At 63.7% G+C, this 54,970-nt stretch carries 61 protein-coding genes (1 of these 61 running past the window's edge); 22 read left to right on the top strand and 39 right to left on the bottom strand.

What is annotated here, in order from left to right:
* Both aglF and AB7C87_RS09845 read right to left on the bottom strand, forming a co-directional pair.
* On the bottom strand, nt 1-274 hold the 5' portion of the coding sequence (gene aglF / locus AB7C87_RS09840; RefSeq protein WP_369729261.1) for a UTP--glucose-1-phosphate uridylyltransferase AglF. The gene continues 506 nt to the left of window position 1, outside the view; the window shows 274 of its 780 coding nt (coding positions 1-274); the start codon lies at nt 272-274; its stop codon lies beyond the left edge, outside the window.
* Nucleotides 275-756: 482 nt separating this feature from the next.
* Entirely contained in the window at nt 757-2,070 is a 1,314-nt protein-coding gene (locus AB7C87_RS09845; protein WP_369729262.1) for a winged helix-turn-helix transcriptional regulator, read from the bottom strand.
* A 384-nt stretch (nt 2,071-2,454) separates the two neighbouring features.
* On the opposite strand from AB7C87_RS09845, the gene AB7C87_RS09850 reads away from it, so the two are divergent.
* Nucleotides 2,455-3,156 carry a phosphatase PAP2 family protein gene (locus AB7C87_RS09850; RefSeq protein ID WP_369729263.1) on the top strand — a complete coding sequence of 234 codons (702 nt, stop codon included), beginning with the start codon at nt 2,455-2,457 and terminating at the stop codon, nt 3,154-3,156.
* A 77-nt stretch (nt 3,157-3,233) separates the two neighbouring features.
* Here the strand turns inward: AB7C87_RS09850 and AB7C87_RS09855 are convergent, their stop codons facing one another.
* Nucleotides 3,234-3,968 carry a hypothetical protein gene (locus tag AB7C87_RS09855; protein ID WP_369729264.1) on the bottom strand — a complete coding sequence of 245 codons (735 nt, stop codon included), beginning with the start codon at nt 3,966-3,968 and terminating at the stop codon, nt 3,234-3,236.
* Nucleotides 3,969-4,129: 161 nt separating this feature from the next.
* On the opposite strand from AB7C87_RS09855, the gene AB7C87_RS09860 reads away from it, so the two are divergent.
* Entirely contained in the window at nt 4,130-4,903 is a 774-nt protein-coding gene (locus AB7C87_RS09860) for an AAA family ATPase (RefSeq protein ID WP_369729265.1), read from the top strand.
* A 116-nt stretch (nt 4,904-5,019) separates the two neighbouring features.
* Here AB7C87_RS09860 and AB7C87_RS09865 read toward each other — a convergent pair whose 3' ends face one another.
* Complete coding sequence (locus tag AB7C87_RS09865) at nt 5,020-5,364, bottom strand: avidin-fold protein (protein WP_369729266.1); 345 nt, start codon at nt 5,362-5,364, stop codon at nt 5,020-5,022.
* Between the two features lie 218 nt (nt 5,365-5,582).
* On the opposite strand from AB7C87_RS09865, the gene AB7C87_RS09870 reads away from it, so the two are divergent.
* From AB7C87_RS09870 to AB7C87_RS09880, 3 genes are all read left to right on the top strand, one after another.
* Nucleotides 5,583-6,221, top strand: coding sequence for a ribonuclease H family protein (locus AB7C87_RS09870; protein ID WP_369729331.1), 639 nt, complete (start codon nt 5,583-5,585; stop codon nt 6,219-6,221).
* A gap of 118 nt (nt 6,222-6,339) precedes the next feature.
* On the top strand, nt 6,340-6,798 hold the full coding sequence (locus AB7C87_RS09875; RefSeq protein ID WP_369729267.1) for a DUF2240 family protein: 459 nt from the start codon (nt 6,340-6,342) through the stop codon (nt 6,796-6,798).
* 23 nt (nt 6,799-6,821) lie between these two features.
* Complete coding sequence (locus AB7C87_RS09880; protein ID WP_369729268.1) at nt 6,822-7,283, top strand: DUF7993 family protein; 462 nt, start codon at nt 6,822-6,824, stop codon at nt 7,281-7,283.
* A 31-nt stretch (nt 7,284-7,314) separates the two neighbouring features.
* Here the strand turns inward: AB7C87_RS09880 and AB7C87_RS09885 are convergent, their stop codons facing one another.
* Nucleotides 7,315-7,974 (bottom strand): HAD family hydrolase, encoded by a 660-nt coding sequence (locus AB7C87_RS09885; RefSeq protein WP_369729269.1) that lies wholly within the window; start codon nt 7,972-7,974, stop codon nt 7,315-7,317.
* A 216-nt stretch (nt 7,975-8,190) separates the two neighbouring features.
* On the opposite strand from AB7C87_RS09885, the gene AB7C87_RS09890 reads away from it, so the two are divergent.
* The 3 genes from AB7C87_RS09890 to AB7C87_RS09900 all read left to right on the top strand — a co-directional run bounded on the left by AB7C87_RS09890 (nt 8,191) and on the right by AB7C87_RS09900 (nt 11,991).
* Nucleotides 8,191-9,960, top strand: coding sequence for a cation:proton antiporter domain-containing protein (locus tag AB7C87_RS09890; protein ID WP_369729270.1), 1,770 nt, complete (start codon nt 8,191-8,193; stop codon nt 9,958-9,960).
* The gene (locus AB7C87_RS09895) at nt 9,953-11,647 is read left to right on the top strand and encodes a cation:proton antiporter domain-containing protein (RefSeq protein WP_369729271.1); all 1,695 of its coding nucleotides are present in this window, start codon (nt 9,953-9,955) and stop codon (nt 11,645-11,647) included. The genes AB7C87_RS09890 and AB7C87_RS09895 overlap by 8 nt, the downstream gene beginning before the upstream one ends.
* Nucleotides 11,648-11,796: 149 nt before the next feature.
* Nucleotides 11,797-11,991: a hypothetical protein gene (locus tag AB7C87_RS09900; RefSeq protein ID WP_369729272.1), complete on the top strand. Its 195-nt coding sequence runs from the start codon at nt 11,797-11,799 to the stop codon at nt 11,989-11,991.
* Nucleotides 11,992-12,087: 96 nt separating this feature from the next.
* On the opposite strand, the gene AB7C87_RS09905 is transcribed toward AB7C87_RS09900, so the two are convergent.
* From AB7C87_RS09905 to AB7C87_RS09915, 3 genes are all read right to left on the bottom strand, one after another.
* The gene (locus AB7C87_RS09905) at nt 12,088-13,788 is read right to left on the bottom strand and encodes a cation:proton antiporter domain-containing protein (RefSeq protein ID WP_369729273.1); all 1,701 of its coding nucleotides are present in this window, start codon (nt 13,786-13,788) and stop codon (nt 12,088-12,090) included.
* Nucleotides 13,781-15,580, bottom strand: coding sequence for a cation:proton antiporter (locus AB7C87_RS09910; protein ID WP_369729274.1), 1,800 nt, complete (start codon nt 15,578-15,580; stop codon nt 13,781-13,783). The genes AB7C87_RS09905 and AB7C87_RS09910 overlap by 8 nt, the downstream gene beginning before the upstream one ends.
* A gap of 306 nt (nt 15,581-15,886) precedes the next feature.
* Nucleotides 15,887-16,255, bottom strand: coding sequence for a methylglyoxal synthase (locus tag AB7C87_RS09915; RefSeq protein WP_369729275.1), 369 nt, complete (start codon nt 16,253-16,255; stop codon nt 15,887-15,889).
* Nucleotides 16,256-16,380: 125 nt separating this feature from the next.
* On the opposite strand from AB7C87_RS09915, the gene AB7C87_RS09920 reads away from it, so the two are divergent.
* Both AB7C87_RS09920 and pyrF read left to right on the top strand, forming a co-directional pair.
* The gene (locus tag AB7C87_RS09920) at nt 16,381-16,806 is read left to right on the top strand and encodes a VOC family protein (protein WP_369729276.1); all 426 of its coding nucleotides are present in this window, start codon (nt 16,381-16,383) and stop codon (nt 16,804-16,806) included.
* A gap of 199 nt (nt 16,807-17,005) precedes the next feature.
* Complete coding sequence (gene pyrF, locus AB7C87_RS09925; protein WP_369729277.1) at nt 17,006-17,806, top strand: orotidine-5'-phosphate decarboxylase; 801 nt, start codon at nt 17,006-17,008, stop codon at nt 17,804-17,806.
* A 103-nt stretch (nt 17,807-17,909) separates the two neighbouring features.
* Here the strand turns inward: pyrF and AB7C87_RS09930 are convergent, their stop codons facing one another.
* Together AB7C87_RS09930 and AB7C87_RS09935 are read right to left on the bottom strand one after the other, a co-directional pair.
* Nucleotides 17,910-18,536: an OsmC family protein gene (locus tag AB7C87_RS09930; protein ID WP_369729278.1), complete on the bottom strand. Its 627-nt coding sequence runs from the start codon at nt 18,534-18,536 to the stop codon at nt 17,910-17,912.
* A 214-nt stretch (nt 18,537-18,750) separates the two neighbouring features.
* The gene (locus AB7C87_RS09935; protein ID WP_369729279.1) at nt 18,751-18,927 is read right to left on the bottom strand and encodes a hypothetical protein; all 177 of its coding nucleotides are present in this window, start codon (nt 18,925-18,927) and stop codon (nt 18,751-18,753) included.
* 209 nt (nt 18,928-19,136) lie between these two features.
* Between AB7C87_RS09935 and AB7C87_RS09940 the strand changes: the two genes are divergently transcribed.
* The 3 genes from AB7C87_RS09940 (at nt 19,137) to AB7C87_RS09950 (ending at nt 21,463) form a co-directional block, all read left to right on the top strand.
* Nucleotides 19,137-20,750: a GTPBP1 family GTP-binding protein gene (locus AB7C87_RS09940; protein ID WP_369729280.1), complete on the top strand. Its 1,614-nt coding sequence runs from the start codon at nt 19,137-19,139 to the stop codon at nt 20,748-20,750.
* A 168-nt stretch (nt 20,751-20,918) separates the two neighbouring features.
* Nucleotides 20,919-21,077, top strand: a complete 159-nt coding sequence (locus AB7C87_RS09945) for a hypothetical protein (RefSeq protein WP_369729281.1) — start codon at nt 20,919-20,921, stop codon at nt 21,075-21,077.
* On the top strand, nt 21,074-21,463 hold the full coding sequence (locus tag AB7C87_RS09950) for a type II toxin-antitoxin system VapC family toxin (protein ID WP_369729282.1): 390 nt from the start codon (nt 21,074-21,076) through the stop codon (nt 21,461-21,463). Before AB7C87_RS09945 ends, AB7C87_RS09950 begins: the two co-directional genes overlap by 4 nt.
* Before the next feature lie 20 nt (nt 21,464-21,483).
* On the opposite strand, the gene AB7C87_RS09955 is transcribed toward AB7C87_RS09950, so the two are convergent.
* Nucleotides 21,484-22,740, bottom strand: coding sequence for an RNA-guided endonuclease InsQ/TnpB family protein (locus AB7C87_RS09955; protein ID WP_369729283.1), 1,257 nt, complete (start codon nt 22,738-22,740; stop codon nt 21,484-21,486).
* Between the two features lie 313 nt (nt 22,741-23,053).
* On the opposite strand from AB7C87_RS09955, the gene AB7C87_RS09960 reads away from it, so the two are divergent.
* Nucleotides 23,054-23,347, top strand: coding sequence for a hypothetical protein (locus AB7C87_RS09960; protein ID WP_369729284.1), 294 nt, complete (start codon nt 23,054-23,056; stop codon nt 23,345-23,347).
* Nucleotides 23,348-23,968: 621 nt separating this feature from the next.
* Here AB7C87_RS09960 and AB7C87_RS09965 read toward each other — a convergent pair.
* Nucleotides 23,969-24,655 (bottom strand): helix-turn-helix domain-containing protein, encoded by a 687-nt coding sequence (locus tag AB7C87_RS09965; protein ID WP_369729285.1) that lies wholly within the window; start codon nt 24,653-24,655, stop codon nt 23,969-23,971.
* Between the two features lie 223 nt (nt 24,656-24,878).
* Between AB7C87_RS09965 and AB7C87_RS09970 the strand changes: the two genes are divergently transcribed.
* Nucleotides 24,879-25,082 (top strand): hypothetical protein, encoded by a 204-nt coding sequence (locus AB7C87_RS09970; RefSeq protein ID WP_369729286.1) that lies wholly within the window; start codon nt 24,879-24,881, stop codon nt 25,080-25,082.
* 255 nt (nt 25,083-25,337) lie between these two features.
* Here the strand turns inward: AB7C87_RS09970 and AB7C87_RS09975 are convergent, their stop codons facing one another.
* From AB7C87_RS09975 to AB7C87_RS10045, 15 genes are all read right to left on the bottom strand, one after another.
* Nucleotides 25,338-25,532 (bottom strand): hypothetical protein, encoded by a 195-nt coding sequence (locus AB7C87_RS09975; RefSeq protein ID WP_369729287.1) that lies wholly within the window; start codon nt 25,530-25,532, stop codon nt 25,338-25,340.
* A 293-nt stretch (nt 25,533-25,825) separates the two neighbouring features.
* A complete protein-coding gene (locus AB7C87_RS09980) occupies nt 25,826-26,017 on the bottom strand; it encodes a hypothetical protein (protein WP_369729288.1) in 192 nt (63 codons plus the stop codon).
* A gap of 59 nt (nt 26,018-26,076) precedes the next feature.
* Nucleotides 26,077-26,340 carry a hypothetical protein gene (locus tag AB7C87_RS09985; RefSeq protein WP_369729289.1) on the bottom strand — a complete coding sequence of 88 codons (264 nt, stop codon included), beginning with the start codon at nt 26,338-26,340 and terminating at the stop codon, nt 26,077-26,079.
* 83 nt (nt 26,341-26,423) lie between these two features.
* Nucleotides 26,424-26,972, bottom strand: a complete 549-nt coding sequence (locus AB7C87_RS09990; RefSeq protein WP_369729290.1) for a double winged helix-containing putative transcriptional regulator — start codon at nt 26,970-26,972, stop codon at nt 26,424-26,426.
* A gap of 2 nt (nt 26,973-26,974) precedes the next feature.
* Nucleotides 26,975-27,907, bottom strand: coding sequence for a methenyltetrahydromethanopterin cyclohydrolase (gene mch, locus AB7C87_RS09995; protein ID WP_369729291.1), 933 nt, complete (start codon nt 27,905-27,907; stop codon nt 26,975-26,977).
* 98 nt (nt 27,908-28,005) lie between these two features.
* Nucleotides 28,006-28,209, bottom strand: a complete 204-nt coding sequence (locus tag AB7C87_RS10000) for a heavy-metal-associated domain-containing protein (protein WP_369729292.1) — start codon at nt 28,207-28,209, stop codon at nt 28,006-28,008.
* Between the two features lie 173 nt (nt 28,210-28,382).
* The gene (locus tag AB7C87_RS10005; protein WP_369729293.1) at nt 28,383-28,697 is read right to left on the bottom strand and encodes an MTH1187 family thiamine-binding protein; all 315 of its coding nucleotides are present in this window, start codon (nt 28,695-28,697) and stop codon (nt 28,383-28,385) included.
* Between the two features lie 66 nt (nt 28,698-28,763).
* On the bottom strand, nt 28,764-29,117 hold the full coding sequence (locus tag AB7C87_RS10010) for a HalOD1 output domain-containing protein (protein WP_369729294.1): 354 nt from the start codon (nt 29,115-29,117) through the stop codon (nt 28,764-28,766).
* Between the two features lie 213 nt (nt 29,118-29,330).
* Nucleotides 29,331-29,513 carry a hypothetical protein gene (locus AB7C87_RS10015; protein ID WP_369729295.1) on the bottom strand — a complete coding sequence of 61 codons (183 nt, stop codon included), beginning with the start codon at nt 29,511-29,513 and terminating at the stop codon, nt 29,331-29,333.
* A 90-nt stretch (nt 29,514-29,603) separates the two neighbouring features.
* Nucleotides 29,604-30,302, bottom strand: coding sequence for a helix-turn-helix domain-containing protein (locus tag AB7C87_RS10020; protein ID WP_369729296.1), 699 nt, complete (start codon nt 30,300-30,302; stop codon nt 29,604-29,606).
* A 339-nt stretch (nt 30,303-30,641) separates the two neighbouring features.
* Entirely contained in the window at nt 30,642-33,791 is a 3,150-nt protein-coding gene (locus tag AB7C87_RS10025; protein WP_369729297.1) for a bacterio-opsin activator domain-containing protein, read from the bottom strand.
* Between the two features lie 222 nt (nt 33,792-34,013).
* The gene (locus AB7C87_RS10030; RefSeq protein ID WP_369729298.1) at nt 34,014-34,436 is read right to left on the bottom strand and encodes a universal stress protein; all 423 of its coding nucleotides are present in this window, start codon (nt 34,434-34,436) and stop codon (nt 34,014-34,016) included.
* Nucleotides 34,437-34,830: 394 nt separating this feature from the next.
* The gene (locus AB7C87_RS10035) at nt 34,831-35,511 is read right to left on the bottom strand and encodes a cytochrome c biogenesis CcdA family protein (RefSeq protein ID WP_369729299.1); all 681 of its coding nucleotides are present in this window, start codon (nt 35,509-35,511) and stop codon (nt 34,831-34,833) included.
* Complete coding sequence (locus AB7C87_RS10040) at nt 35,508-36,068, bottom strand: TlpA family protein disulfide reductase (protein WP_369729300.1); 561 nt, start codon at nt 36,066-36,068, stop codon at nt 35,508-35,510. Before AB7C87_RS10040 ends, AB7C87_RS10035 begins: the two co-directional genes overlap by 4 nt.
* A gap of 2 nt (nt 36,069-36,070) precedes the next feature.
* Nucleotides 36,071-36,802, bottom strand: coding sequence for an SCO family protein (locus AB7C87_RS10045; protein ID WP_369729301.1), 732 nt, complete (start codon nt 36,800-36,802; stop codon nt 36,071-36,073).
* Nucleotides 36,803-37,088: 286 nt separating this feature from the next.
* Between AB7C87_RS10045 and AB7C87_RS10050 the strand changes: the two genes are divergently transcribed.
* From AB7C87_RS10050 to AB7C87_RS10065, 4 genes are all read left to right on the top strand, one after another.
* A complete protein-coding gene (locus AB7C87_RS10050) occupies nt 37,089-37,265 on the top strand; it encodes a hypothetical protein (protein ID WP_369729334.1) in 177 nt (58 codons plus the stop codon).
* Nucleotides 37,266-37,457: 192 nt separating this feature from the next.
* Nucleotides 37,458-39,083 carry an alpha,alpha-trehalose-phosphate synthase (UDP-forming) gene (locus AB7C87_RS10055; RefSeq protein WP_369729302.1) on the top strand — a complete coding sequence of 542 codons (1,626 nt, stop codon included), beginning with the start codon at nt 37,458-37,460 and terminating at the stop codon, nt 39,081-39,083.
* A 3-nt stretch (nt 39,084-39,086) separates the two neighbouring features.
* Nucleotides 39,087-39,980 (top strand): trehalose-phosphatase, encoded by an 894-nt coding sequence (gene otsB, locus AB7C87_RS10060; RefSeq protein ID WP_369729303.1) that lies wholly within the window; start codon nt 39,087-39,089, stop codon nt 39,978-39,980.
* A gap of 110 nt (nt 39,981-40,090) precedes the next feature.
* Entirely contained in the window at nt 40,091-40,450 is a 360-nt protein-coding gene (locus AB7C87_RS10065; protein WP_369729304.1) for a winged helix-turn-helix domain-containing protein, read from the top strand.
* A 141-nt stretch (nt 40,451-40,591) separates the two neighbouring features.
* Here AB7C87_RS10065 and AB7C87_RS10070 read toward each other — a convergent pair whose 3' ends face one another.
* On the bottom strand, nt 40,592-41,380 hold the full coding sequence (locus AB7C87_RS10070; RefSeq protein ID WP_369729305.1) for a peptidase M10A and M12B matrixin and adamalysin: 789 nt from the start codon (nt 41,378-41,380) through the stop codon (nt 40,592-40,594).
* 70 nt (nt 41,381-41,450) lie between these two features.
* Complete coding sequence (locus tag AB7C87_RS10075; RefSeq protein WP_369729306.1) at nt 41,451-41,738, bottom strand: hypothetical protein; 288 nt, start codon at nt 41,736-41,738, stop codon at nt 41,451-41,453.
* Between the two features lie 360 nt (nt 41,739-42,098).
* Here AB7C87_RS10075 and AB7C87_RS10080 point away from each other — a divergent pair, with 360 nt between their 5' ends.
* Nucleotides 42,099-43,772 (top strand): HAL/PAL/TAL family ammonia-lyase, encoded by a 1,674-nt coding sequence (locus AB7C87_RS10080; RefSeq protein ID WP_369729307.1) that lies wholly within the window; start codon nt 42,099-42,101, stop codon nt 43,770-43,772.
* Nucleotides 43,773-43,831: 59 nt separating this feature from the next.
* Here AB7C87_RS10080 and AB7C87_RS10085 read toward each other — a convergent pair whose 3' ends face one another.
* Nucleotides 43,832-45,805, bottom strand: coding sequence for a bacterio-opsin activator domain-containing protein (locus AB7C87_RS10085; RefSeq protein WP_369729308.1), 1,974 nt, complete (start codon nt 45,803-45,805; stop codon nt 43,832-43,834).
* 285 nt (nt 45,806-46,090) lie between these two features.
* Nucleotides 46,091-46,342, bottom strand: coding sequence for an MTH865 family protein (locus AB7C87_RS10090; RefSeq protein WP_369729309.1), 252 nt, complete (start codon nt 46,340-46,342; stop codon nt 46,091-46,093).
* A 146-nt stretch (nt 46,343-46,488) separates the two neighbouring features.
* On the opposite strand from AB7C87_RS10090, the gene AB7C87_RS10095 reads away from it, so the two are divergent.
* Complete coding sequence (locus AB7C87_RS10095; protein WP_369729310.1) at nt 46,489-46,878, top strand: CopG family transcriptional regulator; 390 nt, start codon at nt 46,489-46,491, stop codon at nt 46,876-46,878.
* Nucleotides 46,879-46,890: 12 nt separating this feature from the next.
* Here the strand turns inward: AB7C87_RS10095 and AB7C87_RS10100 are convergent, their stop codons facing one another.
* The 5 genes from AB7C87_RS10100 to AB7C87_RS10120 all read right to left on the bottom strand — a co-directional run bounded on the left by AB7C87_RS10100 (nt 46,891) and on the right by AB7C87_RS10120 (nt 52,379).
* Nucleotides 46,891-48,618 (bottom strand): cobyric acid synthase, encoded by a 1,728-nt coding sequence (locus tag AB7C87_RS10100; protein WP_369729311.1) that lies wholly within the window; start codon nt 48,616-48,618, stop codon nt 46,891-46,893.
* A 99-nt stretch (nt 48,619-48,717) separates the two neighbouring features.
* Nucleotides 48,718-48,930 (bottom strand): hypothetical protein, encoded by a 213-nt coding sequence (locus tag AB7C87_RS10105; RefSeq protein ID WP_369729312.1) that lies wholly within the window; start codon nt 48,928-48,930, stop codon nt 48,718-48,720.
* A gap of 196 nt (nt 48,931-49,126) precedes the next feature.
* On the bottom strand, nt 49,127-50,653 hold the full coding sequence (locus AB7C87_RS10110; protein WP_369729313.1) for a hypothetical protein: 1,527 nt from the start codon (nt 50,651-50,653) through the stop codon (nt 49,127-49,129).
* Nucleotides 50,650-51,405, bottom strand: coding sequence for an ABC transporter ATP-binding protein (locus AB7C87_RS10115; RefSeq protein ID WP_369729314.1), 756 nt, complete (start codon nt 51,403-51,405; stop codon nt 50,650-50,652). Before AB7C87_RS10115 ends, AB7C87_RS10110 begins: the two co-directional genes overlap by 4 nt.
* A gap of 284 nt (nt 51,406-51,689) precedes the next feature.
* Nucleotides 51,690-52,379: a cob(I)yrinic acid a,c-diamide adenosyltransferase gene (locus tag AB7C87_RS10120; protein ID WP_369729332.1), complete on the bottom strand. Its 690-nt coding sequence runs from the start codon at nt 52,377-52,379 to the stop codon at nt 51,690-51,692.
* 130 nt (nt 52,380-52,509) lie between these two features.
* Between AB7C87_RS10120 and AB7C87_RS10125 the strand changes: the two genes are divergently transcribed.
* The gene (locus AB7C87_RS10125) at nt 52,510-52,869 is read left to right on the top strand and encodes a helix-turn-helix domain-containing protein (protein ID WP_369729315.1); all 360 of its coding nucleotides are present in this window, start codon (nt 52,510-52,512) and stop codon (nt 52,867-52,869) included.
* Between the two features lie 27 nt (nt 52,870-52,896).
* On the opposite strand, the gene AB7C87_RS10130 is transcribed toward AB7C87_RS10125, so the two are convergent.
* From AB7C87_RS10130 to AB7C87_RS10140, 3 genes are all read right to left on the bottom strand, one after another.
* On the bottom strand, nt 52,897-53,322 hold the full coding sequence (locus AB7C87_RS10130) for a CBS domain-containing protein (RefSeq protein ID WP_369729316.1): 426 nt from the start codon (nt 53,320-53,322) through the stop codon (nt 52,897-52,899).
* Nucleotides 53,323-53,466: 144 nt separating this feature from the next.
* On the bottom strand, nt 53,467-54,000 hold the full coding sequence (msrA, locus tag AB7C87_RS10135) for a peptide-methionine (S)-S-oxide reductase MsrA (protein ID WP_369729317.1): 534 nt from the start codon (nt 53,998-54,000) through the stop codon (nt 53,467-53,469).
* 62 nt (nt 54,001-54,062) lie between these two features.
* Nucleotides 54,063-54,725, bottom strand: coding sequence for a 2,5-diamino-6-(ribosylamino)-4(3H)-pyrimidinone 5'-phosphate reductase (locus AB7C87_RS10140; protein ID WP_369729318.1), 663 nt, complete (start codon nt 54,723-54,725; stop codon nt 54,063-54,065).
* Nucleotides 54,726-54,970: the final 245 nt, after the last annotated feature.

Raw genomic sequence — 54,970 nt, forward strand, 5'->3', positions numbered from 1 at the left:
CGACCTGTCGGATCGCGTGGGCCAACCCGAGCTGTTCGCGCTGGTGAGCGTACGTGATCGGGACGCCCTCGTAAGCGTCTCCGTATCGGTCGATGATCTGTTCTTTGAGGTGGCCGACGACGACGATCAGCTCGGAGACGCCGATCTCGAGCAAGTTGTCGAAGACGTCTTCGACGATCGGTCGCCCGTCGACTTCGACGAGCGCTTTCGGTTTATCTTCCGTCAACGGGCGAAGGCGCGTGCCTTTCCCCGCTGCGAGGACGACAGCTTGCATATCCTCCGTCGAGTCGAAACGGCGGTAAATAGCTAATTCGCGTAACTACTGGTTTCCGGACTGTTTCGAATCGTACGGGGACATTTTCGACTGCGACGGGGCGATGGTATCGCCGGATTGACTCCACCGTTTCGGCTCTCGAGTGTCTATCTCGCGTATCGGTTCGGTTCCTGAACTGCACTAGTAGCGGCGTCGATACGCACTAGTAGCGGTTCCCAGGTTGTGGCGTGGAGTAGTCACTGGTGACGTCCCAACCTGAACTGGTTGGTGAAATCATCTGCTGGGTGTCGATTTCACTCGGTAGGCGACGCTTGGGAGGTACTAGTACTAGTCCGGAGAACCGGTCGCCGAGACCGAGGCCGACAATCTTCTCGATGACTCCCGAAAACTTCAGCAAGCGACCGTACGACGCGGAGAAGTACGGGTCCTGCGTGAGACGGGCGAGCGATAGGGTGGTCGAGGAGACGACCACCCGTCTCGAGTCACGTCGGTTCGGAGCCGCCACCGACCACTGCCTTCAGGATCCGCAACTCCTCCGCTTCGGTGACGTGGTCGTCTCTGAGGCAGGCGTACAGGACCTTGTGGAGGAGTTCGGGATCGGACGGGAGCTTGGGGTGAGTGCCCGCACGCTTTTCGGGCGGGAGTCTCCCCTCGAGCGCGCCGATGCGATGTGTGAGGTGTGCCACCTCTTCTGTAAGTTCCTCGACGGAGTCGGCGACCGCTCGCTCGAGGTCGTCGCCGTTCGACTGTGCCTCGTCTTTGGACAGGGTCTGTCCGCTCGCCGACCGGTCGGATTGCAACCGATTCGGTTCCTCGGTCGAATCACCGGTCTCGAGCGATATGGGATCGGAGTCGTCGGACGCGTCGTCTCCGTGCTCTTTGCGTTGCTCGCCCTCGCCGCTCGAGTGATGGGGCGAGCCGTCGGTCAGTGTGGGGTTTCGGTCGTCGTTCGCCGAATCGTTCCTCGATGCCCCATCCACGCCGTCGGGGTGGGTTCCGCGTTCGAATACGTCGGTCACGAACTCGCGGCGGTCCGACCAGTCGAAGCCGTCGATGCCGTTGACGCGCTGGCTGATCGTCGCACTGCTGACGCCGAGGTTGTCGGCGAGTTCAGCCTGCGTGGCTTCGGGATAGCGGCGGATCTCCTCGAGCGTTTCCAGCTGTTTTTCGGTCACGTCCGACGGCTCGAGCGACGGTTCGACTTGCGTAGGGGTTCGGCGATTCTGATCGTTCATCGGTGATCGATCCGTCGTCGAATTTGGTTCGTCCACGGTTTCGATGGGGTCCTCACGGTCGGCTCCGTTGGTGTCTCCGCCGTTGCGGTCGGCTTCGGTGGCCGAACGAGGGTCGATTTCGGTAGCCGATCGATCGTTGGGGTCGGTTTCGGTGGGATTTCCGTCATCGGCTTCAATCTCGGTCGGTTCCCCTTCCCTGCCGGTCGGCGTGGTGGGTTCGTTGCCGTTGACGCCGGCTTCCTCGGATCCGTCTTCGGCCGTACTCTCACCGACGTTACTGTCACCAGTGGCTTCGCCCGCTTCGGCGTTGGTGTGACCCTCGTTAGCGTTTTCGTCGGTGTCACTGTCACCTTCGTCACCGGGTTCGGCCGGATCGCCGTACTCCTCGAGGACCTTTTCGACGATCGACGTCGTCACACCGCTTACGTCGTCGGCGATCTCCTCCATCGACGCGTCGGGTCGGGATTCGGCAGTATCGAGGATCTTTTTGTGGACGAGGGCTCGCGGGACGTTCGATTCGCGACCACCGCGTTGGCGGGAGGACGTCGTCGAGTTGCTCATAGTCCCTTCAATAAGACCCCTTTCACCCCTGAACACCTCGCCTCGTGTGTTATATCTTTTTCACAGCCTGAAAAATAACGTCGCTCCGTAACAGTCGTCCGTTCCGGTAATACACGATCGTCGACTCCGATACGCGAAGCGACGAGCACCATCCGATCGTATATGGGAACGCCTTCCGAGACCCAACGCGATGTCCATCCAGATCGGGATTGCGAACACGTCACGTGAAAGAGTTAACTGTCGGCTCGGAATAGCAAGGGTCGGCACATCTCTCGAGCGGGATCTTGCTCCCCTCGAGAAACACCGTGGCCCCTCGAGTGGGACACCCTCGTTCCGATCGACGGACACCTCGTCCTCTCGGACGAACGACTCGGCGCCCCCGCCATGAACCGTAGTCTCGGCGTTACGGAACTGATTCGACGCCTCATTCCGGAGTGGACCGTCCCGCTTTTCGAACTCACAGCAGTGCTCGGTGACGAACTGCTCGTCGTCGGCGTCTTGCTCGGTATCGGTATCGTGAACGTCGGTCGGTCGATCCGGAACGACGACGATCGGTTACTCTCGGCGGACGCCGCGACCCTGCTCGCGATCGTCCTCGGTGGTCTGGCGCTTACGCTGGCGCTGAAGGCCGCACTCGACTTCTCGAGGCCGCCGGCAACGATGCAGGCGATCACCCGTGACGGGGCAGGATTTCCAAGCGGACACACGATGGCCGCGACGATCCTCTGGGGTGCACTCGCCGCGTGGATCGATCGCGGAACGCCTCGAGTCCGGATGCTTCTCGCGTCGGCCATCGTCCTCCTCGTCGGGGTGTCCCGACTCGCAGTCGGCGTCCACTACCTCGTCGACGTGCTCGCGTCGGTCGGCCTCGGCGTCGGCTACCTGCTCGTCGCGACGCGAGTCGTCGACGGTGAGCCGGCGCGGGCGTTCGCCGGTGCCGCGTTACTCGGGGTGGCGGCGCTTTTGATCACGGCGGGAAGCACCGACGGCTGGCTCGCGTTCGTCGGCTGTGTGGGGGCTGGCGCGGGTTGGTGGACCATCAGCCGGCCGACCGTCCGGGATCGGGTGGTCGGTGTGACGCGATAATCGTCTCGAGACCGACTCTCGCGTTTGCCCTGATTCGGACGCAATTCGGTGGGACGTCGGCGACGACCGCACGGCGTTCACTCCTCGTCGCCGCGGTGTTTCGCGAGCGCCTCGTCGATCGTCAACTCACCGGCCGCCACGCGACGAGCGAGCATCTCGTCGATCGCTCGGTTCCGATCGCTTCGGTCGCGCGAGCGGTCTTTGATGAGTTGTAGCTCGCCTTTCGTCGGCTCGATCTCTCGCGAGTCGACGACCTCGCCCTCGAGGCGGGCGATGTTGACGGCGGCGAGGACGTCCTCCATTCCCCGTGCGCCGGTACCGAGGTAGGGCGTCGTGCCGGTTTCGTCGACGAGTTCGATGCGGACGTCCTCGAGGTCGTTGACGAGCGTGGCGCTTTGTAAGCGCGAGCCGTCGCCGATTCGCACGACGGGATGGGCGGCTTCGGCCACCTCGCGTTCGATGACGTCGACGGCGTCGGCGAGGGGCACCTGGAACGCCGCGACGACGACGCCGCCGTCGAGGACGGCGATACCGGGTTTTCGTCCCGGATCGACGCCGATGATCGTTCGCCCGTCCTCGCCGCGAACCGTCGTGAGCGCTTGGTCGACGGCTCGGCGTGGTTGTTCAGGGTCTGCAACGATCGTCGACACGTCGTCGAAGGCGCTAGCGTGGTCGGCGTCGGTGACGACGACGACCGCCCGCTCGGGAAGCGCCTGATCCGGTTCGACGGTCGTGAACGTGGCACCCCGGTCGCGTAGCTCGTTGACGACGCCGTGATACACTTCGAAGTCCGACGTGGCGACGACGATCACGTCCGATCGTTCGTCTCGAGGGTGAATAAACGTGTCCGACCGTCGGCTCCTGTCGAACTCTCGAACCGTTTTCCGGACGCCCCGTCGTTTACGCCGCGAGATGAGTACGATCCTCGAGCCGGTTCCGGGGGGTTTTTGCGGGAACGACGCCAACCCCACCCGTGAACGACGAGCCGATTTCGACCGGCTGTGGCCCGGTCGACGAGTTACTCGGCGGCGGATTCGAACGGGGAACCGTCACGCAGGTGTACGGACCGCCGGCCGCCGGGAAGACGAACCTGGCGCTGTCGGCCGCGGTCGAGGCGGCCGCAGACGGCGGCACCGCCGTCTACATCGATACGGAGGGGATCTCGATCGATCGCTTCGAGCAGTTGCTCTCGGCTCGAGCGGTAGACCGTCCGTCGACGGCCACCGCCGGCGATGCGGGCGAGGGCGGAGCCGCATCCGAGGAAGCCGAACCGGCCGTCGAGTCGGTCGCCTCGCGGATCGTCGTCGAGGACGCACTCGACTTCGAGGAGCAGGCGGAGGCCGTCCGCGACGTCGAGGATTTCGCGGATCGTGCGGATCTCGTTGTCCTCGACAGCGCGACCGGCTTCTATCGCCTCGAACGAACTGGTGACGGCGACGAGGGCGAGTCGCTCAGACGGGTCGCCCGGCAGGTGACCCACCTGCTCTCGCTCGCCCGGAAGTACGACCTGGCGATCGTGCTGACGAATCAGGTCTTTTCTGATCCCGACGCCGACCGGACGCGAGCGCTCGGTGGGAACACCTTAGAGCACTGGACCGGCGTCGTCCTCCGCCTCGAGCGCTTTCGCGGCGGAAACCGTCGAGCCACGCTCGAGAAACACCGGTCGAAGCCGGTCGGCGAATCCGCCCAGTTTCGAATCACTGACGCGGGATTCGAGGCCGGTGACGAGTCACCACGCTTCTCGTAGGGATCTTCGTCGAGTGAGTCCCGCCAGCGTGGAGAAACGAGCGTCGAACGTCGTCGAGAACCTCACCGATCATCACGGGAAACCTCGCCGATCGCTATCGGCTGTCTCGCTGATCGCTATTCCGAAATTTCCTCGAGGACGGACGCTCCGGAGCCGGATTTTGACTCCCACTCCCACTCGTCTTCGACCCTGACTCTGCCGTCGTCGAGGCGTTCGACTCGCCCGCTCGAGCGGCCGGTTGCGGTTTCGCCGTCTTCGGTCAACTGGACGTACCGAATCTCCCACCGGCGACCGTCGAACGTCCCGACGAGGTGGCCGTCGACGACCTCACCACCGGCGTAGGTCGCGTATATCCGTTCGTCTTCCTGCTCGAACTGAAATCGGGTCTCCGAGCTAACGTCTCCGTCGTCCGTGTTCTCGACGCCGACGAGCGTTCGTCCGTCCAGGGAAATGTCGGTCATAGTGTTCACTCTCCACACGCCGTAAAAAATGTACGTGTGGTGTGACATCATACCGTCCACATGAGCGGTCGGTCGTCGCGGCCCTCGATCGCCGGGATTCGAGACGGTGTTCGACTGGATCGACTCGAGACGGCCGCCGAGTTTGGAGGAGGGTTCCGTGTATGACGAATGTTAACGCAGACAGAATAGTTAAGTGGCACAACGGCTTACTCGGGAACATGGCCGCTCACGGCCGGTCCGCACTGCGGGACCTGTTCGACGAGTCGCCCACACCCCACATCGCCCACCCTCCGCGAACCCATCATCGAGACTTCTACGTCGCGACCGACGGGTCGTTTCGGGAATCCGGCGGTGGGCTGGGCGCCGTGATCGAGACCCGGGATGGGACCCGCGTCGCGCGGATCGCGACGGCGGATACGCCCCCGGACAACAACGTCGCCGAGTACCGGGCGTTGCACCTCGGGCTCGACGTTCTCGCCGCGCGTGCGCCTCGAGACGTAAACGTCGGCGTCCTCGTCGACCACGACGCACTCGCCAGCAACGTCAACAACACCGTGTTGGCGACGAATCACCCGGACGGGAAGCCGCCGCGTCCACTCTCGATCCCGTCCGCGACGGGCTATCACTGGCGGGGAATTCAGGCCCGACTCAGCGGGTTCGAGGAGGTCCGTGCCGCACGGATCGACAGCGATCAAAACCCCGCACACCCGCTCGCGAACGCCCCACACCAGTACGAACACGTCAACAGCGAGCCCGATCGATGCGTGCTCCCGGAGCCAGTGGAATCCACCGCACGCGAGTTCCCTCCGCCCTCCCGGGCCAACCGAAACGGCGCGGGCGGACGCGCGTCGGATTGACAGGGACGCGGGCGAGTCGACTTCCCCCATCTCCGAACCGACACCGAATCCACAAACCGCGACCGTTCACGACCCGGAACCGTCACCGTTTTCTCGCCCGTCAAGAGAGTCGTCTCCGATGAGCCTTCGCGTCGCGGTCGCCGCGCCGTTTCGACAGAACGGCACGTCACGACTCGAGGAGAGCGAATTCGTCGTCTCGCTTTCCCTCGAGCGCGGCTGGTTCTCGCCCGATCAGGCCAAGCGACTGATCGACGTCGCGACCCGGGAAGGCCTGATAGAGCACGCGGACGACGAACTCGTCGCCGCGTTCGACCCGACCGACGTCACGGTCCCGGAAGAGTTCGTCCCCGACGAGGATCTGTTACGCGAGCGGTCGGCGTTCGAACGCGTCCTCGACGCGCTGGTCGCGGAAGGGATGGAAAAACACGAGGCAGTCGGCGCGATCAACGCCCTCCAGGGCGAACTGGGCGTGACGATCGAGGCGGCGGCCGTGATCTACGCCCGCCGGGAGGGGATCGACGTCACCGAACTGGTCCCGATCGCGAAGGCCGCACTGACGGCAGACGAAGCTGGTTAGTTCCCGGCCGACCGACGACCGACATGGTCGAGGAACGGATCACCGACGGCAAACGGATCGCCCAGTTACTCGCGTCGGAACTCGACGGTCGCGAGGACGACGGACTCGAGGCGGTCGCCGTCACCGACGCGGATCGGGACGTCGAGGCGACGGTCGACGGCGCTCGCGCCTACGAGGTCTCGTTGTTGTCCCGCACCGACGCGGCGACGCCTGCGGGTGGCGACGATGGCACCGACGATGACGGGGGCGATGCGCCCGCGAGCAAGCGGATCGCACGCGTCTTCGTTCACGAGAGCCGGGCGCGCCTCGAGTTCTCGGTCGGGCAGGACGTCGCGGCGCAGACGGCCGAAGAACGAGATCTTCGCGTGCGGCCGAAGGCGACCGAACCACCGCAGACGCTCGTTTTCGTCGAGAGCGGAGCCGCGGTCAAACGGGCGACGAACGTGGTACAGTCGGTCGTCGCGCGGGTACAGTCGACGGAGTAGATGGTACGACGGCCGAATCAGCGTGTCACGTTCACTCGAGATCCTCGAGTATCGCCGGGAGAACGTCTGCGATGGCCGACTGCTCGACGTGGGCAACGGCCCGCGAGTCGGGCTCGGGACCGTCCTCGAGGAGGACCTGAATCGACCGCATGCCGGCACCCGTCGCCCCGGTGACGTCCGCGTCGACCTCGTCGCCGACGTAGATCGCTTCTGACGGCTCGACGCTCAGTTCGGCCAGAATCGCGTCGAACGCCCGCGGATCGGGTTTGCCGGCCTCGAGTTCACCCGTGACGAGTGCGGCGTCGAACGCCCGTTCCCAGCCGAGGGTGGCGAGTTTGTCCCGCTGGGCGCGGACGGGGCCGTTGGTGAGTAAGCCGACGCGATACTCCGTTCTGAGCTCCTCGAGCATCCGTTCGACGCCCGGAAGCGGCTCGATCGCCTCCGCGATCGTCTTTCGGTAGGCGGCGGCGAGTTCGGCCGGGTCCGCGTCGCTCTCGCGGCGTTCGAGCAGGTCCGCGAAGATCGGCTCTCGGCTCTCCTGGGTGAGGTTGTTCCGGTGGGCCTCGAGGTACTCGCTTCTGGTCAGTTCCGGCGCGTTCGTGGCGTCGACCGCCTCCTCGAGTATCGTCTCCCTGTCCCGGCGTGGCACCGCGAGCGTGTAATCGAGATCGAAGACGATCGCCCGTATCATGAGTGGTGGAGGGGGCTCGAGGGGGTTGAAGCTATCCCTTCGGAACGAGGGCAACCGCGAGAAGTCTCTGTGCTGACGGATTTTCGCGCAATATCGACTTCGGTCACGAACGAAGCCGAGACACAGTGATGTGCGAAGACCACGGCGTCTCGATCGGACGACTCGATTGTGGTTTTCGACACCGTTAATTTGCCACGCTAGTATCGTTCCGAACGAATGGTTTCCGAGGTGGCGCTCTCCGTCGATCTCGTCGTTATTCTTCTGAGTGCGACGATCGTCGGCTTTCTCGCCAAGCGAACGGGTCAGCCGACGATCATCGCCTACATCGTCGCCGGCGTACTGATCGGCCCCGCGGTCCTCGGTCTCGTCGGAGTCAGCGAACTGACGGAACTCCTCTCGGAACTCGGGCTTGCCTTTTTGTTGTTCTTGCTCGGCATCAAGATGCGCCTCGAGGAGATTCAACACGTACTCGCGCCCATCGTCAAAATCTCGATCCCGCAGATGGGTGCCGTCTTTCTCGTGGGGATGGGCGTTGCGCTGGCGCTTCCACCCTTCGGCCTTCTCGAGTCGTTTCTGATCGGACTCGCGGTGATGTATAGCTCGACGGCGGTCGTCATCAAGATGTTAAACGACAAGGACGAGGCGACCTCGCTACACGGAAAGATCGACGTCGGCGTGTTGCTCGTCCAGGATATCGTCGTCGTCATCATCCTGGCCGTGCTCGCGGCTGGACGTCCGGACGACCTCGCCGAAATCGCGACGACGCTCGCGGTCGTGCTCGTCCTCGTCGCCCTCATCACTGTCGCCGCAATCGGCGCGTCCCGAACCATCCTGCCGGTCGTTTTCCGGCGCATCGCGGACAACAAGGAGGTGTTCTTCCTCGTCGCCCTCTCGTGGGCGTTCTTATTCGTGTTCGTCTCCGACAACGTCAACCTCTTTCTCGCACCGCTTGGCATCGAGGCCTATCTCTCGATCGAGATGGGCGCGTTTCTCGCCGGGCTGGCGATCGCACAGCTTCCATACAGCAAAGAACTACAAGACCGCGTCAACCCCCTCACCGACCTGTTCGTGATGGTCTTTTTCGTCTCGGTCGCACTCGACCTCGAGGCCGCACAGCTACTCGCGCACACGGGTGAGGCGATCCTCGCGGCATTGGTATTGATTCCCGCGAAGTTCCTCATCTTCTTTTACCTACTCGACTGGCAGGGCTTTGGCTCCGAAACGACGTTTCTCGGCAGTATCAACATGATTCAGGTCAGCGAGTTCGGAATCATCGTCGCCGCCGTTGCCTTCCAAGGTGGATTCATCGACGCGGAGGTGCTCGGGTTCATGACGCTTCTCGCGATCTTTACGATGGCCGTTTCGGTGTACTTCATCGAGTTCAACCACCGGTTGTTCGAGCGATTCGAGCCGACCATCACGCGGCTGACGGGCGACGACGAGTTCGAAGGCGGGAAACGCGAGTACCGCGACCACGCCGTCGTCGTGGGCTACGACGACGTCACGCGAAACGCTCTCCCGTTGCTCGCGGACCACTACCAAGACGTCGTCGTCGTCGACCGGACGGTCGGTCACGTCGAGACGCTCGAGGCGGAGGGGTACGACGCGATCTATGGTGACTTCCGGAACGCGACGATCCGGAAGGATTCGGCCGTCAAAAAGGCCAGTTTCGTCCTCTCGTCCTCGGTTGAACCCGACGTGAACAAAGCGATTCTCAGAGACGCTCGCGACGACGCGACCGTCTTCGCCGAAGCCGAGCGCCTCGAGCACGCTCGGGAACTGTACGACAGAGGCGCACACTGCGTGATCATGACGCCGTATCTCGCCGCCGACCGGTTCGCGGATTACCTCCGGGCGTATCTCGAGGAGGAGACGGAGCCCGCCGAGACGCTCGAGGCGGCGCTCGCGGACGACATCGAGTTATTGGAGGGCGCGGATCCGTTCCCGAAGCCCTCCAGCCGGATCGGGGGTGATCTCGATGACTGATCTGCTCACCGCGGTGTCGATCATCTTCGTCGTCGTCGGACCGTTCTTGTTGATCGCGAACCGGTTCAACCTGCCGACCGTCCCGTTTTTCGTTCTCGCGGGAATCATCGCCGGTTCCATCATCGATCCGGATCTCACGCTCGAACTCGCCCAGTACGGAATCGCGCTCCTCGTGTTTTCTTTCGGCGTGGACATCGACCTCTCTGCGGTACGGACGGTGATCGTCGACAGCGAGATCGCGGCGTTCGGCCAGATCGTCGTCGTCGGTTCGCTCGGGGTCATCCTCGGCGTCGTACTGGGCGTGTCGCCGGTCGAGGCGATCTACCTCGGCGTTGCCGGGGCGTTGTCGTCGACGATCGTCGGAACCGCGCTGTTACAGGGCGATATCGGCATGAACGTCGTCCACGGACGACTCGCCAGATCTATCCAGTTCGTTCAGGATCTGTTCGCGATCGTGCTCGTGTTGGTTCTCGGCGCGAGTACGCTCGCCGTCTTCCCCGTCGCGACGGCCGTGGGATACGGCGCCGCGTTGATCGTCGCGGCATTCCTCGTCAACCGATACGTCTTCGACGTCATCGGACGACTCGCCGGAGACTCGGACGAACTCATGATCCTCGGCGTCGTCACCATGCTCGCGCTGTTCGTCGGGGCGGCGGAGTTCGCGGGCATCTCCATCGTCGTCGGGGCGTTCGCCGCCGGCCTCGCCGTCCGTCACGATCCCGTCGAGTATCTCGGGCTATTCAACGGACTCGAGTCGCTCAAGGACTTCTTCGTCGCGATCTTCTTCGTGACGATTGGCGCGCTCATCACGTTCCCGTTCGTCGAGATCGGATGGACGGCTTCGGTCGAGAAACTCCTTCTCGCCGGCGTTTTGGTGGTGTTGACGGTCGTCGTCAAACCGGCAGTCACCACGGCGATCTTGATCTATCAGGGCTACGAACGACGCTCGGCGACGCTTACTAGCCTCAACACCGATCAGGTCAGCGAGTTCGCGCTCGTCATCGCCATCCAGGGGCTGTTAGTCGGCGCATTGAGTGAGTCGGTGTTCGACGCGATCATCTTCGCGGCCGCAGTGACCATGATCACCTCCAGTCTGAGCCAGCGATACGAAGAGGAAATCTATCGAACGCTTGCCTCTCGCGGGATCCTCCCAAGCGCTCACGGAAAGATCGACGAGTGGAGTATGGTTCCTCCTAACCTCTCCGACCACGTCGTGATCGTCGGCTACGGTCGACAGGGCCAGAAACTCGTCGAAACCTGTGAAGAGGTCGGTCAGCCGTACGTCGTCATCGAAAACGACCCGGCGCGCAGGAAAACGGTACTCGATCGCTGTACCGGGATCGTCGTCGGTGACGCGATGGAGCGCTACACCTGGGAGAAAGCGAACGCTGAGGACGCCCGGATCGTCGTCTCGACGGTCGACTCCGAACCGGTCTCGAGGCGGATTCTTTCACTCGGACTCGACGCCGACATGACGCTCCGTGCGAGCGACCAGTCGACCGCCCTGTCCCTGATCGAGGCGGGCGCGCTGTACGTCAGCGTCTCGGAGCTACTCGCCGGTCAACAACTCGTCCGTCAGATCCAGCCGTTACTTGAGGACGATCTGTCGCCCGAGGAACTCCGCCAGCATCGACAGGACGAACTGGACGACCGAATCGAGCCCGACTACCGCTATCAGCTCCGGTGAGGCGGGTCGCGGGCGTTTGGCACCCAGGCGGGTTCCTCACGGGGGGGCGTCGCTGGGGAACTAGTTTCGACGGCTACTGAAACCGCGACACCGTCCTCTCCGTCAGAGAACCAGCAGTTCTTTGGCGTTTCCACCGCCAACGTTCGATCGTGTTCAACGCTGGTCGGGCGATCCGAGTCGGGCGCAATCTCGCCGTCTACGCCGTCGGCGTCGGACTGCTCGTCGTCGCGGCTCTCGGGCTCGCGGGCGCGATCGACCTTTCGACGATCGTCGCCGCACCCCTTTTCGTCGTGGGTCTCGCGCTCGTCTTCGTCGTCCACGAGTACTTCGGCGGGCCAGTGTAGCTGGACTTTCGACGGGTGTTGTCGACATCGGTGGATGTGACCATCGACTCCGGTTGCGCTGTCGCCTCCTTCGACGGGCGCGGATTCTCGATTCGACTATATTCGCTCGTCGCGACTCGCGAATCCGTAGCGCTCGAGTGCGTCGAAGTACTCGAGTTGGTTTCGTTCGAGGTCCTCTACGTCCGTTTCGCCCGTGGCGAGTTCTTCGACGACCGTGACGAGTTGTTCACCCGCGAGGACGTTCGGCACGGCGACGTGGGTCGCACCCGCCTTGAGCAACTCGCTTGCTTCGTCGGCCGATTCCGTCCGGAGTAAGACGTCGGCGTCGGTCTCGAGGCCGAGAACGATTTCCGAAAGCGGCCGGTGGTCGACCGTCGAACAGACGAGCGCCCCATCCGAAACCTGCGCTTTCTCCCACGGATAACCGGACAGGGCGTCGCCGAGCACGTAGTTTCGACACTCGGCGTTGAGTTCGTCCCACAGCACGGGATCGTTCTCGATCACGACGTACGGATGGTCGAGTTCCTCGAGCGTCTCGACGATCCGGCGACCGATTCGGCCGTAGCCGACGACCACGACATGGTCCTCGAGGTCGGTGACGCTACTCCTATCGTCGACCTTTCGAGTTCGCTGACTCCGAAATAGTCGGGCGACGACGTGCTCGTAGACCGCGTCCTCCGTCCGTCGTCCCAGAAACGTCAACACCATCGTTGCGGCCGCCGCAAGGATAATCGCGTCGAAAATCGGGACGGCGATCGTTTCCATCAACAGGGCCTGGATGGCGATGACGAGTGCGAACTCGCTGACCTGGTTCAAACTCGAGCCGGCGAGAAACGCCGTCCGGGCGTCGTACCCCTCGTAGACGAACGAGAGGACGTGGACGATCGGGTTCAACACGAGTACGAGCACCGTAAGCGTACTCGCTATCACGAGCACCTCGAGCGAGGGGATCGCGACCAGTGCGCCGACGGTCACAAAGAAGATCGCGACGAAGAAGTCCGTGATCGCGTCGATTCCGTTTCGAACCTCGAGCGCCTGCGTGCCGTCGCTTCGGATGGCGACGCCGGCGGCGAACGCGCCGACGACGATCGAGAGGCCGACGTACTCCGCGGCCGCGATGAAGGCGATGAGTATCGAGATGCTTCCGACGAGAACGAGTTCGCCGTCCCCGTCTGCGAGCCGGACGAGAATCGGGAACCCGTGGCGGTATATCAGCAGTCCTGCGACCACGAACAGGACACCGTAGCCGATCTGTCTGGCGATCGCGTCGGCAGTGACGACTTCGGTACTGAGGATCAACAGAAGCGCGATGGCGACCAGATCATCGAAGAAGTGGATCGAAGAGGCGAGCCGTCCGTGAACCAAGTTCTCTCGGATCTCCGATCTGAGCAAGACGCCACCGACCAGCGATGAACTCAACACGACGGCCGTCGTGAAGTAGACCGCGTTTCGGAGCGGGTCGGAGACGTCGAGGCCGATAGCGAACAGGTAGCCGATCCCGAGCGCGATCGGCGCGACGACGACAAGCTGGGTCACCGCCGCGATCTCCGCGTCGCGCAAGACGGACTCGAGGTCTCCGAAGTCGACACGGATCGCGAAGACGAACACGAGAAACGCGATCCCCCACTGGGCGAGGACGACGATCTCCCCCTGGGTGACCGACTCGAACGTCCCGGCAATCATACCGGCGATGATGTAAAACGGGATGGGCGAGAGCCCGAAGTGATTCGCGATCAACGACAGGAGTCCGGCGGTGACGAAGACGACCGCCAGCGTGACGACGAGCTGTTCAGTCACGAGACTCCCCTCCGCGTTTTCGGTCGCCACCGTCGTCGGTCGTCGCGTCCAGTCCGGCGCTCGTCTCTCTGTTACCCGCCCCGTCACGCCCTTCGAGTCCGCGCGTTGCACGCCGGCGGCGCGTTTCGATCCCCTCGACGTCGCGATCTACCGCATCGTCGAAGGCTTCCCAGTCGGTGACGTACAGTTCGACGTACTCGCTTACTTTCTCTGCGGCGAGGTGGGTGCTCATGATAACGTACGTCGCGCCGCGGTCGTAGAGGGCTCGTGCATCGTCGATTCGTTCCGCCTCTACGAACACTGTCGCGTCGTTGCTCACCTCCGCGAGCAACGCTTCGTTGACCTCGCGCTCGACGCTCGAACTCAACACGAATGCGGCCGATTTCAGGTTCGCTTCCTTGCGAACTTCGGTGTGACGGAAATCGCCGAAGACGTACTCGTATCGCCCGTCTCGCTCGAGTTCCTCGATGTGGTCGGTCTGTCGGTCGATGACCACTACGTCGCCGTACTGGCGCTCGAGCATCGGCAAGGCGACTTCGGTGATCTCGTCGTAGCCGATGGCGATCGCGTGGTCGTCGTACGTACCGATCTCGGCGTCCGTCTTTTCGTCGGATTCGAACCGGCGAAACCACGGCTCGACGCGGTCGTAAATCGCGTGGTTGTACGAGATGATGTACGTCGAGACGCCCATCGTGAGCAACGCCATCAGGCTCAGATAGCCGAGTACGTCCGAACCGATCAGTTCCTGTTCGATCGCAAGCGCGCCGACGATCAAGGAGAACTCGCTGACCTGTACCATGTTGATCGACCCGAGAAACGACGTTTCGACGTCGAACCCTTCGCGGTCGATCAGGTAGAACATGATCCAGAAGTTACCGACCATGAGGACGATCGAGGCGACGATCGCTTGCCACCAGTAAGCAAGCAGACTCGAGAGGCCGTCGATCTGGAGGCCGATCGTGGCGAAGAAGACGAGGATGAAGAAGTCGGTGATCGGCGTGATGCGGTCCTCGAGTTCCTTGCTGTAGGGCAGTTGTGCGAGGCTGATTCCGGCGAGGAACGCGCCGACTTTCGGATCGAGATTAGCTCCTTCCGCGACCGCGACGAACAGGAACGCCCAGGCGATGGCGACGATGAGGAACACGTCCTTGTTGTCGGCGATACGCCGAAACAGTCCGGGAAGGATGTACCGCGAAGAGAGAAGCGAGAAGATGCCGATAAAGGACATCATCACGAGGATGACCGCGAGCGTGGATGCGATGTCGGCAGCGTTTCCGAGTTCGTCGGCGGTAAACAACGCGAGGACGACCACGAGATAGATGTCCTGGACGATGAGGACGCCGACGTCGATCTTGCCCGGGAGGCTGGTGATCTCGTCTTTGTCGGTCAGAATCTTGACGATGATCGGCGTCGCGCCGAAGACGGTCGCAAGCGAGATGACGAGGATCGCGTCGGTTCCGAATCCGAGCGCCCACGCCACCAGAAACGCAAGCGCCGTCTGCAGGACGGTCTGGCCGATGGCGACGTTCGTGACTGCGGGGAGGATCTCGCGGATGTCCTCGAATCGCATCTTCAGCCCCAACAGGAACAACAGGAAGGCAAAGCCGAGATCGGCCATCAGTTCGACCAGCCCCTCCTGGGTGACGATGTCGAGTGCGACCGGTCCGAGGATAATTCCCGTGAGGATGTAGGCGATGATGGTCGGCTGGCCCGTCTGCCGGGCGATCAGACCGATGATCGTCGCGACGACGACGATGATCGCGAAGTCGGCCGCGAGGGCGATCTCACTCATCGAGGATCGGGATGGTTGGCCATTCGAATATCCCCGCCGTTATACATTGTCTTCTGACATTGTCGACTGCACGGCTACGTCTCTCTCGTCGACTCGGACGTGAGTCGAGTGTTCGGTGTTGCCGACGCCGTCGAGCCTTCGTCGTTCGTGCGTGTCTGTATCTGTTCTTCTCGTCGCGACGGTAATATTGTCGGGATAGGCAGAAATCCGTTACGGCGTTCGTCTCGTCGTGACTGGCGTGTGGGCGTTCCACTATCCGTGCAGATGTCTGGAGGTCGTTCCCAACAGTGGCGTGTCGTACGGTTTTCAGTCCGCGAGCCCCTCGATCAGAAACTCGGCCGACGCCAGGTTCGTCGCCAGCGCGGTGTCGTGGACGTCACAGATGCGAAGCAATGCGGAGATGTCGGGCTCGTGGGGCTGGGCGCGAAGCGGATCACGGAGGAAGACGATGCCGTCAAGGCGATCCTCGGCGACCTCCGCGCCGATCATCAGGTCGCCGCCGAGCGGACCCGACTTCTTGCGCTCGACCTCGAGGTCGGTCTCCTCCATCAGCCGCGTGCCGGTCGTTCCGGTCGCGATCAGTTCGTACTCGAGGAGCTGACCTTCGTTCTCTCGGGCGAATTCGATGATATCCGGCTTCTTTTCGTCGTGGGCGATGAGCGCGACGCGCGTCATACCACGGCGTTCGGACGCTGGGTGGATATAGTATCGGCTCGCAGACTCTAGAGACCCGGCTCGCTCGTCGTCTCCGAGGCCGGGAATCCACCCCATTTACGTGATCGCTCGGCAGATTCGAAACCATGACCGATTCGGATCTCAGCGCACACCACGTCGGTATCACCGTCGACGACCTCGAGGAGACGCTTCCGTTCTACCGCGACGTCCTCGGCTTTCCGGTAGCCGATCGATTCGACGTTTCCGGCGAGGCGTTTTCGACCGTCGTCGGCGTCGAGGGCGCGAGCGCGGAGTTCGTCCACCTCGAGGCGGGCGGCGTCCGCGTGGAACTGGTCGAGTACGGATTCGACGCGACCGAGATGCCGACGCCGACACTCGAGCGGCCGGGTGCGAGTCACGTCGGCTTCGCCCACGAGGACGTCGAGACGTTCTACGAGGGACTCCCCGAGGACGTCCCGACAACCAGCGAGCCACAGACCACCGCAAGCGGGAGCACCGTTCTCTTCGTCCGCGACCCGGAAGGGAACCTCGTCGAACTTATCGAGCGTTGACGACGGCCGGCGCGAATCAACCGGAGTACACTCACCCCCATACGGATTGGTGTCGCGTTTTATCGGCGAGTGCCGACCCCGTCGGAGCGATCACCGATATAGCGCGACATCAATCCGTATCAAATACGACGAAGCCCTGTCTCGAGTCGAGGCGGCGCAGATAGCAATCTTTTCGACCTCCGCGGTGAGACTCGCGGGTATGAACTTCTTCGACCGGCTTCACGACCGGATTCGGACGGTCGACAGCGTCGTCAGCGTCGGCCTCGATCCCGACCTCGATCGCGTTCCCGACCACTTAGCGGAGTACGACCTCCCGCGGTGGGCCTTCAACCGCCGGATCATCGACGCGACCCACGAACACGCCGCCGTCTTCAAGCCCAACGCGGCATTCTACGAGGATCCAGACGGCTGGCGCGCCTTAGCGGAGACCGTCGCCTACGCCCACGGCAAGGACGTCCCCGTCTTGCTCGACGCCAAGCGGGCTGACATCGGCAACACGACCAGACAGTACGCGAAGATCCTCGAGTCGGTCGACGCGATCACGGTCAACCCCTACATGGGTCGGGACTCCCTCCAGCCGTTTCTGGCGAACGAGGAGGCCGGCGTCTTCGTCCTCTGTCGCACCTCGAACCCCGGCGGAGAGGACCTCCAGGACCTCGAACTCGAGACCGGCGAACCCGTCTACGAACGCGTCGCCGCGCTCGCGGACCTGTGGAACGAAAACGACAACGTGGGTCTCGTCGTCGGCGCGACCACGCCCGACGAACTCGAGGAGGTTCGCGAGATCGTTCCCGATCTGCCGTTCCTCGTCCCCGGCGTTGGCGCTCAGGGCGGCGACGCCGAGGCCGCGATCGAGTTCGGACTGGCCGACGGCGTCGGTCTGATCAACTCCTCACGAGGGATTATCTTCGCCGGCGAGAACCAGGGTGAGCAGTTCGCTCAGGCTAGCGGTCGGGCGGCCAAGCGACTGAAACGACGCCTCAACCAGTATCGGGAGTAGCCAGCGGCCGACGGGGCGGGATTTCTGCCGTCCTCGCGAATCGAACGCGACGGCCAATCGTGTCCACTACGCCGACGAGCAACGCGACGGCCGATCGTGCTGACTACGTCGACGAACCGAACGCGACGTTCGGTCGGTTCGGTTGCTCGAGCGTGATGAGCGTATACACCGGCGAGCGCATCGGATACTCTCGAATCGCGGAACGATCCGCTGGAGAGAGGTCGCCGGTCACGTCGACGTCGATCTCGAGTTCCCCGTACATCTCGTCCGCGCTGTCGACGTCGTGGATACCAAACAGCATCCGGAGGTCGACGGGTGCGCGGACCGTCGTCGTCACGTCCTCGACGTCGATCCCCTCTCGGATCGCGTTGTAGACGACGGTGCCGTTGATGCAGGCGGTGAGCGCCGAGAGCGCCCCTTCGATGGCTTCGTACCGATCCGTCGGCTCGAGATACCCCATCGCGTCCTCGAGTTCCGGCGGCAATCCGAACTCGAGAACGTGCTCTCGCTCGTCACCCATCTCCTCGGTGCCGAGCATCCAGCGACCGATCGTCGCGGTCGTCCGATTGGCTACCGCCTCGGTGGCGCCCGTCGCCCGAAACTCGAGCGCTCCGTCCTCGGGATTCTCGGCCAGCCACTCGACGAACGCCATGTGTTCGTCGACGTCGACGTCGTGTTCGATCTCTTTTGCGTGCTCCGTTTTTGTCCGACGATCTTCGTTCGGGTCCATTGGCGATCCTCACCTACCGCTACGCCGCTCGGTGAGATAAACAACTATTGCGCTTTTCTCGGATTATCCTTTTAACCTTTCGAAAATTAGGGGCATATGGTGTCGATTGGTTCCCGAACGACACCGAATCGTTCCGACGTTACGATCCGGTCCGCTCGGGACGCGTCTACGGTGGTCGGCGACGCGCTGGCGGAGAGTCACCGGACGGCCGGGCTCACAATCGGTGGATGTCCACGTCGTCCTGCCGGCCGGGATCGGCCTGGGCCGCACAGTCGGCACACAGCCCCAGCCCTCGCTCGTAGTGTTGCTCACACGCGAGCGTCCCGCAGTTGTCACACCGTTCCTGGGCCGGACGGGACTCACAGATCTGACAGAGGCCGCTGACGCTCATACGGACAGTAGGCCCTCGAGGACCTTCAAACCGCCCCCGGCCGTATCCATCATACGGTTTACTGTAGATCGTTTCCGGTGAGACCGTGACCTGGGTGGCGGTCTCACCGGTAAAACGCTACAGTAATCCGTATCAGCCGTGATCGCGAACCTGCTCTTTGGTAGCACGTGACGAGAAGGCTTTTGCCGTGTGGCTCTCTACCGGTGCGTATGAGCCGTGACCGGGCTCTCCTCGAGCGAGCCCTGGACCGTGGCGAACAGGACGGTGGCAGCGTCGAATTCAAAGAACGGTTGTCACGAGACGTCCACCTCGAGGGCGGGCGTCGCGAGAGTTTGGCCGCCCAGCTCAGACACCGCATTCTCTCGGGCGACGGTGAGGCGACCTACGTCGTTGGCGTCACCGACGACGGCGGGCTCGCCGGCGTCGACCCCGATACGTTCTCCGAGTCGATGGACGTTCTCTCGTTGCTCGCCGAGGAGGCCGACGCACACATCGAGGACGTCCAGACGTGGGGCGTCGGCGACGACCGCGACGAGGGCCTCGTCGGCGTCGCCACGATCCGCGAGGGTGGCGTCCTCGAGACGGACGACGAACACGTCGTCGTCGGGACGGCGGGCCACGTCGACCACGGCAAGAGCACGCTCGTCGGCTCGCTCGTGACCGGCACGCCGGACGACGGTGACGGCGCGACGCGATCGTACCTCGACGTCCAGCCCCACGAGGTCGAGCGTGGGCTGTCGGCGGACCTCTCCTATGCCGTCTACGGCTTCGACGAGGACGGTCCAGTCCGGGTGCGAAATCCGAACCGCAAAGCCGATCGTGCGGAGGTCGTCGAGAGCGCCGATCGACTGGTCTCGTTCGTCGACACGGTCGGTCACGAGCCGTGGCTCCGGACGACGATCCGCGGCCTCGTCGGGCAGAAACTCGACTACGGCCTGCTGGTCGTCGCCGCCGACGACGGCCCGACCCGCACGACCCGGGAACACCTCGGCGTGTTGCTCGCGACCGATCTCCCGACGATCGTCGCGATCACGAAAACCGATGCGGTCGGCGACGAGCGCGTCGAGGAGGTCGAACGGGAGGTCGAACGCCTCCTCCGGGAGGTCGAGAAGTCCCCGCTTCGCGTCGCCCGCCACGGCGTCGACGCCGCCGTCGAGGAGATCGGCGAGCGCGTCGTCCCCATCGTCGAGACGAGCGCGATCACGATGGACGGCCTCGAGACGCTCGACGAACTGTTCGATCGGCTCCCGAAGACGGGACAGGACACCGGCGAGTTCCGAATGTACGTCGACCGAAGCTACTCGGTGACCGGCGTCGGTGCCGTCGCCTCGGGAACCGTGATGTCAGGCGAGGTCGAAGCCGGCGACGAACTCCTGATCGGGCCGATGCCCGACGGCCGGTTCCAGGAGGTCGAGGTTCGCTCGATCGAGATGCACTATCACCGGGTCGACCGGGCCCAGGCCGGGCGGATCGTCGGCATCGCGCTGAAGGGCATCAAAGAGAGCGCGATCGAACGCGGCATGGCGTTGCTCCCGCGCGAGGCGGATCCGAAGCCGGTACGGGAGTTCGAAGCCGAGGTGATGGTGCTCAACCATCCGACGCGGATCGGCGACGGCTACGAACCCGTCGTCCACTTGGAGACGATCGGCGAGGCCGCCGCCTTCCATCCCGAGGACGGCCGACTGTTGCCGGGCGACACCGGCGAGACCACGGTCCGATTCAAGTTCCGCCCGTACCTCGTCGAGGAGGGACAGAAGTTCGTCTTCCGCGAGGGCCGGAGCAAGGGTGTCGGAACGGTTACCGGCGTTCATCCGCTGGAGTGACGACGGCTGGCCGTCGCGGTTCTCCCATCGTCCGTGGATACCACGGTCCGCGTTCCACAACGCGATCGAGTGCTCGAGATGCAACGCGGTTTTTTCGTCCCCCAGACGATGGTCAACCGATATCACTCGTGGCAAACTGTTTTACCGACGGAACCCTATCGGTCGAATATGGGTGTCTACGCCGACGAGGTGAACGAATTCGCACGCACCGATGACGAGGATGACGATACCGACCGGCCGCCGCTCGGCGAACGACTTCGAGGACTAGCTAGCGAACTCGACGTCGATTCGGTCGCCGAGGTTCGTGACCTCCGCGAACGGACATGAATCTCTTTCTCGATCCCAACGTATTCGTCGCTGCAGTGACTGACGAACCCGATACGGGATCGATAGCTGTGGGTGTTCTCGATGGCGATTACGATTTTCTCACATCGACGCTCAATCTCATGGAGTTGCGGTCAGTGCTCACGAAAAAGGAACGGCTCGAGTTATCGAACGCTGAGACGATTCAGGATGAAATTACGGCGGACGTCCGAGTCGTAATCCCCGACGCATCCGATATGATGGACGCCAATCGGTTACAGCGGGAAACGCTCTTGTACCCGCTCGATTCCGCAATTCTCGCTTGTGCGCAGGGCCACGACGCCGATCTCGTGTCGTTCGATTCGGAACTGCAAGAAGCGGGTGCGGTCAGTCCAGCAGACCTCGCGTGAATTACCCCACCCTACTCCGCTCAGGCTAACGCCTTCGCTTCGTTGAGGATGGGGCTTCCTGATTCAACGACGCGCTTTGCAAACACTTCAGAAAACTCCGAAGTATCCGTAGGGAGCGCAGTCTCCACAGGCGTGGATTCGGGCCATCCCAGCCCTAACTCTTCAAAACCTCGCTGCAAGACATTCAACGCCGCGTTCGCATCACGGTCACATTCAAAGCCACACGATGGACACGAATGCTCTCGGACCCATAACGGCTTCTCGGTTTCAGCACCACACGACGCGCACTCTTTCGTCGTGCCACGCGGTTCAATCTGCTCGACGTGGACGCCATACAGTTTTGCCTTGTATTCGAGCAACGTGATGAATTGCCGCCACGCGGCATCCTGCTTGTTCCGCGCGTTGTGCGAGTCCTCAAGCATCGGCTTCACGTCTAAATCCTCGACAAACACGGCATCGTACTCACGGACAAGCCATGTTGTTAACTTCTGCTGAAAGTCCAAGACTTTCCGTTGAATCCGACGCTTCACCTTCGCCACTCCGACGCGTTGCTTCTCCCTGTTTTTCGAGCCTTCCTCTTTCCGAGAGAGTTTGCGTTGCTCTCTGCGGAGGCGCTCGTACTCTTCGTCAAGGTCGAGCCAGTCCACGCTGAGTCCATCAGACGTATGGATGTAGTTGAGAATGCCGAGGTCGATACCGATACTATTGCTCGTATCAAGCGAGTCTACGTCGAGTTTCTCGGGTAGGTCTTCGTCATCAGTTTCGAGACCGAACGATACGAACCACTCGCCCGTTGTCTCTTTCTTCACCGTGACTTCTTTGATAACAGCTTCGTCAGGGATTTCACGGTGATAGCGAATACGAAGGTCACCGATTTTGGAGAGTTCTACCGTTGCGTGTCGGCCACTCGTGTTTTTGAGTTCGAAGCCAGACTGCGAGTACGTCATACTCTGGAACTCCTTCGGTGACTTCCACTTGAGCCACCCGACTTTACGCCCGTTTTGCTTCTGTTCGGAGAGGGTTGAGAGGTTCTGGTAGAACCGTGTGACGGTTCGTTGCAGCGCCTTTGAGTTGACCTCTGAGAAAACGGGGAACTCGTCTTTCCAGTCGGGGAGTCGGTAGTGGTGTTTGTACGCGGAGCCGATGTTGTCAGCGTCCACGTTCTCGTATTCGTATCGGGTGTAGTTGTATGCTTGGCGATGAATGTCGATGTGTCTTTCCAGTTCAGCCGCTACGGTTTGGGTTGGGTAGGCAGCGTAGCGGTGACTGTACTCCATCGCTGCCTTGTGGTTATGGAATGTTGTTAGTTAATTGTTTGGAACTCGTGTAGCGATTCATCCCCTCCCTACTGTGCTACTCGCTCACGGTGTTCGCTGCGTTGCTTGTTGAGGAAGGGGCATTCTCGCCTATTTACTGGTAAATGTGGTTCGTGATGGCGAAACTGCGACGATAGTTGCTCGTTCTGTTGCCACCGTCTCCGGAGTGAGGGCTCGAGCCGACGCCAGCAGGATCGATGATCACGACGCACACGACCGCCGTCTTTCGTCCACTTTCGCAAATATTTAGCCAATTCGATATCTCTTGAAACCCATGTTCCCCGACTCCCCGTACGGACGCCTCGAGTGGGCGATCAGAGAATCCCTGATCGTCTTCGGAATCCTCCTGTTTTGGGTCGCCGTCGCCTTCGTCGTCTCGGTCGGCGTCGGTCTCCTCCTCTTCCCGCTGGACCTCGTCGGGCTCAGTACCATCGGCCCCCTCCACGAATTGACGGGCGCGACGACGCTTCTGTGGAACGCCGTCGTCCCGATGACCACGGTCACGGCCGCGCTCTACGTACTGGTACGGGCCGGGACGATGCTCATCGACCACCACGCGGCCGAGTGAGCTTCGGCCGGCCCGCGGTGGTTTGCCGGCGCTCGAGCGGTGATGATTTCGTCTCGCGTGGGCGACCGTTAGGAGTGTCTTCGCCCCGGATAATCCGGGGACAGCTATCACCCGGCGGATCGAAATCTCGCCATTATAACCGCGTGCGAGAGATGGAGAGCGAATCTGTGGGGTATACGCTCATTCTCGAGCGCGGGGGAACGTGTCGCTAGGAAGTCGGTCGCTATTCTCACGGAGTAATCGAACCACCGGTTCGATCTCTTCCCAATCAGGTCCCTTTATAATCGTCTCGTGTTCTCTGTCCCACACGATATAACCCATCTGCTCGAGTTTTGGGAGATGGGTATGGATATACTGCAGTGATCGTTCCTCGGTTTCTCCCGCGTTGTTCTTTATCGAAGTCCCTGGTTGATCTACGGGATTGTGATCCAGTAGTTCCACGAGTACACGCCGACGCGCCCGGTCCCCGAGTGCCGCTGCAATATAGTCGAATCCCATCTTCCTTCACACACCGTAATAAGGTGACACCACACTTCGGTCCGAGGCATGGTGGACAAGGTTGTTATTCAGTATCACCCATTACGGCTGTCTCCACACCAGCTCCGAGGTGGAACGAGGCGGTCAGGATTCTTTGGCCTGCTCGAACTCCTCTTCGAGTTCCTCTTCCATCGCGATGAGCGTGTTTTCGGTGAGCGTCTCGATCGCTCGGCGCAGTCGCTCCGTGACGGCTTGATCGGAGATCTCGAGGTCGTCAGCCAGATCCTGCGTAGACATCCGTCGTGGGATCGAATAATATCCTCCCTGAACAGCGCGTATCAGCGTTTCACGCTGAGGTCTTGTAACTCCATACCACATTCCAGTTCCCGGCCGGACTGGGTTGTAGATGCGTCCGATTTCGAGGGATATGTGGGCGTTCGCACAATATTCCTGAAATTCACTGAGTGCCTCGTGAGTGGGGAATCGAATTTCGAACTCCCACGTAGTGGCCGTCCCGGTGGCACTCAGGAGTTGGCCCTGTAGATCGATCACTCCCTCGAAGAACACGTCGCGGGAGACGTTCCAGTCTAGCGAATACAGCCGTTCGCCGTCGTGGCGGGTCACCTCGACGATGCCTTCGACTGACGGATGGTTCTCGACGTTTTGCTCGAACGATTCTCGGACCTCGTCACTCACCGAAAAGAACGGAACGGCTTTTTGCTCGAGCGGGACCATGTTTTCTAGCTCGATCGTCCCATCGGTCTCCAGCTCGAGGATCCGGCCGAGTTCGAACGAGTCGGCCGGGATTCGAAGGTGCGCTATGACTGCCATTCCTTGATCGAAATTGGAGTTCGAGACGGGTAAATATGGGCGCCATGGTGTACCAGTCTTGTGAATATAGCATGGTACACCATGCAAAACGGCAGACCTATGCGTGTTGCGCTCCTCGGAACCGATGGACCGAACGCCCTACGCGAAGTGTGACCCTGCAGATGTGGATCTGGTCGTGGCTTAGTCTCCATCTCTTCGGGTTGAGGATCGTGGCCCACGAACCATGACACGCGATCACCTTCACGATGTGTCGATTACCAGTGACGACGAGTTCGAAGCCGTCCTCGCTGAGGCGGTAGAGATGGCCATCGAGGCCGACGTCGACGTACGCGGGGCCTGGGAGTTTCGAAGGCGAGGATCGACCTACGACTGGGAAGTGATGATCGTCGAGCTGGCCAGATCTCTCGATGACGAAGCCGAGACGTAGTCGTTTTTCGTCGGCAAAAGAGTCGTTTTTCGTCGATTCACTTTCGATCGCGAACTGGCGGCCACCACCGGTCGTGCTGGCGCTCGAGTGTGAGCGGGCAGAATCGTTTCGACGGCGACTATCGGCGCGGTTCGTGGCTACTGACGTCCCGGTTCGTCGGTTCGATTTCACCGGTTGGCTCCGGGAAGACGCCCTGTTTCCACCACTAAAAACCTGTAATTATATCGTCGTTCAGTCTGATTATCACGATGGAAGCTATCCGCTCCAAAAGTCGGCCGTGGGGCGTCCGCTCGAAATGCCTCGGGTGGCTCGAGTCGACGACGCGGGGTCGACCTCGATGACCTCGAGGGATGCGAGCGTCGTCACCGCGGGCTCCGCCGACAGTCCCAGACCGTCTGTGATCGGTGCGATGAGCCGATAGCCGACGGCCGGGTGATCGATAGGAGCCACTGCAGGTCTTGCACACCTGATCGCCAGACGGAACCGCGGGAAAGCGAACGGGGAACGCAGTGACCCGTGAGCTGTGTGATCAGCGTGTACATCGTTTCAGTTGACACCTCTCGGCGGTGCCCTGCACCGGCCTCGCCGATCGGTACGCCGCCGTCACCGAAGCCTACTGTCCCGACTGCGTCGCCGCCATCGGCATGCTCTCGTTTGCAACTGCGTCTCGAGGCACACCTCGTCGAACTCGGGGTGACGAACGGGCGGTGGTTTCGGTGTGGCCACCCGGCGGGCACGACGTGTTACGACCTGATTATCTGGACGATGGCGGCGGCGAAGAGCCCCATCGCGATCAAGAGGTAGACGGCGGCGGGCGGATCGTACGTGATCACGTCCGTCAGTTGCCCGACGCCGTAGCCGAACAGAACGATTCCGAGAATCAGGAAGAACGCGGCGGCGCGAGTATCTCCGCTCGATTTCGATTCGTTTTCCATTGTACGGTCAACACTGTTGGGAAACAAATACTTGTGTGGTATTCGACGTATCACCCCTCCTACGGTGAGCGCGCTCCCTCCTCGAGTGATTCGAGCGTTTCGGGGACGCCCGAGAGGAGTTCCACCCCGATTTGGTCTCGGACGGCGCCGTACTCGTCGACGATCGACCGACCCAGCCGGCACGACCGTCCCGCGTCGGCGGCCAGATCGGCGAAACACCGGCGTCTGGGGTCGTCGATATCCGAACTCTCCGCGAGGTACTCGCGGTAGTGGCCGTGGTAGTCTTCGATCCGCCTGCCCGCCTCGCGTCGCCTGTCGGTCATTCGGCCTCACCGCGCTCGATCAGGTGTGAGGATGTACGCCACATACACGATAGTCGACTCCGAGGGCAACGGCGAGTGCCTCGTTACCGATCGGAACCGTCCGATCCGCGTCGGTACCGAACGGCCCTCCCGTGGCTCGCCCGCTCGGCCAGGTCGAACAGGACGGCCCACTCGAGGAGGCGTTCGACGCGTTCGACGTCCTCCACCCGCCGTTTCTCTTCGGACGGTCGGGACCCGCTACTCGAGCGGCCACGCTCTCGTCTCGTCGATCGTTCGCGAACCCGATCTGTGACCGCCTCCGATCCGAGTGGGACGGAACTCGCTTCGAGGACCGCGAGGACGGTCGAACCGTCCTGAACGCGTTCACAAAACGCATCCCGGAGCGAGTTACGCTCGACCTCGCGGCCGGTCCGGCGGTACCTGCCGCGTTCGGCCGCGACCAACTCGAGCGCCCGGAGGAACGTCAACCAGGTTTGGGCCGCCTCGCGGCTCCCGACGCCGGTTCGCTCGATCAGCCGGGAACAGCAATCGACGTCGCCGGGAGACGTATCGGACTTCGCCGGAACCGCGGCCACAACGGCGGCGACGGCCTCGAGATCGGCGGGCGGGTCGGGAACGGGTTTGAATCGCACGCTCAGAGGTCGAACGAGTCGGCGAGCAGATCCTCGTTCGTCTCGCCGTGGACGTACGTCGGCCCGCCGATGACGTCGATCGTCACCTTCGCGGGGGCGAACAGATCGGATGGAACCTCCTCGAATTGCCACTCGAGGTCGTCGAAGACCTCGCCGAACGGTCGCCCGTGTTCGTCGGCTGCCGTCGAGGACACCGACTCGAAGTAGTCGGCGTCCTCGCGGACGGTGAGGTGGGCCGTTCCGCCGTAGGCGATCGCGTCGTTCGTGCGCGCGATCGCCGTCCGTTCGTCGCCCGCGACCGGGGCGACCGGGGCACGCCCCGTCGCCGAGACGATATCTATCGGATCGTAGCCGAGTTCGGTCAGTCGGAACGTCGCGAGTTCGGCCGCTCGAGCCGCGTTGGTGATGCTTCCGGCGAGACTCGCGGTGGAGTAGACGAGCAAGAAGACGCTACTCGTCTCGACTTCCGCGAGGTCGGCGACCTGTGTGGCCACGGCGCCGGTCGGAACGTCCTCGGTCTCGATGGCAAGCGCCGTCAGGTCGAACGCGTCGGTGTACCCGATGCGTCTGAACTCCGTTTCTTCGGCGACGAGGGCTCGAGCGGGGCCGCTTCCGAGCCCGTCGAACTCCGCGGTCGAGACCTCCCAGCCGGCCTTTTGTGAACACAGCAGTGAAAGCGCCGGCTGGTCGGTCGACAGGGAGACGAAGGGGATCGGCGCGCCGTCGATCTCGCCGAGATCGTAACTCGGCGTCGCCATTCCGGCGGTCTGTATCTCGGTCAGAAGCAATCCGGCTTCGATGCCGCCGTCGAACTCGAGGCCGAAATCGAGTACTGTCGCGTCGTTTTCGAGGTCGTACCCGCCGACGTTTAGCTCCTCGGCGTACTCGAGGGCCTCGTCGACCAGTTCGATCGCCATTCGGTTGAGACTCTCCATGACTCCCGATTCAGCCTCCGGCGTAAAACCGTTTGTCAGTCTCTGTCTGACAGCCGTCCGACCATAGTCCTACGTTCGCCCGATCGAATGTGTGACCATCACACGGAGTATCCCGCATCTTCGATCGCGCCGGCGATGGTCGACTCGTCGACGAGCGTCTCGTCGTGTGCGACGCGGACCTCGTCGGACTCGTGGTTCGCCGTCGCCGACGAGACGCCCGAGAGCGCCTCGAGTGCGTCGGTGACGGTACTCTCACAGCCTGTACACGCCATTCCGTCTACCTCGACGGTCGTCTCTTCCATAATCGATGGGAGTCGGTATCGACGGTTGAGTGTTCCGTTCTATAGCAAATGGCGTCCACTCGAGAGGACGTCGAGACCGCGTTCGAGGGGGCTGCCGAAGTTCGCGCTCGAGCGAACGTGAACGGCGGATTCCGGTCTACCGCCGAGTGGTCCTGGAAGCTCCCGTCGTCGGCTCACCCGCGATCGCTCGTCGCCGGTCGCCCGAGTTGCTCCTCGACCGCCTCGACTTTCTCCGCCGCGGACGTTTGTTTCGTCCGCTTGTCGTCGATTTTCAACACGGTGCTCACGCGGTCGCCGTCGACAGCCTCGTGTGCCGCCTGCGCGGCGGCGAACAGCTCACCGATTTCGTCGGTTTCGATCACCGTCCCCATCGGATTCGTCTCGTACTCGACGTCGTACTCCTCGAGGGCGTCGACGGCCTTTGCGACCTGGTCCGACATGCTGTCCTCGACCACCGGTGCAACACTCAGTAGTGCGACTACGGTCATGGTCGCCACTGAGGACGTGCGGGGACCTAAAGTCGTCCCATGACTGCGAAAAATCGGGGATTGCGACTAGCCGTGGGTCGGGCGGCCCGCCGACGCTGACGGCGGGTAGACGATCACGTCACCGTTCGCGTAGACGTACACCTCGTGTTCCAGGGCGGTGAACGCGACGTGGCCGTCGGATCGTTCGGTGCCGTCGGCTTTTTTGCTGAAGAGTCGGTCGAGTGCGTCGGGGTCGACGCTGTCGTAGAGCGAAAACTCGCCCTGGGAGACGTCGGTGTCCGCGATCGACGCGATGGCGTGGACGATCGTCGTCGTGATCGTCGCGGTACCGTCGCCATCGTGGTGGAAGACGTACCGATCGTTAGGCTGGTCGTACTGTAGATCGCCGGTGTCGTGGGTGGAAGAACGTTCTGTTTGCATTTCGATCCTCTATCGTCGATCGTCTACTGTTGGTAGTGAACCATAGTATAAAAACGAACCGCAACGGGAAACAGTAGACGTACGTGAACTAATGGGCGAATTAGTGGTTGTATTTGAATACTATCTTGGATTCGTACGGATCCCTTTCGTCTGCGGTGAGGTCGGTGACCGCTCTATCGTCGGAAACGATTTCCACCCGAGTCGACCGACCCGTCACGGTTCGTCCCGTCGCTCGTGGTGTTCCTCGAGTTCTCGAGACTCACGAAGCATGCGTTGGGCCTCCGGTGATCGGCGGTTTTTCGGGGACATGATCGGCTCGCCGGACCCCTCGATGCGATCCTCAGGATCCTCGACCGCGATCCACTCGCGGACCTTCGAAACGAGTGTTCGGAGCACATTCGAACTGTGTGCGTGACGGGGCAAAAAGGTTGGTGAGGCGATACGAACGCACTCGGCTACGGATGCCGTGCAGTCTAACGACGGGAGTCAGCCGAGGGACGCGGCACAGAGTTCGGCGATCGCTCGGCGGAGTCGCTGGGAAATGGCGGACTTCGAGACGCCGAGATGGTCGGCGAGTTCGTCCTGTGAGATCCCTCGAGGTACGTCGAAATAGCCCTCCTCGTAGGCGACCGCGAGCAGTTCCTGTTGTTTCTCGGTGAGCGTCACGACGCCGTCGTCGCCGTCGTCCGAGACTCGCAGGTGTTCGACCGACACGGAGACGCCGTCTGCCCGACAGGCGTCGTTGAACGCCACGAGTGCGTCCCGGCTCGGAAACCGAAGCTGGACGAGCCAGCCGTCCCGAGAGCTCGATACCTCGAGCAGTCGGCCGCCGACTTCGGCCGTACTCGCGGTGAACGTCAGCGCCCGTTCGGTCAGGGTCACCCGATACACCCGCCGATCGGGGTAGCGATCGACGAGTATCGGTTCTCGGATCGTCGGATCGGTCTCGAGGGCGGTTTCCAACCCGCCGAACTCGGCCCCGCGTGCGGTGACGAACAGGAGCGTCTGGCCCGTCTCGCCGGCCGTCCAGTACTCCGGCTCGAGGGAGATGTCGGGGACTCGATCCAGGGTCGGACGCAAGACGAGGTCGTCGTGGTCGAGTCGGACCTGTGCGATGATGCCGCCGTCCGATCGGTCCAGAACCGTCGATCGCTCTCGTTCGGTCTCGGCGAGTTCGATACTCACGGATCCACCTCGTTCCGTCCGGTCGATCCCCTGTAAGCGTCCGTTACCGGTGACACGCTCATCGAACGGGTGATTAGAGCGTGGCTACATGGACGTAGGTGCTATACAGCAAAACGGCGACGGCGACAACTCAATACGTATTCATCCCTCAGAAATTCACCACGTTAGATGGCGAACGAAATACCGAATTACCGGCCGAATCGAGCCCGACACACTCGGTAATAGACGATGAATTTTCGGTAACCGGCGAGGATCGGTTCAGCGGGACTGTTGGAAATCGTTGCCGGGGCAACCACGAACGAGTCGCGATTGCACCGGTCCATGGGTACGACAATCCTCTCACTCCGTCTCGTCTCGGTCGTCGAACAGGAGTTCGAACAGCTTCCGCTGGGCGAGACGCGAGTGACGGCTGAACGTCGGTTGAGAGACGCCGAGTAACCGTGCAACCTCCTCGCCGGTACTCTCGCGGGGCCACTCGAAGAACCCGCTGTAGTACGCCGTTTCGAGCGTGTGAAGCTGTTGTTCCGAGAGCCGGTCCCGTAACTCCGCGTCGAACGAGCGGCTCTGAGTGGTGGCTTTCTCACGCTCGCGTCTGGCGACCAGTTCCGTCCCTCGGTAGGTGCGTTCGAGCATCCCGACGAATCCGCGTACCGCGGTCGTATTCGGGAGTTCGACGACGAGGCGCGTTCGATCGTCGACCGGCGTGATCGAGCGCAACACGCCACCGTGGTCGGCAACTCGATCCGCGATCGTCGCCTCACGGACGACGAGCTCGGCGGCCGATCCCGTCCCGATCCGCCGGATCGACTCGATCGCGGGGTGTGAGCCGGTGACCCGATCTTCGTCGATCTCGTCGGCCGCGGCCACGCAGTACACCGTCGACCCGCCTGACGAGCGAGGAACGACCGTCCGGATGTCGATCGACGCTCCGAGGCGGTGGGCGATCGCGAAGAGCGGTTCGTCGTCTTCCCGAACGACGAGTTCGAGTTCGACGGACGTCTCCGAGAGCAACGCTCGCTTCCGTTCGAGTGCCGCGATTGCGTGGCCGGCGACCGCCGCGAGGTGCCGACAGCGGCCCCGGAGTCGATCGTCGAAGAGCCCCGCTCGATCACCGTATACGACGAGCGTCCCGTACCGGAACCCGCGGTACTCGATCGGAGTGATCAGGACCGACCGGTATCCGTCCTCGAGCGGTTCGTCCCGCCACGGTTCCCGGTCGTCGGATCGGCCGGTCGATCCGGTCTCGAGGTCGATCACCGTCGTCGGATCCGACGACTCCTCCCGTCCAACGCGTTCGGGGCCGAGATCGACCGGCATCGCCAGCGACTCGAGGAACGCGGCGTCGTCACCGGCCCAGGTCGACGGCGTCAGCGTTTCCGCGCCGTGATCGTGACGGCCGATCCAGACGAGGCCGATCGTTCCCGCCGTTTCGACGGGTCTGATCGCGTGTACCGCCTCGCAGACGCGGTGCTCGAGATCGTCCCTGGTCTCGGCGGCGAGTATCGCACGGACGTCGGCCCGAATCCGTTCCGAGTCGGCCTCGAGTTCCTCGAACGCGTCGCGTTCACGGCCGACCGTTCGGAGTCGCCGCCGCCGATCGAACGCCTCGAGTGCGATCGACGCCACGTCCGAAAGCGGTTCGACCGCACCGACCTCGAGGGACGCGAAGCCGAGGGGTCTTCCGGTCGTCGCGAGCGCGAGATTCTCGTCGTCGATCGGCAAGACGAGGACGCGCTCGGCCCGAACGCCGGAACGTTCGAGGAGCGATTCCAGCGCCGATCCGTCGACGATGGTCGGCTCGCCACCTTCGAGAAGCGAGTCGATCCCGGTACGTTCGGCGGCGACCGCCGGGAGATCGATCGGTCCGTCAGAGCCGGTCGCGACGACCGCGGCCGGCTCGAGAGCCGCCCCGTCGAACCGGTACCAGACCGCGAACTCGGCGTCGGTCCCGGCGAGAATCGCATCGACGACGCTCCGTCGGATTTCGGCGGGCGTTTCGGAGCGACGGAGTGTTCGGACGGCTTCGAGGACGCTCGAGCGAACCGTCGCCCCCGACCGCCGCCGGTCGCGGACTGTACAGATCGCCCGCTCGCCGTCGGACGACGGCGTGACGAAGACGTCGACCGGGTCGCCGTTTCCGACAGCGAGGTCGCCCGTCATCGGGTCCATCCACCTGAATACGGGTGAACGCAGACGATCGCGGACGCCGGTCGCGAGCTCCTCGTCGAAGAGGTCGCCGACGTCCCGGCCGACGAGCGTCTCGTCGTCGGCTAGCTCTCGCAGGGGTGCGTTGACCAGTTCGACGGTCGTCCCATCGAGTACCGCCACGCCGTCGGGGATTCCGTCGACCGCGGCTTCGAGGAGTGTGAATCGGCTCGGTTCGGTCTGCCGGGTAGGCTCGGCGTCGGTCCTCGAACGCTCTTCGCCCAGCGTCTCCCTCGCGATCACCGAGACGCCTTCGTCGCCGGGGTAGGCCGTCACCTCGAGTGGCGTATCGAACGCCGGATGGCTCGTCTCGAAGGCGATCCGTTCACCCGTCGCCGCCGCCTCCTGGAGCCGATCGGCGAACGTCTCACGAACGTCCTCCGGGAGGACCGACCAGAGTACGGCTCCGGGATCCGGATCTCCGTCGAACAATCGATTCGCACCGGCGGTCCAGCGGACGAGTTCCCGGCGCTCCCCCAGGACGAACACGAACTCGCCGAACCGGTCGAGCGCCCTCTCGAGGCCCACCGCCGCGTCGGACGTCGGTGTCGCGATCGTGACGACGACACCCTCGACGGCCGGATCTTCGAGGCGGTTGACGGCCGTCAGTTCGACGGCCGTCCACGCTCCGTCGTCCGCGCGGAGCCGGCACCTGACGGTCTCGCTCGAGCCGAGAGACCGTTCGCCGACGCGCGAAAGCGCCTCTCGAGTTCGCTCGCGGTCGTCGGGATGAACGAGACGTGGAAGACCCGATCGAACGAGGTCGTCGGGCGTCCACCCGAGTCGATCGACGGCCGGCGCCGCGTACGTGATCGTCCCGTCTGGTGTGAGGACCACGACCGGAACGTCGGCGTTCTCGAGTATCCGTCGGTGCTCGTGATCCGTTCGGCGTCCGCCGGGGCGGAACCCGCTCACCGCGTTCTCGACGCGAGCGGCGGCGACGCTCTCCGGCGAGTTCGGGTCGATAACGTCGGTCGCACCTGCGTCGATCGCCCTCGCGTGTGCGTCCGTATCCGCGATCGCGACGATCGGAACGGCCTCAGTCGCCTCGCGGAGTTCGTCGAAGACCGCTCCGTCGTCGGTCGGGTCGAACTCGCAGACGACGCAACGAACGTCGCTCGAGGCGAGTCGATCCCGTGCGTCGTCCGTCGACGATGCCAGCCACACCGAACCGGGTCCAAACGCCGATTCGAGGGCGGCGACGGCGGCGTCGATCGGTGACGAGTCGCCGACGACGAGGACGCCGCGAGCGCCGGTGACGACGGCGGTGGCGTCGTCACTCACGGGCCGACCACCTCGAGACGGGGCGGACCGCCGCGCGTGGAGTCGAGTCGAGCGGCCACGATAGCGTTCGATTCCCGACACGCCGAGAAAATTACCGTCTTGATACGCACGAGTAACACTGGATTACGTCCGGTGACGGGGGTCGTTTCTCGGACAGCCGATCGTCGTTTCGGTCCTCGCGAAGGGTGTGTCAGCGCTAGCTGATTTGTCTTCAGTGGCGCGTCAGGTCCCCTCTCTGACCGTCACCACCGGAACCGGGGCGTTTCGAACGACTTCCTCGGCGACGCTACCGACGATCAACTGATCGAGACCGCTCCGACCGACTGTCCCGACGACGATCAGGTCCGCATTCGAGACCTCCGCGGCCTCGAGGATTTCCTCCTGTGGAACGCCGTGGCGGACCGTCGTCGTCGCGTCGACCCCTTCGGCCGTCGCCGTACGCTCTGCCGTCTCGACGACGTCGGTGGCCTCGGCTTCGGGGTCGGCCCGCATCTGATCGCGTTTCTCCGAACTGTGTGGCCCCTCTTCGGCGACCGAAAGCACGTGAAGCGTCGCTCCGAGGCGATCCGCGAGCGAAATCGCGTGTTCGGTCGCGCGTCGAGCACCGTCGCTCCCATCGGTGGCGAGCAGAAGATCCTGATACATCCCTGCCCAGACGTTCGGTCGACGTCCGAATACGTCCCCGACTTGCCGATGCCGGGCCTACACGACCGCGGAATCGCTCCGGCGACCCGGACGGACCGTCGGTCGACGACTCGGTGGATGCCACGGATGCCTCGAGCGGGCGTTACCCCGACCGACACGAGACAGGTTCAAAAGAAGACGGCCCATCGATGACCGCAGTGATCACACTCGAACGTCCGCTTGAGCCCCGAATCAGTGACGGTTCGATCGACTTCCGCTCCTGTTAGCTCGAGGCAACTGGGACAACGCGTTCGACTCACGTGACCCGAGATACGGGCTCTCGAGGGATAAAGAGACTCCCAATGTGGTTTGGATTAATTGCTGTTGTGATAGAATACTCCGCGGGGCCACGGGTTCAGATCACGTCGAGGATGACGATCGCGAGGTACAACTGCCCGATCCCGGCAACGATCATGACGACGCCAGCGAGACGCTCGAGTTGGTCGCTGTAGGCCATGATTTTGTCCGCGCTTGCGACGAGCCCCATCCCGGTCGCGACGGTCAGTGAGACCATCAAGAGCGTGACGCTCCCGACGTAGGTTCCGACGACGAGTGCGGCCGTCGCCGGCGGATACGTGAGCGCGCTGGCGACGACGGCGCCGAACAGCGGGGCGACACAGCCCGCCGCGGCCAGGGCGTACCCCACGCCGAAGATGCCGAACCCGAGGACGCTCGAGCGCCGTTTCGGGAGCGCGATCGACAGCGACGGTGCCCGACCGAGCACTATCAATACGCCGAAGATCAACAGTAACGCACCGACGATCGGCTCGAAGAGGACGACGTTCGAGATGGTCGAGTGACCGACCCAGAACGCCGCGCCGAATAGGGCGGCGAGGGTCACCAGGACGCCACCGCCGGCGATCAGCCCGCGGCCGAGCGAGCCGCTGAGTGACGCCTCTTCTCCCTCGGTCTGGCTGACGTAGAAGCCGACGTAGCCGGGCAACAGCGGATACGCACAGGGGGAAAAGAACGTCAGGAAGCCGGCCTGGAGGGCGAACCCGAGCGTCAGGAGCAACGTCGCGTCCGTCCCGATCATTGGTCGTGGGCCTCGAGTGCGTCCTCGATTCTGTCGACGAGTTCGTCGGCGGTCTTGACGCCGTGGTCGGACCAGCGGACCCGGCCGGATGGATCGATCACGGCCGCGGTTGGATAGCCGCCGGCGAGGTAGCGCTCGGTCAACTCCGCCGTCGGGTCGAGCCCGATGGTCCAGCGTCCATCGTTGTCGTCCCACCACTCGACGAGTTCCTCTTCAGTGATCGAGCCGGTCTCGCCCACCGACTCGTTGGTGACCGAGAGGAAGCGCACGTCGTCGCCGACCCGATCGTACGCCTCGCCGAGCGCGGGCATCTGCTCGATACAGGGCGGACACCAGGTGCCGAAGATGTCGACGAACGTCGGCCGATCGGCGGCGGGAACGAGCGCGTGGCCGGCCTCGCTCCCCGGCGCGTCGACCGTCTCGATCTCGAGCGGGTCGCGTTCGACGTCCTCTCCGGTGAGTTCGTCGACCGACGGGACGCCGAACACCGCGACGGCACCGGCACCCGCAACTATGCCCGCACTCGCAATTCCGGCGATGGCTTCCCGTCGACGCATGGTTATCGTTGTGCGACCGTTCTGGCGTCCTCGACGATCGCCTCGACGCTCACTTCCTCACGTTGCTGGACGGCGTTCGGATACGACCGTTCGACGATTCCGTCGTCGTTGACCAGCATGATCAGGTTGTAGTGGATGAACGTGTACTCGCCGTGGTCGTGATCCTCGTGATCGTGATCGTGGCCATCGTGCTCGTCGCCGTCCTCGACCCGCTCGATGTACATGCCGAACGTGTCCTCGAGGAGTTGCTCGCCTTCCTCGTAGCTCTCGGGCCTGAGGAAGTGCCAGTTGTCCGCTTCGTGGTCGACACCCTGCTGTGCGGCGTACTCCTCGAGAACCTCCGGCGTGTCCCGCTCGGGGTCGAACGTCATCGCGAGCAACGCGATGTCGTCCTCGTAGCCGCGTTCGATCGCGTCCGCTTGAGCGCGGCGGAGTCGCAAGAGCAACGCGGGGCAGGCACCGTCCGGACACGCCGTAAAGAAGTACGTCATCAGGAAGGCACGTTCGCCCACCATGTCCTCGAGCGAGACGGTCTGGCCCGAGAGCGGATCCGGTAGCGAAAACGAGGGGAACTCGTCGCCGTGGATGGGATGTGACGGGTCACCGCGTGATTCGTCCGGTGGGCCCAGTGCGGTTCGGCCGTCGCCGCCGACGAAGCCGACCTCGTCTAAACAGCCGGCGATCCCCGCTACACCCGCGGCCCCCGCCGCCCGGAGGTAGGTTCGGCGTTCCATATCGGACGGTGGGATGGAGCGATCAAAGGTTCGTTGGTTCGCGTTTCGAACGGAACGTGACTCATACGGAGTGCTGTAACGGGTTGCCGGCGCAACCGCCGCCCGGGTCGCGGGTGCGCCGGAACTGACTGACAGTAACCCGTCTCACCCGACACTCGAGGGCCGACGGAACGTCGACCGTTCGATCCGTAAAGCCGGTCGTACGATCGGCGAACGATTCGAAACGGACCGGCGTCGATCAGTACGGCTGGTATAACTATCGGCCGACTTCGAGTATCACGAGGACATGTCGAAGTCGAACCGTCCCGCGATGGACGTCGGCTGTCCCGCGTGTAACGCGACCGTCAGCGCGCCCGTCCCACCCGGCCCCGGAATCGTCGAGGAGAACGAGTCGAACCGATTGCAAGGAAGCGAAACCGTCTGCCGAAACTGCGGCCACGAACTCGAGTTGTACTATTATTGAGACAGCCGGGGTCGATCGACGGTCCTCCCGCCAGCCGACCGCCGGAACCCGGCTACACGCGAAACGACGTTCGATCGATCTATCGTCCCATCGAACTGTCCGTTGTGGCCGAACGGTACGGGGTGCGTATTAGACCCCCATGCGGATGCAGGCCACGAATCAACCCGTAGCGGCGCTGTGTTCTACCAGCGAATGCGATTTACCGACGAGCGTTTGTCGTCGACGAACACGTATAGCAGACCGATACGGACCGACGGGGGCGGCCGAAGCGTACGAACCGATCGTTCCGCAGGACCCAACTGCCCCGGCTCGCTGATCGTCGTCTCGAACCGACAGCCCTACCGCCACGAGTACGACGGGGAAGACGACGGCGACGAGCGAACGATAGCCGTCGACGAGCCGACCGGTGGGCTGACCGCAGGGCTCGACCCCGTCTGCCAGCGGACGAACGGTACCTGGATTGCGTGGGGCGACGGCGACGCGGATTTCGACGTCACCGACGACCGAAACTGCGTCGCCGTCCCCCCGTCGTCGGAGGCGTACACGCTTCGACGACTCGACCTCTCTGCCGACGCGGTCGATTCGTACTACCGCGGGTTCAGCAACCGCGTTCTCTGGCCGATCTGTCACGGCTTTACCGATCTCATAGAGGACCGGCCGGACGACTTCGAGTGGTACCGGTCGGTCAACGATCAGTTCGCGACCGCGGTCGCCGACCACGCGGACGAGGAGTCGATCGTCTGGATCCAGGATTACCACTTCGCACTCGCCCCGCGAACGATTCGCGACTCGATCCCTCCTTCGGCGACGGTCGCTCAGTTCTGGCACATTCCGTGGCCGACGCCGGAGACGTTCCGTGACTGCCCGGCGGCCGTCGACCTCCTCGAGGGACTGCTCGGGAACGATCTGCTCGGATTTCACGTCGACCGGTACGCGACGAATTTCCTCGAGTGCGTCGAGCGAACCCTGCCGTCGGCGGCGGTCGACCGGAAGCGACGGGCCGTTCGGTACGACGACGAGGCGACGACGGTCGTCGCGACGCCGATGGGCGTCGACGCCGCGAGCTACGATCGAATGGGCCGGTCTGTCGACCCGTCACGACTGTCGTCGTTTTTGACGACGAACGGGATCCCGAGCGAGACCGTCCTCGGCCTGGGCGTGGATCGCCTCGATTACACGAAAGGGATACCGGAGCGACTCGCCGCCCTCGAGCGGTTCTTCGAGCGAAACCCCGACTGGCGCGGCTCGTTTACGTTCGTCCAGAAGGCGACGCCTTCGCGGACCGAGATCCCGACTTACCAGCGATACGGCGAGTTCGTCCGAAACGAGGTCGACCGGATCAACAGCCGGTTCGCCACCGACGGCTGGCAACCGATCGTCTACACCGACGCGTACCTCGAGGCCGATATGCTCGCCGCGTTGTACCGACGGGCGGGGGTGATGATCGTCAGTCCGCTCGTCGACGGGATGAACCTGGTCGCACAGGAGTACGTCGCCTCGAGCAGTGAGGCCGACGGGGCGTTGCTGTTGAGCGACCGAACCGGGGCCCACGAACGGCTCGGCACCCACGCGTTCTCGATCGATCCGACCGATACCGACGGATTTGCACGTCAAATAGCCGACTCGCTCTCGACGCCCCGTCACGAGCGCCGTCGCCGGATGTCCGTCCTTCGCAACCGCGTCTTCGAACGGGACGTCGACTGGTGGATGGCCACCCAGTTCGACTGGATCCGAAGCGTTCACGACGACCGGCGGCCCGATCCGACATCCGATTTCGATCCAGACCCCGATTCTCCGGAGTATACGTCACTGGTGTAATCCATGCCTGCTGATACTCCGCCACGACGACTCCAGGAGGAAATGGTTCAGATCCGCTCGGCACTGTCGTCGGCATCGAAACTGCTGGTCTGTTTGGACTTCGACGGGACGCTCGCACCGATCGTCGACGAACCGGCCGATGCGATCCCGCTCGAGCGAAACGAGGAGGCCCTCGAGACGCTCGTGGCCGAACCGGCAGTCTCGACGGCCATCGTCAGCGGACGTGCACTCGTCGACGTTCGCGACCGCGTCGACGCTTCGGATGCTTACGCCGGCAATCACGGGCTCGAACTCGCCCGCAACGGCTCGCTCTCGATCCACCCCGTCGCCGAAAAACGGGCGGCGCTGGTCGGGGAGTCGCACTCGGCGCTCGAGGTTGCCCTCGATTCGGTCCCCGGCGTCAGAATCGAGAACAAGCGACTGACGGCGACGGTTCACACGCGAGCCGTCCCCGATGCGCTCCGCCCGCTCGTTCACCGTCAGACGGCCGCGGTCGTCGACCGGGTTGGCGGCCCAGAGCTCGCGGTGTCGCGGGGAAAACGCGTCCTCGAGGTCGGTCCCGCGATTCCGTGGGGGAAAGGCAACGCCGTCGAGTTGATCGCGTCGGATCTTCCGGCGGATACGATCCCCGTCTACGTCGGTGATGACGTGACCGACGAGTCGGCGTTCCGGGCCGTCGAACCCGCCGGGATCGGCATTCGCGTCGGCGGCGACGACCCGTCGGCCGCCTCCCGGCGCGTTCGCTCGCCCGCCGAGGTCGCGTCGTTTCTGACCTGGCTCGGTTCTGCCGGCGTCGATCTGCTCGGGGGATCGTCCGGCGGCACAGAGACCGGAACCAACCCTCCGGCCGCCAAAACTGTCGAACTCCCGAATCCGCCGGGAGCCACCGGAGATTGAGGGATCCGAGGCCGGGTTATTACCGGAAACATCCGGTAGCAATTTTCCGCCCAAAGCCGAAAGTATTAGTTACCACTGGAAATATAGAGTGCGTATGAGAGTGAACGAGTGTGAAATTACGACAGCCAACTGACTTCCTGATCCTCGAGGCGCTAGAGAACAAGGGACGAAACGTCGCGACGAACCTCTCCGCCCACACGGGCAAGAGCCGCAAGAACATCAACACCCGACTGCCGGTCCTCGAGGACTACGGACTCGTCGACAAGATCGGACCCGCCGAACGGTCCGGCCTCTACGAGATCTCGTCGCTCGGTAAGGCGGCACTCGTCTACCGAGACCAGTACGACGAGGTCGACGACTTCGAGTCGCTCATCGAAGGACCGAACGCGGCCGACGCGGAAGAGGCCGGTGAGGAGCAGGCGAGCTTCGCACGCGGCGAAGACGACGATCCGACCGAAGAAGACGAGTAACGGTCTCTCGGCGGTCGTATCCGACCGCCGTCGATCCCTCGCGTATACAGCTGGTCGCGCCCACTGGTCCCGTTCCAGACATCGACCGATGAGTCACTTCGACTCACAACGGGATTCGGTCCACTCGATCGGGCAGGAACGTCACTCCCCCTCACGGGGAGTGCGAGGTCGGACGCCGCCGCTGTAACTCGCCAGTTCTCTGCGTGCACACGTCGAAAACGCTAAACTGAGCCGCCACTTCAGGCCGCTCGGGTCTGGATAGCTCGTCCCGCATCGCGAGTGGTCGTACGGGCTGTTCGAACTGAAGGCGTACGTGCTGAGCATCGGCGTCGCGACGACCGCGTCGCCGTAGCGAAACGCGACGCCGTGTTCGTGGTGTAATCCCAGCGCGTGGCCGACCTCGTGGAGCAGGATCTGGATCGTCCGGGTGGGTGTCTGCAACGGAACGATCCGGCGTTCGACGTCCCCCTCGGGACCCGACTCGACGAACTCCTCGAACGGCTCGAGATCGGCGATGTGCCGGGCGCCACCGACGGAGGCGATGTGTGGCAGACCGTAGCCGGTCGGCGCCCGCTTCATCTGGCCGTCGGTCACGAGCAAGTTCACGTCGTCTGCGGGTTCGACGTCGCTCGAGCCGACGGTTCCCGAGGCGAGCGCCAGGGGCCACTCTCCGGCGCTCGTGACGCGTGCGCCGTCTTCGGTCGACACGGGAACGACCCCGCCGAAGGAGACCTCGAGCGTCCAGAACTCGAACTCCATGAGCCGCTCGACGTACTCGAGGGTGCGTTCGGCAACCCCGTCGTAGGCGGCGGCTCCGTCGGAGAGCCAGAGTCGAACTTCGAGGCTCTCGACGGGGTCGCGGGTCGCGTACGCGAGCGTCCCGAGCGAGCCAACCGACCCGATCGCTCCCAGGACGTGACGGCGATTCACGACCCGACGTTCGGTGTGAACCGTTCTCTAGCTCGCGGTTAGTATGTTCACAGTTTATATCCCGTCCCGTTCAGGAACGCCGCTCGTCCGACCCCGGCGCGTGCCACCGCGTATCGACGACGTGTGTGGCGGTCCGTTCGATGCGAACCTCAGTCCAGTTCGGAAGCGCTCGAGGCTCGATCGCCACGAGAAACAGCAACTCGCCGTCGCCCGTCTCGACCAGGCGCCGATCCGGCTCCCGTTGCCGAAGACACCGACGCCACCGCCCGCTCTCGAGTCGGCGTCGAACCTGCCAGGCCGTGTAATACCGTCCGTTCGATCCTTCGAATACGGCGTCGACCGGGTCTCGGAGTGTCACTGCAACTCAGTAGACGCCCGATTCGATCGGGGTCGTGTGAGAACCCGTCCAATCGCATCTGTACGCCCGCACAGCGCCCACCGCCGAGGGCCGAACCGCCTGGATCCGTTTGCTCATCATCCGGGTGGTGCGGGGGATCGTACATCGACGCTCGGGTTCACATACGTGACTTTTATGATATCCTGACGGTCAGGTTGCGGTGAACGTCACGCGTCGTCGACACCTCCCGTCGCTCCGTCCAGTTCGAGACGAACGGACCGGAATTTCTTGCCGTCCGAGCGCGAACACGTCGTGTATGATCCGATCGATCGAAGCCGGAACCGACGTCCGGGGACCGATTCGCGCCCGAGCTGATCGCCGATGACCGTCGTCCTCGACGGCGAAACCCTCACGCCGGCAGACGTCGTCGCGGTCGCGCGAGACGGTGTCCGGGTCGAACTCTCGGCCGAGGCCCGCGAGCGCGTCCGGGAGTCACGCCGGCGCGTCGAGGACGTCGTCGCAAGCGGCGAGCCAGTGTACGGACTCAACACGGGGTTCGGCGAACTCGTCGACGAGCGAATCCCGGGGTCGCGACTCGAGGAACTTCAACACAATCTGGTCCGCAGTCACGCCGCCGGCGCGGGTCGGGAGTTGACACGCGAGGAAGTTCGTGCGACGATGGTTGTCCGGATCAACGCGCTCCTCACCGGTCACTCCGGGGTTCGCGAGACCGTCGTCGACCGACTCGTTGCGATGTGCAACGGAGGGGTTCACCCGGTCGTCAGATCCCGCGGGAGCCTGGGGGCCAGCGGCGATCTCGCGCCGCTTGCGTACGTGGCGCTCGTCCTCATCGGCGAGGGGGAGGCGGTCGTCGAACCGCCGGACCGGCCGGCGGCCGACGGGCGGAAGACCGCGGTCGACGAGCCCGACGACTCGAGCGGGTCACGACGGCTCCCCGGCGATCGGGCGCTCGAGACGATCGGTATCGAACCACTCTCGCTCGAGCCGAAAGAGGGGCTCGCGCTCGTCAACGGGACGCAGTTGACCGCCGGACTCGCGTCGCTGTCGGTCGTCGACGCCGAACGGCTGCTGCTGGCGGCTGACGCCGCGGGAGCGTTGACGACCGAGGCGACGCTCGCGACGACCGCGACGTCCGATGCGGTGATTCACGACGCTCGTCCGCATCCGGGCCAGCGAGAGTCCGCGGCGAACGTCCGTCGACTCACCACCGACAGCGAGATCGTCGAGGCGCATCGAAATTGCGATCGGGTCCAGGACGCCTACTCGCTTCGGTGTCTTCCGCAGGTCCACGGCGCGGTCAGAGACGCCGTCGATCACCTGCGCAAGGCCGTCACCGTCGAACTCAACAGCGCGACGGACAACCCGCTCGTCTTCGCGACGGATCGCGTCGACGCGCGCGCATCGGGAACCGACGCCGCCGCCGTCCTCTCCGGCGGGAACTTCCACGGCGCCCCGCTCGCGCTCCGTCTCGAGTACGTCCGCCTCGCGCTCGTCGATCTCGCGGCGATCGCCGAGCGCCGAATCGATCGTCTGCTGAACCCGAACGTACAGGAGTCCCATCTGCCACCGTTTCTCGCGACTGACAGCGGCGTCGAATCGGGGTACATGATCGTCCAGTACACCGCCGCGTCGCTGGTGAACGAACTCCGATCGCTCGGCCCGGCGTCGACGGACAACACGCCGGTCAGCGGCGGCCAGGAGGACCACGTCAGCATGAGCGCCCAATCGGCCGTCCACGTCCGGCGGGCGATCGAGAATGCGACCTGGGTGATCGCCGCGGAACTCGTCTGTGGCGCCGAGGCGACTGAGTACGTCCAGGACGCCTTCGACGCCGACGGTCGACTCTCGCTGGGGACGGGAACCGACGCGGTCTACGAGGCGGTCCGGACCGACGTCCCGCCGCTCGAGGGCGATCGATCCGCCGACGCCGACGTTCAGCGGGTCGCCGACCTCGTCACGGCGGGTGAGTTGACCGCGACACTCGAGGAGGCGGTCGAGGGTCTCGAGACGTCGCACGCGCCACGAGGAGCGTGATGTCAGTCACTTCGGCCGATACGTGTCGGCCGAGACGCCGCCTGGCCGGGGTCCGACGCCTATTCGCTCGTTGTTCTGCCGGCCTCAAAGAACTCGCTGAGAACAGTCTTGAGGCCTTTTCGGAGATGCTGGTGCATCGTCGGCGGTGAGACGTCCATCGCCTCCGCGACCTCTTCACCGGTGCTCTCGCGGGGCCAATCGAAGAAGCCGCCGTAGTAGGCGAGTCGAAGAGTGGTGAGCTGTCGGTCGGTGAGCTCGTCGAGGATCAGGTTTCGCCGCTCGGCGGCGGTTCGGACCTGCCGGTCGACCTCCCGTCTGGCGACGAGTTCGGTGTTCTCGTAGATCGCGGACAGCGCGTCGGCGATCTCCCTGACGTTTGCGTCCTGTGAGACCTCGACCAGACAGGTTCCGACGGCGTCCTCGACGGTCACGTCTCGGATCGTCACGCCGTGGTTCGTCAACGTTCGAACGCCGGATTCGCTCAGCCGCATCTCGATGGTACAGCCGCCACCCCTGTCGTGGACGAGCCGACACTCCTCGATCGAGTCGTGGTCGTTCGCCTCCTCGAGTACCGTCTCGCCGTCGATGCCGTCGATCGTGACGAACTGAAACGTCCGTCCGTTCGCGGTCGTCCCCGACCACTCGAGCGAGCAGGTGCAGTCGTACTCCCGCGAGAGGTCGAACGAGAACGTCTCGCCGCCGTCGATCCGGAACTCGAGTTCGACGACGGTATCGGCAAACAGCAGTTGGCGGTTCTTGACGGCCATGATCGTAAAGCCGATCGTCTCGCCGAGTAGTTCGAATCCCGCCCGCTCGCTCTCGCTGAACGCGTCGTCGCGACTCGCCAGGACGGTAAGCGCACCGTAGGTCGCGTCCTCGTAGGTGATCGGGACGGCGACGACGGCTTCGACGTCGTCGGCGGCGGCGGCCGTCTGCAACTGGTCGGGCAACGGTTCGCGCTCGAGGACGTGATCTTCCGTCTGGATCTCACCGGACCGGACGGCGCGTCGGAACGGGCGGCCGGGGTCGTCCGACCCCTCCTGGACGCACTCGAGATAGGTCGTGGCCTCACCCGCGCCGGTTCGGTACGCGAGAGCGCCGTCGCCGGTCCACTCGGCGATCCAGGAGCCACAGTATAGCTCCGAGTCGACGAGCTGTCGACAGACCTCCCGCTCGATGGCGTTCCGGCTCGGGGCCTCGACGAGGGTCTCGATCACGCGTCGGACGACCGCGTTGATCCGGTTCAACGTCTCGAGTTCGGCCTGGCGCGCCCGGAGTTCCCGCTCGCGTTTCGCCCGTTCGGTGATATCGCGTGCGAGCCAGACGACGGCTCGCCGCCCGCCGATCCGACGGTCGGTCGGGACGACCCGGGCTTCGTACCGGAGTCGCTCCTCGCCCGTCTCGACGTCGTACTCGACGGACTGTATCTCGCCAGTTTCGATCGCCCGTTCGATACAGTCCAGAAGCTCCTCTGCGGTTCGTTCGGGGAAGGCGTCGCCGAGGTTGGTGCCGACGAGTTCCGCCGCGGACGTCTCGTACAGCCCCTCGGATTCGGGACGAACCGTCGCCTCGAGGTACGTTCCGTCGGCGCCGATGACGAACGCCTCGTCCGGAAGCTCTTCCGCGAGGATTCGACGGAACTCCTCGCTTCGATCCCGACTGGCGTGCGATCGAACCGACTCGAGGATCCGGTCGACGAGCCGGGTTTCGTCCTGGGACACGTAGTCCGTCGCACGAGCCCTGAGCGCGACCGTCGCGAGTCTCTCGCTCCCGTCTCGCGGACTGACAACGACGGGGGTGTCGGGTGTCTCCTCCCGAACGCGCTCGACGTTCGTTCGAACGGCGTCGGGGTCGTCGGTCACCAGAACGACCGCGTCCGGGGGCTCCCCCTCGAGACACCCCTCGAGTTCCGCGATCGAAATCGGCCGAACGGATACCCCCGTTCGATCCCGTATCTCGTCCGTAACGTGAGCCCTCGCTCCTCGAGCGTCCGTTGCGAGGACGATCAGTTCTCCGCTGGTGTCCGATTCCATACCATCAATAGGTGCCATAATCTCGGGAGGCCGCGGACGCGATCGGCCGACGAACGCTCCCGTCCTTTCTGCTCACAATCATGTTCTGGAATAAAAAACCCGGTGATACAGCGACGGGTGGCACCGATACCGTCTATCGAAGGTGACCGGCCGTGGGCCGAGACGCCGGGACGTCGCCTCGAATCGGATCGCGGTCACGCACCTGACCGTGGAACCGACGGACAGAAAGCGGACGACGTTTCTAAACCGGGATGCGACCTGGAGATCGCTGACCGAGCGGCGAGGCTACAGCTCACCCTGTTCTTTGAGGTCCTCGATGATATCGTCGACGAACGTCTCGACGTCGTCGTAGGGGAAATCACCGCCGGACGTCTTCGTGTTCAGTTCCATCGCCGTCATCGAGAAGTCGCCGGATTCGAACGTCGTCCCCGGTCCGTTCGGGAGCGCGGGAACGAGATCCATCGGGCTCGAGATTGGGTAGTCAGCACCTTCGAACGCGTCGATCATCTGGTCGCGGATTTCGTCTTCGTCTGTCATCGCGTCACTCACTTTTCCCCGATAAATAATAAATTTGCAGGTAGTTGCAACGGCGCGCTCCGCCGCACTAGTGATACAAATCAAACGTATACTGGGCGGACTATTCTCCGAAACAATAATTAATGCGCGGTGTGGAATCTGGGAACATGGCGAAAGATACCGTCAGGTACCCCGACGAGGTCGTCGAGGAGATCGACGCACTCGTCGACGACGGTATGTTCGAGAGTAAATCCGAGTTCTATCGGTTCTCCGCGGAGTACGTACTCTCGCTGATCAACACCGAACACGACGTCAAGACCTTCAACTTCGAGGAGATCAAGACCGAACTCGACATCACCGAGTCCGACCACGCGCGGGCGCTCGGCACCGACGGCGGTACCTTCTTTCTCGATGCTGTAATCACGGTCCGAAAACAGGGGCTTCGCGGCAACTACGAGGCGGCAGAGCGCTTCATCGACACCCACTACGACGCGACGGACCAGGAGTGTATCATCTTAGAGGAGTTGCTCGGAACGTATCGAAACGGCACCGAGTGACGTCGCCTCGGGTTAGGACCCACCCACGAAGGGCTCGCCGAGTTCCTCGAGGTCGAGATGCTCGCCGACGAGCCCCGCCGCTCGATCGGACGGCGTCGTCCCGGACGGACGCTCGTCCTCCTGTCGCGTTCCGGACGGATGCTCACCCGCCTGCCGCATCCCGGGCGCGCCCGAAACCATGTCGTAAGAACGCTCGAGTCTGACCTCGCTCGCAACGTTCTCGAGAAACGCCTCGCGAACGGCGTCGTCGTCGAACAGCCCGTGGAGGTAGGTCCCGAGAACCTGCCCACAGGCGGCGCTCGAGTCCCCGAGCGGACGGCTGACGTCCGCGCCGTCGAGAACCCGCGTTCGGCCGGCGTGAATCTCGTACCCCGACGCGGTTCCGGAGGCCCCGCGGAGGATCGGTGTCGCGGATCCGTCGACGCGGACGCTGGTTCGCTCGAGTCGTTTCTCCGGTTCGAAGTTGGTCTCGACGGGGAGGAGGCCGAGCCCCTCGACCGTCTCCGCGGTTCCGGTTCCCTCGAGGGAGGCGTTCGTGATCCGCTCGCCGAGCATCTGGTAGCCCCCACAGAGGCCGACGACCGGGCCGTCGAACGACTGCAGGGAGTCGGCGAACCCCGACGTCCACAGCGCGCGGAGATCGTCGACCGTATTTTTCGTTCCGGGGATCACGACCGCGTCCGCGTCGACGCCCTCGAGCGGATCGGCCCCGTTGGACGGCCCGGCCGACGCACCTGACCGGTCGTCTTCCGTACCCGCCTGTACCGGAACGAAAGCCACCGAGACGCCGGGTTCGGCAGCAAGCGCCTCGAGATCCGTCGCGTTCGAGAGTCGGGGAAGCCGGGGGACGGCGATCGTGATCCGGTGCTCGTCCGGGATCCCGTCGTCGGCGCCGAGGACGCCGCCGGTCTCGGCTCCAGGGAGGGCGACACTGTCCTCCTCGGGAAGGCCCGGATCGTCGTAGGGGAGGACGCCGACGATCGGAACGCCCGTCTTCGATTCGATCTCCGCGATTCCGGGCTCGAGCAACGTCGGATCTCCCCGGAACTTCGTGATGGCCGCGCCGACCACCCGATCGCGGAGCGGATCGGGCATCAACTCGAGCGTTCCGTAGAGGCTCGCGAACGCGCCGCCACGTTCGATGTCCACGAGCAACAGGATGTCCGCGTCGGCGAAGCGGGCGGTTTCGACGTTCGCCAGATCCCGATCGTGGAGGTTGATCTCGGCGATGCTTCCCGCCCCCTCGGCGACGATCACGTCGCTGTCCGCCTCGAGCCGCTGGAAAGCCGCTTTTGCGGCTCCTCGAGCGTCCTCCCAGTGATCCTCGTAGTACGCCCCCGCCGAGAGGTGATCGCGGGCCACGCCGTCGATCACCAGCTGGCTCTCGCCATCGCCGCGGGGTTTCAACAACACGGGATTGCAGTCGGTCGTCGCCGTCGTCCGCGCCGCTCGAGCCTGGACGAACTGGGAGACGCCGATCTCACCCCAGCAGTCACCCGCAGATTCCCGCCGTTCGGAGCCACTCGAAGGTGACCGCCCTTCGGGGCTGTCGCGGTCGTCCTCGTTGCCCGCGTGGCCACGCTCGGGGCGAGCGACAACTCGAGCGTTGTTGCTCATGTTCTGTGCTTTAAACGGCGCGACGGCGACGCCACGGTCTGCGAGCAGGCGACAGAGGCCGGCGGCGACGGTCGACTTCCCGACGTGACTCGCCGTGCCGGCGACGAGAAGGGTTCGGGTCATTCGCGTGACCCGTACTCGCGGGGCCTCGAGTATCGACCTATCGGTTCGTCCGAACTCGCGGACCGTGCCGATGACGCCGACAATTGGAGACGAGGGTCGTTACTCTTCGTCGTCCTCGCGCTCCGGTGGTTCACCGCCTTCGAAAATCACCTCCTCGCCCGGGTGGGGCTCGATGTGGCTTAGAATCTCGTGTGGCACGTAGCCGATGTTGTACCCCTGTTCGTCGTGGAGGACGATCCCTTCGTCGTACTCGCGAAAGTCGAAGCAGCTGATCTCCTCGTAGGCGTTTCTGGGTTTGTAGACGACCTTCATACAGGCGTCGTCGACCCATTGCCCGTTCGCGCTAGGGCTTGCAGGTGAAAGGAATTTTCAGGATCGGTAACTGGACTCGCGGCGTCGGGAATCTAGTCCTTACAGTATCCGTCTCATACGGTTTACTGTCAGTCAGTTCCGGCGCAACCGCGACCCAAGCGGCGGTTTCGCCGGTACATCGTTACAGGAATCCGTCTCAGCCCTCGAGTTGGCGTCGCTCCCACCGGGGACCCGCGCGACTCGAGAGAGCGAGCCCAACGGTGGCGAAGCCGAGACCCGCGACGGCGAGGACACCCGCGACGGTCGGCGACGGCGGAACGACGACGAAACCGGCAACCAGCGTCGGAACGAGTGCGACGGCGACGCCGGCGGTAAACGTCGCGAACCGGACGGCGTCGAAGAGGAACTCGTTGGGCGAGAAGCCGGCGAGGTAGACGGTGAGCCCGTAGTAGTACAGCGCGTAACCGCCGAGTAACGCCGCACCCACGGCCGCATCGAGAAGCGTCGCCTCGAACCAGACGACCGCCGCGAGGTAGGGGACGCCGACGGAGGGGACCGCGACCAACACGAACGCCGTCCGCTTGGCGCGAAACACCGCCTCGACGGAGACGGGGTAGACGAGATACGACTCGAGCGAATCGAACTCGGTGAGCCAGTTGTACGTCGTAAACGCCGAGAGGCCGAGGACGCCGCCGAAGAAGATCCCTGGCGCCGGCGCGATGCCCGTGATCGCGGCGACGACGCCGACGAGTGCAGCCACGAGCGCGAGCAGGATACCCGCCGAGACGAACGGTTTCCAGACGCCGCCGGACGACCTGGCGAGGTCCAGTAGCGTCTTCGCGACGAGCGCCTCGTCGCCGACCGGAAGCGCGTCCTTCAGCCGGGCGAACCGGTCGCTCGCCGTCCGCGTCGGCCGAGCGTACGTCGGATCGTACGCCCAAAGCGCGGCCGTCGAGACGACTACCGTCGCCGCGGCGACCGCGAGTACCTCGAGCACCGAGCCGTCGATCGGAACGAGGAATTTCCCGACGGAGCCGCCGCCGTCGGTGATCCACGCGCCAATCGCGAGGACGCCGATTCCGGCCAGGCCGAACCGGATCGGGACGCCGCGACTCCGGGCGGCGACCAGCGCGACGGTGACCGCCATCCCGAAGGCGAAGACCAGCGAGAGTGAGAGCCAGTAGACGAGGACGGCGAGCAAACCGCCGACGACTGCCGATTCCGGGCCCACCGCCAACGGACCGGATGCGAGCGGCGAGTCCGATCCCATCGCGAGCGGGGCCGCCCCCATCGCCATCGGCAAGACGATGACGAGCGCGTAGAACAGGCCGTCTTTCACGAGAAAGATCGCGAGCAGTCGCTTGCGCGACAGCGGAAGCGTCGCGGCCGTCGAGAGCACGAGTGAAAGCCGTCCGAACACGTTCTCGAGCATGTCCGACCCCGCGAAGGCAGCCGTTCCGCTGTAGAGTCCAAAGCCGAGCGCGAGGACGTGTCCCCAGCGGGTCACCGTTTCGGCGTCGGTTCCAGTCTCAGTAAGCGCGACCGACGCGGCGACCGCGAACGCGGCGACGACGACCGGAAAGAGCCCGAACCGCCAGCCGCCGAACAGCCGCGTGTGAAGCCGCCACTCCTCGCGGGCGAGCGTCACGAACAGCGTCCAGTTCGGCGCCGAGTGCGATCCGGCAGGCTCTCGTCCGGGACCCTTGCCATCACCCGTCGTCATGGCTGAACCCGATCGGCCGCGGGGAGGTCTCGAGCCCCCGCCCCGTCGACGCACTCGAGGAAGACGTCGAGCAACGATCCGTCGTCGAACCCCTCCTCGAGCGAGCGCTCGGCGACGATTTCGCCGTCGGCGACGATGCCGACCCGAGAACAGATCGACTCCGCGACGTCGATGTTGTGCGTCGAGACGAAAACGGCGTTGTCGTCGGCCGCGTACTCGAGGAGGAACCGTTTGACTTGCTCCTGGACGAGCGGGTCGAGGTTCGCCAACGGTTCGTCGATCAGGACGACCTCGGGTTCGTGGACGAACGCCTGGGCGATCATCACCTTCTGCTGTTGGCCCCGCGAGAGATCCGTGTGGAGCGTCTCGAGTTTGTTCCGGAACCCGAGTCGATCCGCCCACCGCTCGGTGCGTTCCGCGACGAGGTCGGCGTCGAGGTCTCGGACCGTGCCGACGAACTCGAGGTACTCCCGCGGCGTGAGGAAACTCGGCGGCGACCCCTGCTCTGGCAGGATGCCGACCCGACTCCGCGCCTCGAGAGGGTCGTCGGTGGGGTCCGTCCCGAGTACGCTGATCGTTCCGCTATCCGGCCGAATCTGTCCCGTCAGTGCGCGAATCGTCGTCGTCTTCCCGGCCCCGTTCGGTCCCAAAAAGCCGAACAGCTCCCCGCGGTCGACCGCGAAGCTCATTCCGTCGACCGCGCGGACGGTTCCATACGACTTGTACACGTCGTCTACCCGGATGACGCCCATCGACCTGCGGTATTGTCAGGGTCAGATAATAACTGTGCCGGAGGATCGATCGGGTCCGTCGCCTGCGGTCGATACGCCGGACGATCGACGGCGCGTGATACTCTCGGACGATCTCTTGTGGATTCTCCCAGCGAAACGACGACTCAGAGCGGCTGTGTAGACAAATCGGTACAGGAACCCAGTACAGCAAACTGGTACCGGAGATCGGTACGGGAAGGTACAGGAGATCGGTACGGGAAACCGGTACCGCAAATCGGTACCGAAAATCACTACCGCAACCCGTCTCAGTACTCCGTTCCTCGTCGCGCTCGTTGCCCGTCTTCGATCGGGTGTTTCTCCTTGCGAACGTTCGTCATTAGGTCGGCTCGATCCTCGAGGTACGCTGGCGTCTCGTGACTTCCCGAGAGCACGAGTTCGAGATCGTCCGGCTTCGCGTCGATCAACCCGATGACGTCCTCTTCGCCGATCAGTCCGCGGTCCGCGGCGTACAGCACTTCGTCGAGGACGAGCATGTGAACCCCCTCTTCGGGGGGCGCGTCGAGGTCGATCGGCTCCTCGAGGTCGGCCTCCTCGGCCGCCGCGATCAGTTCCTCGGCTCGCTCGAGTCCCGCCCCGGCCTGCCGTTCGTGGTCCGCTTCGTCGCTCCCGTCGGCCATTCCGTGCCAGCCGTAGTGACCGAGATTCTCGTAGCTGATCCCCGGAAGTGCGTCGATCGCGTTGTACTCGCCCCGGACCGCCTCGACGCTCGAGGCGCCGCCTTTCATGAACTGCAGGACGTGGACGCGGTAGCCGTGACCCGCGGCGCGCATCCCCATTCCGAGCGTCGCGGTCGTCTTCCCCTTCCCGTCGCCCCACCAGACCTGCACGAGGCCGAACTCCTCCGGTGCGGCGGGTTCGATACGTTCCGATTCGGGCGAGCGGCCCCGGCCCGGCGTGTTCTCGAGGGTCGACTCCGATGATCGATCGTCGTCCATACACGCCCCCTCGAGCCGATCGACCATGTAGCTGTCCGATCGCAAACCAGCGGGGATGTTGACGTCCCGACGACGCTATAGCCGGACCAAACGGCTCTTTACGGACCGACCCTAACACGCTTGCATCGCTATGGCATCCGACCTCTCCGTCGACGACTCGCCGGAGTTCGAGTCGGTAGTCGCCGCCCTCGACGACGGGGACTGTCGCCGAATCATCGCCGTTCTCGAGAAGCCGATGACCGTCCACGAGATCGCCACTCGAGCGGAGCTTCCGCTCTCCTCGACCTACCGCAAACTCGATCGCCTGACCAGTGCCGGACTCGTCGACGAAGCCACCGGCAGTCGCGGCCGGAATCGGAAATCTCGATACGTCGTCACGTTCGAGCGAATCGGCATCGAACTCGACGACGATCGAGAGTTTCTCGTCAGTATCGAGCGAGCGAAAGAACACGTCCTCGGGATCTGGTCAGCGGTTCGCCGGGAAGTGTGAGCGGATCGCGCCACGGTGGTATTCGTACTACGGGCTGTACGCTGGCGATTGTACCTCGATCGTGTCGGCGACGTTCTCGAGTTGCTCGCCGATCGTCGCTATCAGGTCGTCGATCGTCGCGATCCCCGACAGGTTCCCGTCGTCGTCAACGATCGGGAATCGCCGGACGTTGTGTTCGCCAATCGCTTCTGAGATCGCGATCGGATCGTCGTCCTCGTGAACCGTCGCCGGATCCTCGGTCATCACGTCTTCGACCGACAGCGAACCGACGTCGTCGTGGGCGTGAACCGAGAGCGCGACGTCGCGATCCGTGACGATGCCGACGGGTTCGTCGTCCTCCTCGACCACGAGGGCACCGACGTTCTCCTCCGCGAGCGTTCGAGAGACCTCCTCCAGGTCGCTGTCCCGGGTCGTCGTGACGACGTTCTCGGGACCGAGTTTGCCTACTGACATGGCGACTGTCGTACCACCGACTCGGATTTCAAACTGTAGCTTTCACCTGATCGCAACCGGTTCCACCGAGTTACAGTCGACGTCGCCACTCGTTTTTCGCCACCGCTCGAGCGATTCGAAACGGATCTCGAACCTCGGTCGGCATCACGCCTCGGTCACGTTCGCTTCGAATTTCTCACGTACCTTCTCGACTTTCGGCGCCGCGTGCATCCGGCAGTACGCGTCGGTCGGGTTCTTCTCGAAGTAGTTCTGGTGTTTTTCTTCCGCTCGCCAGAACGTCTCGAGCGGTTCGATTTCGGTGACGATATCGTCGTCGTAGGCCCTCTCTTCCTCGAGTGCGTCGACGTAGTGTTCGGCCAGTTCCCGTTGCTCGTCGTCGTGTGAGAGGACGATCGATCGGTACTGGCTCCCGACGTCCGGCCCCTGGCGGTTCAACTGCGTCGGGTCGTGGATCGTAAAGAAGACCTCGAGCAAGTCGGCGTACGCGATTCGGTCGGGATCGTACTCGAGTTGGACGACCTCCGCGTGGCCAGTCGTTTCCGAACACACCTCCCGATAGCTCGGCTCCTCGGTGTCGCCGCCGGCGTAGCCCGACGTCACCGATTCGACGCCCTCGAGTTCCTCGAACGCCGCCTCGATACACCAGAAACAGCCGCCGCCGAACGTCGCTCGTTCCATGCCCACTACTAGGAACCCGGCGAGGAAAGGTGTGACGGGGCGCTGAACGTGACCGGTCCGTGTCAGCCGCCGGCTCGCCAGGTGAGTAACGCCCCGTCGCCGATTCGTTCGAGCGACTCGAGGGTGAGCGTCGGGAACTCCGAGACGAAGCCGTCGCCGTCGGCCAGCGTCGGCGCATCGCGACCGCCGATCACCGTCGGGCCGACGAACACCCGAAGTTCGTCGACCAGCCCGACCTCGAACAGCGAGAAGATGAGTTCGCCGCCGCCCTCGACCATGATCCGCTCGAGGCCGGCCGCCTCGAGCGCCGCGAACGCCCGCAGGAGGTCGACCCGGTCCTCGCCGGCGGTCACCAGTTCCGCGTGGTCGGCCAGATCCATTCGGTGGTCGACGGGCGCGGCCTCGCTCAGACAGACGTACGTCGACGCGGCGTCGTCGACGATCGCCGCGTCAGTCGGCGTTCGCGCCTTCGAGTCGACGACGACCCGCGCCGGCTGTTTGGGGTCGCCCCGCTCGAGTCGACGCTCGCACAACTCCTCGTCTGTGACGGTGAGGCTCGGATCGTCCGCCAGAACGGTGCCGACGCCGACGACGACGGCGTCGCTGTCGGCCCGGAGTCGATCGACGCGGGCGAAGTCCTCCTCGCCGCTGATCGCGATCTGTTCGCGACGTCTCGAGGAGAGCTTGCCGTCCGCACTCGTGGCGGCGTTGACGACGACGTGCATAGGGGGGTTCCGTGGCGAATCCTAAAGAAAACTGGCTTCTGGACCGGTGTGATCGTAGTCGCGAACAGTTCCACACGATTGCACTCGAGCGAACGCGTTTTTGCCTACGGTGGCGCGCTCTCGAGGAGAACGGTATCAACGAGCCCGCTCGGGGTGGGGAGGCGGGGATTCACGAGCTATGCCGTGTGAGACTTGGAGAATATACTGGGTTCTAATCTCGGATATGTGTGATCCGTCCGAAGAAA

Source organism: Natrarchaeobius versutus, assembly GCF_041205745.1.
GTDB lineage: Archaea > Halobacteriota > Halobacteria > Halobacteriales > Natrialbaceae > Natrarchaeobius > Natrarchaeobius versutus.

Bases quoted from the DNA above. Each gene is read 5' to 3' on its own strand.
- AB7C87_RS09845 (WP_369729262.1), bottom strand. From the start codon at position 2,070: ATGAGCAACTCGACGACGTCCTCCCGCCAACGCGGTGGTCGCGAATCG.
- AB7C87_RS09850 (WP_369729263.1), top strand. From the start codon at position 2,455: ATGAACCGTAGTCTCGGCGTTACGGAACTGATTCGACGCCTCATTCCG.
- AB7C87_RS09865 (WP_369729266.1), bottom strand. From the start codon at position 5,364: ATGACCGACATTTCCCTGGACGGACGAACGCTCGTCGGCGTCGAGAAC.
- AB7C87_RS09870 (WP_369729331.1), top strand. From the start codon at position 5,583: ATGGCCGCTCACGGCCGGTCCGCACTGCGGGACCTGTTCGACGAGTCG.
- AB7C87_RS09875 (WP_369729267.1), top strand. From the start codon at position 6,340: ATGAGCCTTCGCGTCGCGGTCGCCGCGCCGTTTCGACAGAACGGCACG.
- AB7C87_RS09880 (WP_369729268.1), top strand. From the start codon at position 6,822: ATGGTCGAGGAACGGATCACCGACGGCAAACGGATCGCCCAGTTACTC.
- AB7C87_RS09885 (WP_369729269.1), bottom strand. From the start codon at position 7,974: ATGATACGGGCGATCGTCTTCGATCTCGATTACACGCTCGCGGTGCCA.
- AB7C87_RS09890 (WP_369729270.1), top strand. From the start codon at position 8,191: ATGGTTTCCGAGGTGGCGCTCTCCGTCGATCTCGTCGTTATTCTTCTG.
- AB7C87_RS09895 (WP_369729271.1), top strand. From the start codon at position 9,953: ATGACTGATCTGCTCACCGCGGTGTCGATCATCTTCGTCGTCGTCGGA.
- AB7C87_RS09910 (WP_369729274.1), bottom strand. From the start codon at position 15,580: ATGAGTGAGATCGCCCTCGCGGCCGACTTCGCGATCATCGTCGTCGTC.
- AB7C87_RS09915 (WP_369729275.1), bottom strand. From the start codon at position 16,255: ATGACGCGCGTCGCGCTCATCGCCCACGACGAAAAGAAGCCGGATATC.
- AB7C87_RS09920 (WP_369729276.1), top strand. From the start codon at position 16,381: ATGACCGATTCGGATCTCAGCGCACACCACGTCGGTATCACCGTCGAC.
- pyrF (WP_369729277.1), top strand. From the start codon at position 17,006: ATGAACTTCTTCGACCGGCTTCACGACCGGATTCGGACGGTCGACAGC.
- AB7C87_RS09930 (WP_369729278.1), bottom strand. From the start codon at position 18,536: ATGGACCCGAACGAAGATCGTCGGACAAAAACGGAGCACGCAAAAGAG.
- AB7C87_RS09935 (WP_369729279.1), bottom strand. From the start codon at position 18,927: ATGAGCGTCAGCGGCCTCTGTCAGATCTGTGAGTCCCGTCCGGCCCAG.
- AB7C87_RS09940 (WP_369729280.1), top strand. From the start codon at position 19,137: ATGAGCCGTGACCGGGCTCTCCTCGAGCGAGCCCTGGACCGTGGCGAA.
- AB7C87_RS09945 (WP_369729281.1), top strand. From the start codon at position 20,919: ATGGGTGTCTACGCCGACGAGGTGAACGAATTCGCACGCACCGATGAC.
- AB7C87_RS09950 (WP_369729282.1), top strand. From the start codon at position 21,074: ATGAATCTCTTTCTCGATCCCAACGTATTCGTCGCTGCAGTGACTGAC.
- AB7C87_RS09955 (WP_369729283.1), bottom strand. From the start codon at position 22,740: ATGGAGTACAGTCACCGCTACGCTGCCTACCCAACCCAAACCGTAGCG.
- AB7C87_RS09960 (WP_369729284.1), top strand. From the start codon at position 23,054: ATGTTCCCCGACTCCCCGTACGGACGCCTCGAGTGGGCGATCAGAGAA.
- AB7C87_RS09965 (WP_369729285.1), bottom strand. From the start codon at position 24,655: ATGGCAGTCATAGCGCACCTTCGAATCCCGGCCGACTCGTTCGAACTC.
- AB7C87_RS09970 (WP_369729286.1), top strand. From the start codon at position 24,879: ATGACACGCGATCACCTTCACGATGTGTCGATTACCAGTGACGACGAG.
- AB7C87_RS09980 (WP_369729288.1), bottom strand. From the start codon at position 26,017: ATGGAAAACGAATCGAAATCGAGCGGAGATACTCGCGCCGCCGCGTTC.
- AB7C87_RS09985 (WP_369729289.1), bottom strand. From the start codon at position 26,340: ATGACCGACAGGCGACGCGAGGCGGGCAGGCGGATCGAAGACTACCAC.
- mch (WP_369729291.1), bottom strand. From the start codon at position 27,907: ATGGAGAGTCTCAACCGAATGGCGATCGAACTGGTCGACGAGGCCCTC.
- AB7C87_RS10000 (WP_369729292.1), bottom strand. From the start codon at position 28,209: ATGGAAGAGACGACCGTCGAGGTAGACGGAATGGCGTGTACAGGCTGT.
- AB7C87_RS10005 (WP_369729293.1), bottom strand. From the start codon at position 28,697: ATGACCGTAGTCGCACTACTGAGTGTTGCACCGGTGGTCGAGGACAGC.
- AB7C87_RS10010 (WP_369729294.1), bottom strand. From the start codon at position 29,117: ATGCAAACAGAACGTTCTTCCACCCACGACACCGGCGATCTACAGTAC.
- AB7C87_RS10030 (WP_369729298.1), bottom strand. From the start codon at position 34,436: ATGTATCAGGATCTTCTGCTCGCCACCGATGGGAGCGACGGTGCTCGA.
- AB7C87_RS10035 (WP_369729299.1), bottom strand. From the start codon at position 35,511: ATGATCGGGACGGACGCGACGTTGCTCCTGACGCTCGGGTTCGCCCTC.
- AB7C87_RS10040 (WP_369729300.1), bottom strand. From the start codon at position 36,068: ATGCGTCGACGGGAAGCCATCGCCGGAATTGCGAGTGCGGGCATAGTT.
- AB7C87_RS10045 (WP_369729301.1), bottom strand. From the start codon at position 36,802: ATGGAACGCCGAACCTACCTCCGGGCGGCGGGGGCCGCGGGTGTAGCG.
- AB7C87_RS10050 (WP_369729334.1), top strand. From the start codon at position 37,089: ATGTCGAAGTCGAACCGTCCCGCGATGGACGTCGGCTGTCCCGCGTGT.
- AB7C87_RS10055 (WP_369729302.1), top strand. From the start codon at position 37,458: ATGCGATTTACCGACGAGCGTTTGTCGTCGACGAACACGTATAGCAGA.
- otsB (WP_369729303.1), top strand. From the start codon at position 39,087: ATGCCTGCTGATACTCCGCCACGACGACTCCAGGAGGAAATGGTTCAG.
- AB7C87_RS10080 (WP_369729307.1), top strand. From the start codon at position 42,099: ATGACCGTCGTCCTCGACGGCGAAACCCTCACGCCGGCAGACGTCGTC.
- AB7C87_RS10085 (WP_369729308.1), bottom strand. From the start codon at position 45,805: ATGGAATCGGACACCAGCGGAGAACTGATCGTCCTCGCAACGGACGCT.
- AB7C87_RS10090 (WP_369729309.1), bottom strand. From the start codon at position 46,342: ATGACAGACGAAGACGAAATCCGCGACCAGATGATCGACGCGTTCGAA.
- AB7C87_RS10095 (WP_369729310.1), top strand. From the start codon at position 46,489: ATGGCGAAAGATACCGTCAGGTACCCCGACGAGGTCGTCGAGGAGATC.
- AB7C87_RS10100 (WP_369729311.1), bottom strand. From the start codon at position 48,618: ATGACCCGAACCCTTCTCGTCGCCGGCACGGCGAGTCACGTCGGGAAG.
- AB7C87_RS10105 (WP_369729312.1), bottom strand. From the start codon at position 48,930: ATGAAGGTCGTCTACAAACCCAGAAACGCCTACGAGGAGATCAGCTGC.
- AB7C87_RS10110 (WP_369729313.1), bottom strand. From the start codon at position 50,653: ATGACGACGGGTGATGGCAAGGGTCCCGGACGAGAGCCTGCCGGATCG.
- AB7C87_RS10115 (WP_369729314.1), bottom strand. From the start codon at position 51,405: ATGGGCGTCATCCGGGTAGACGACGTGTACAAGTCGTATGGAACCGTC.
- AB7C87_RS10120 (WP_369729332.1), bottom strand. From the start codon at position 52,379: ATGGACGACGATCGATCATCGGAGTCGACCCTCGAGAACACGCCGGGC.
- AB7C87_RS10125 (WP_369729315.1), top strand. From the start codon at position 52,510: ATGGCATCCGACCTCTCCGTCGACGACTCGCCGGAGTTCGAGTCGGTA.
- AB7C87_RS10130 (WP_369729316.1), bottom strand. From the start codon at position 53,322: ATGTCAGTAGGCAAACTCGGTCCCGAGAACGTCGTCACGACGACCCGG.
- msrA (WP_369729317.1), bottom strand. From the start codon at position 54,000: ATGGAACGAGCGACGTTCGGCGGCGGCTGTTTCTGGTGTATCGAGGCG.
- AB7C87_RS10140 (WP_369729318.1), bottom strand. From the start codon at position 54,725: ATGCACGTCGTCGTCAACGCCGCCACGAGTGCGGACGGCAAGCTCTCC.